The sequence below is a fragment of the Arthrobacter yangruifuii genome, assembly GCF_009192775.1.
Classification (GTDB): Bacteria; Actinomycetota; Actinomycetes; order Actinomycetales; family Micrococcaceae; genus Arthrobacter_B; species Arthrobacter_B yangruifuii.
The window spans coordinates 54,385-110,360 of sequence record NZ_VTFX01000001.1; the positions used below are offsets into that span (position 1 = coordinate 54,385).

Genomic DNA, 55,976 nt, shown 5'->3' on the forward strand with positions numbered 1-55,976 from the left:
GGCGTCAGGGAGCGGAAGAACATCCGCGCCTGGCTGTAGTGGTCGTCGAAGGTTGCCGGGTTCTCGCGGACCTTGCGGGAGGCGGCCACCGGAGCGGGAACGTCAATGAGCGCCCCCATGTCTGCTCCGGCCATGAAGGGGCACCCGCCGTCCAGCGAATTGGGCTGGTACGGGGCCACTCCGGAGTGGTCGGCGTCCTGGTGGAAGCCGTCCCGGAGCATGTCGTTGACCGGTGCATGCGGGCGGTTGATGGGGATCTGGCTGAAGTTCGGCCCGCCCAGCCGGGTGAGCTGGGTGTCGATGTAGGAGAACAGCCGGCCCTGCAGCAGCGGGTCGTTGGTGACGTCGATGCCGGGCACCAGGTGTCCGGGATGGAACGCCACCTGTTCGGTTTCGGCGAAATAGTTGGTGGTGTTCCTGTTGAGCGTCATGGTGCCGATGATCTGCACCGGAGCCAGTTCCTCGGGTACCAGCTTGGTCGGATCCAGCAGGTCGATGCCCTCGAACATTTCGTCCTCGGTGTCCGGGAAAACCTGGATGCCCAGGTCCCACTGCGGGAACGCGCCGGCCTCAATGGTGTCGGCAAGGTCGCGGCGGTGGAAGTCCGGATCCATGCCGTTGATGATCTGAGCCTCTTCCCAGACGAGGGAGTGCACGCCCTGGCGGGGCTTCCAGTGGAACTTCACCAGCGTGGTTTCACCGGCGGCGTTAATCAGCCGGAAGGTGTGAACGCCGAAGCCTTCCATGGTGCGGTAGGAGCGGGGGATGCCCCGGTCCGACATGTTCCACATGGTGTGATGCTGGGCTTCGGTGTGGAGGGAGACGAAGTCCCAGAAGGTGTCATGGGCGCTCTGGGCCTGCGGGATTTCCCGGTCCGGGTGCGGCTTGCCCGCATGGATAACGTCGGGGAATTTGATGGCGTCCTGGATGAAGAACACCGGGATGTTGTTGGCGACCAGGTCGTAGTTTCCTTCGGCCGTGTAGAACTTGGTGCTGAAACCGCGGGTGTCCCGGACGGTGTCCGCGGAGCCGCGGGAGCCAAGCACGGTGGAAAACCGAACAAAGACGGGGGTCTCCACACCCTTGGCGAGGAAGCCGGCCTGCGTGACACCTTCAGCGGCGCCGTTGGCGGTAAACACGCCGTGCGCGGCAGCGCCGCGGGCGTGGACCACACGCTCGGGGATGCGCTCATGGTCGAAGTGGGTGATCTTTTCCCGCAGGTGGTGGTCCTGCAGCAGCACCGGGCCGCGGGGGCCGGCCTTGAGGGAGTGGTCTGTGTCCCGAAGCCGGGCGCCCTGCGCGGTGGTGAGGAACTTTCCGCTCTGGGAGGTGGAGGACTTCGGTGCCCCGGTGGCCACGCCCGTGGCGGTAACGGTCTCCGGTCCATCCTGATCCGGCTTGGGCGGCAGCGGATCGCGGGGTTCCGTCGGTTCGGCCAGTTCCGGGGCCTGCGGAGCCGGGGCGCCGGGGACGAGCGGGTCGGGATCGGATGTGCTCTTACTGAACATGTAGCCTCCATCGTCGTAGGTCCGGACGCCGCCCGAAAGCGGCATCCCTCCCCTCACCCTACTAACATAAGCATGCTGACTGTTAGTAGGGAGCCGCCGGAAGATCTCTGTGTCGCCCTCAGGTATTACAGCCGACGCGTGGAAAGCTCCTGCCGGGCCGGCGGCTCCTCGCCGGAACCATCATGCAGCGGGCGGGAACCCGCAGCGAAGCTGCGGACTTTTGCGTCATCCCAAAGATGGGCCGGCACCGCTCCCTTCAACAGGGTGCGGGGCAGGGCCGGATCCTGCGCGAACGGGGTATCGCTGCCGGCCAGGATGATGTTGCCGTAGCGGCGACCCTTAAGCATTGCGGGGTCTGCAATGGCGGCGGTGTATGCAAAGGACGCACAGATCGTGGCAGCCTCGGCGCGTGCCCCGCGCAGGTCCGGAGTGTCGCCGCAGTTGACCACGTACATCCCGCCCGGCGCCAGCACACGGGCTGCGTGAGCGGTGAATTCCGCCGTCGTCAGGGGAACGGGCGTCTTGGCTCCGGCGAAAACATCCCGGATCACCAGGTCGCGGCTGTCCTCGTGCAGGGTTTCGGTGACAGCACGTGCCTCCCCCACCCGCAGCCGCAGGAGGGGTGCCCGGGGCAGGTCAAACCAGCCGCGGACCAACTCGGCGAGCCGGCCGTCCAGTTCCACGGCCACCTGCCGGGCACCGGGATAAACGGCGGCAAGGTACCGCGCCAGCGAACACGCGGCAGCACCCAGGTGCAGGGCACGCAGCGATGCATCCGGACGCCAGCGCGACTCCACCAGGGCGGCGATCCAGCGCATGTATTCAAAATCCAGATGGCGCGGGTCCGCCAGATCGATATGCGAGCTGTGCACCCCGTTGATCATCAGGATCCAGCCGTCCGGGTTAAAGGAATCCGGGACCAGTTCGCAGGTCCCCGTATCAATGGGATAGGTGCCGGCCACCGGACCCGTGCCGCCGGTCGCTTGTTCGGGGTCCTTGCCCGGACGCTTGCGCCCCATCAGCGCCTCACCATCCGGATTTCCGCCATCCCGGTGCCTGCCCAGACGGCCGGCAGGTTCTTGGACGTGCCGTCCGCCGCAAAGCCGTTGCGCCGGTAAAAAGCCTGGGCGCGGGCGTTGTCCTCAAGCACCCACACGTATGCCGGATCGGTGTCCACAGCATGTTCCAGGAGCGCTTGGCCAACTCCCGTTCCGTACGCTTCGGCCAGGACGTAGATGGACCACAGCTCCAGCGGCACGTCGACGTCGGCGTCCCTTGCCGGACCGGCGGACGCGAAGCCGAGGAGCCTTCCGTCTTCCGCATGGGCGAGCCAGTTTCGGATCGCCGGGTCCGCTGCCTGTTCCGCCAGGGCGGCCCGCCGGTGCTCGACGGCGGCGGTGCGGTCTGCTTCGCGGCGCCGGAACACCTCCTCCCCCAACACGTGGGCGTAACTCTCCCGCCAGGACTGCAGGTGGACGGACACGAAGTCCTCGGCGTCGCCGGATACGGCACGCCGGATGCTAAAGCTCATACCTCCAGCTTAAGTCGGCACCGGACCTGCCCTGCACTCCGGGCAGGTCCAGCACCAGCGCCAGGGCGAACCCGTCCCACCCCTTGCGCCCCACAGTCTGGAGGGCAGTGCCCTCCAGGCGCGGATGCGAGCCCAGGATATCCAGGGCGGCCCGGGTGCCCTGGACTGCTTCATCACCCTCCGGGTCCACAACGCTGCCGCCGCGGACCACGTTGTCCACCACAATCACGCTGCCCGGCCGGGACAGCCTGAGCGCCCAATCCACATAGGCGGGATTGTTCACCTTGTCCGCGTCGATGAAGAACAGGTCGAAAGGATCCTCGTCCACGAGGTCCGGCAGGGTATCCAGTGCTGCACCGATCCGGATGGTGACACGGTCCAGCAGCCCCGCCGCTGCCAGGTTTGCCCGGGCCACCTCCGCGTGGCGGGGTTCATATTCACAGGTGACCAGCTCGCCGCCGTCCGGCAGTGCGCGGGCGAGCCAGGCCGTGCTGAAACCGCCCAGCGTGCCGATCTCGAGAATCCGCCGCGCCCCGCTGATCCGTGCCAGAAGCATCAGGAGTTTTCCCTGGGCTGCGGACACCTCGATGGGCGGAAGGCCGGCGGCGCCGGTCGAGGCGACAATCGCCTTTGCCGCAGCGTCCGGCTGCACCACCCGGCTGTCCAGATACTCCTCGACCAGCTCCCACTGCGCAGCCGGGTCCGTCTGCCCCATCCCCTGCTCCCGTCCGCCGGGGAACGCCCGGCTGCCGAACTCTCCTATGTTCCGCTACCCGTCCAGATCCCCCAGCGCCTTTTCCAGCCGTTCCACCTTGCCGGTCAGCTCGCCGGCATGCCCCGGCCGGATGTCCGCCTTGAGCACCAGCGACACCCGGCTGCCGTACCGCCCGGCTGCTTCCGTGGCACGGCGGACAACGTCCATCACTTCGTCCCACTCACCTTCAAGCGTGGTGAACATGGCATCAGTGGAATTCGGGAGGCCCGATTCGCGGACGATCCGAACAGCGGCTGCCACGGCGTCGTGCACCGAGGCCTCGGCGGACGGGCCGCCAGCAGGCCCGGTTCCGGAGGGGGCAACAGAGAAGGCTGCAAGCATCTGCCCAGTGTGCCACCGCCGGCGCCAAAAGGCCCGCGAAGGGTGCCTTGGATCTGCCGGAGCTTCAAGGGCCGGCACCAGCGGACGCCCTGTGCTGGCTAGCCCTCGGTGCCCCGTGGGGCTCCTGCGGCAGCAACACCCGCGAACTTCTGGTTCAGGCGGGAATGGCGCTGGCCATAGGCGAAGTACAGCAGGAAGCCGATAACCAGCCAGCCGGCGAAGTAGATCCAGGTTTCCACGGCCAGGTTGGTCATCAGGTACAGGCACAGCACGGCGGACAGGACCGGAATCACCGGACCGAACGGCACCCGGAAGGCGGGCCGGAGGTCCGGACGCTTCTTCCGCAGGACGAGGATGCCCAGGCTGACCACCACGAAGGCGGACAGTGTGCCGATGTTGATCATTTCCTCCAGCACATCCACCTGCGTGAAACCGGCCACCAGGGCCACCAGGACCCCCAGGATGATCTGCAGCCGTGCGGGTGTGGAGTGCTTATCGCTGGTCCGGGACAGCGAGCGCGGCAGCAGTCCGTCCCGGGACATGGCCAGCACTACCCGTGCCAGCCCCATCAGCAGCACCATGATGACCGTGGTCAGGCCGATCAGGGATCCGACGGCGATGAGGGAGGCCGCACCGGTGTTGCCGACCAGGGTAAAGGCCGTGGCAAGGTTGGGGTCTTCAGCCGCAGCAAGGTCGGTGTAGGGGACCATGCCCGTCAGCGCCAGCGAGACGCCGATGTAGAGCACGGTGACCACGGCCAATCCGGCGAAGATGCCCCGGGGAAGTGTCTTGCCCGGGTCCTTGACTTCCTCGGCGGAGGTGGCGACCACGTCGAACCCGATGAAGGCGAAGAAGACAATCGCCGCTCCGGAGAACACGCCGAACAGACCGTACTGGGCCGGGGCTGCGCCGGTGAGGAAGGAGAACAGGGACTGCTGGAGCACTCCTGAGGTCTCGGCGGTGGCGGTGGAGACCGCGTCCGGAATGAACGGCGTGTAATTCTCCGCCTTGACGTAGAAGAATCCGGCAACAATAACGAAGAGCACCACGCCCACCTTGATGATGGTGAAGACGTTGCCGACCCGGGCGGAAAGTTTGGTGCCCATGACGAGGAGGAACGTGAAGATGGCGACGATCAGGAACGGACCCCAGGTCAGTGTCAGCACGCCCAGCTCCACCGTGGCGGGTATGTCCCAGCCAATGAGCCCGAAGACCTCACTGAGGTAGATGCCCCAGTACTTGGCGATCACGGCGGCCGCCGTAAAGAGTTCCAGGATCAGGTTCCAGCCGATGATCCAGGCCACGATCTCGCCCATTGTGGCGTAGGTGAACACATAGGCCGAGCCGGCCACCGGAATGGCCGTGGCGAATTCGGCATAACACATGATGGCCAGGGCGCAGGTGATCGCCGCCAGCACGAAGGAGAGGGTCACGGCGGGACCGGAGAACTGCCCTGCCGCCCGGGCGCCCACCGAGAAAATACCGGCGCCGACGGCCACCGCGACACCCATGATCATCAGGTCCCATGTGGTAAGCGAACGCTTTAGCCTGCGGCCGGACTCATCGGCGTCCGCCAAGGAACTCTCGATGGACTTAGTGCGGAAGAGACTCACGGGATCCTCGCCTTATCTGAATGAAATTGAACCAATTAATCGTAGGCTGGCTGCTGCTCCTGACTTATTTCAGTCTCACATGGTGAGACGGAGGTGTCCACGACGTGCCCGCGGAGGGCAGTCATCGGCCGGCCGCTGGCAAGTCCCGTCCGCTTTTGCGAGGATGGATATGACCTAGGCCACTTTGCATGTTCCGGAAGTGGTGGACCTGGTCCTTCCCGGCAAAGAACGGATCACAGCTATGGCCCGTGGAATCTATGTAAGCGCCATGACGCCCGGATCCGGCAAATCCCTGATCAGCCTGGGACTTGCGGACATGCTGGGCAGGCATGCAGACCGGGTGGGCTTCTTCCGGCCCATCGTGGAGGGCGACGACCCGGCCCGGGACCCCATGCTTGAACTGATGCAGAGGCGCTTCAATCTGGATTCGTCCACCTGCCGCGGCGGCCTGACCCGCACCCAGCTGCGTGCCCTGCTTGTCGCCGGCGAGCGCGGGGAGGTTGATGCCCGCTGCCTCGCCGTCTACAGCGAGATCGCCGCGAACTGCGACGTTGTCATTGTCGAAGGCACCGACCTGTCCGGACACGACGTCGCCCTGGAGTTCGATCTCAACGCCCGCTTGGCCAACGACCTCGGCACCATGGTGCTGGCGGTCGTCAACGCCCAGGAAAGCACTACCGCGGAAACGGCTGACGCCGTGGACGTGGCCCGCCGCCAGCTCGCCGACGCCAAGTGCGATCTGCTGGCGGTAATGGTCAACCGTGCCGCACCGTCCGACGTCGAGTCCCTCACCGCGGCCATCCGGCCCGGACAGAGCGGCAGGCCGGTCTACGTCATCCCCGAGCAGAGCGAGATTTCCCAGCCGTCCATCGCCGAGGTGCGTGACGCCCTGCAGGCCCGCCAGGTTGCCGGCAGTTCCTCCATGGAGCGCGATGTCGCTGCGGTCAAGGTTGCCGCCATGACCGTCGCCAACTTCATCCCGCAGCTTTCGGACGGAACCCTGGTGATTGTCCCGGCCGACCGCGCCGATGTCATGGTGGCCACCCTTGCCTCCTCGTTCTCCTCCGACTTCCCCGTCGCCAGCGGCATGATCCTCACAGGCGGCATCGAGGTGGAACCGGCCATCCTGGGACTGCTGGCTTCGGCACCCTTTCCCGTCTTCGAAGTCACCGGCGATACATATACCACCGCACGGCGGGTCAGCCGGGTCCGCGGCGAGATTTCCAGCGGCAACCGGCGCAAGGTGGCAGCGGCCCTGGGATCCTGGTCCCGGCACGTGGATGAATCCGAACTGCTGGAGCGCCTGGCACTGCCCCGTCCGGCCACCACCACTCCGCTGCGGTTCCTCAACGAGCTGATTGTCCGGGCCCGTGCCAGCCGGCAGCGGATTGTTCTGCCGGAGGGACTGGACGTGCGCGTCCTGCAGGCGGCGGAGATCCTCAACCGGCGTGATGTCTGTGCCCTCACGGTGCTGGGACCGGAGATGCAGATCCGTGAACTGGCGGCCAGCGAGGGCATTGATCTGGGCAACATCAACCTCATCAACCCGGCCACCAGCGGACTGCGGGAGGAATTCGCCCGGGAATACGCCACCCTCCGCAAACACAAGGGTGTGACCCTGGAAGACGCCCACGAACGCATGCTTCAAGGGGCATATTTCGGCGCCATGATGGTCCAGCTCGGACGGGTGGACGGGATGGTCTCGGGCGCGGCCCACACGACGGCGAACACCATCCGTCCGGCACTGGAGTTCATCCGGACCAGGGAAGGCGTGAAAATTGTTTCGTCGGTGTTCCTCATGCTGCTTGAAGACCGCGTCCTGGTCTACGGCGACTGTGCGGTAAACCCGGACCCGGATGCCGAACAGCTCGCCGACATTGCCCTGGCGTCCGCCGCCACCGCTGAGCAGTTCGGCGTCACGCCGCGGGTCGCCATGCTCTCCTACTCCACCGGGTCCTCCGGGAAGGGAGGATCGGTGGAACGCGTGCGGAGCGCCACCGATCTGGTCCGCCGTGCCCGCCCGGATCTGCCGGTGGAAGGGCCCATCCAATACGACGCTGCGGTTGATGCCTCGGTGGCTGCGTCCAAGGCGCCGGGCTCCTCCGTGGCGGGCCAGGCCACGGTGTTCGTCTTCCCGGACCTGAATACCGGCAACAATACCTACAAGGCCGTGCAGCAGTCCGCGGGAGCCGTGGCCGTCGGCCCCATCCTGCAGGGCCTGCGCAAACCCGTCAACGACCTTAGCCGCGGCTGCACCGTGGAAGACATCGTGAACACCGTCGCCATCACCGCGGTGCAGGCACAGGAGGATTAAATGCTGGTTCTGGTCATCAATTCCGGTTCCTCGTCGCTGAAGTACCAGGTCCGCGAAACGGATAGCCAGGACCTGCTGGCGAAGGGCATTATCGACCGGATCGGGGAGGTGGTCCCTGACCACGCTGCGGCGCTGGAGGAACTCAGCGGCAGGCTTCGCGAGGAACTGGACGGGCGGACGATTGACGCCGTGGGGCACCGGGTGGTTCACGGCGGTGAACGGTTCAGCGAACCCGTGCTGATCAACAACGAGATAGTCCGCTCGATTGAACGGCTCAGTCCGCTGGCTCCCCTGCACAACCCTGCGAGCGCCATGGGCATTCGTGCGGTGCATGCCAAATGGCCGAAGATCCCGCAGGTGGCCGTCTTCGACACCGCCTTTCACCGCACCCTGCCCGAACATGCCTGGCGTTACGCCCTGCCGGACAGCCTGTACCGGCGTCACGGCATCCGCCGCTACGGTTTCCACGGCACCAGCTACGCCTACGTCGCTCCCGTGGCGGCCCGCTTCCTGGGCATCGACCCCGAAGAGTTCAACGCGGTCATCGCACACCTGGGGAACGGCGCCTCCGTGGCAGCCATCCAAGGCGGCAAAAGCATCGACACCTCGATGGGCTTCACACCACTGGAGGGGCTGGTGATGGGCACCCGCAGCGGCGATGTTGATCCGTCGATCCTCATTTTCCTGGCTCGGCAGGGGTACGACGCCGACACCCTGGATGACCTGCTCAACCGGGAATCGGGGCTGCGCGCGCTGGCCGGGGAGTCGGACATGCGCGCCATCGAAGAAGCCGCAGTCAACGGCAGCGAGCAGGCCAGGCTCGCCCTGGCGGTGGCTGCCTACCGGCTGGCCAAGTACATCGGGGCCTACCATGTGGCCGTGGGCGGCGCACAGGCAGTGGTCTTCACTGCAGGCATCGGCGAAAACTCCTGGGAGTTCCGCCGGCAGGTGGTGGACCAGCTGGGTCCGCTCGGCATCCGGCTCGATGCCGATGCCAATGCGGTCCGCGGCAAACAGGTCCGCAGGATCAGTTCCGCGGATTCCGCCATTGACGTGCTGGTGGCGCCCACGGACGAGGAGGAAGCCATCGCGGAGGCAACGGCCGCCGTCGTCGCACGCGCAGCGGACTCCGCCGCGTCCTTCTGAAGGACGGTTCCGGAGCCCACGCCCCCTAAAGAGCATCCAACCCGAGACAGCAGGACACCGGCGTTGGTACGGTGGCATACCCGGTCAAGCAGCGGCCGGAACAGCTTGTCGGTGTGGAGAAGTCATGGAAAATCCGCTGCGTGTTCTGGTCCGGATAGATACGCGGAATGCCGCCGCCTCAATCGAAGTCCGCGGTTCACTCACGGGCAACAGCTGCGGTTCGCTGCTGAATATCCTCCACCATACGGCCACCCTCGGGGCCGACATCTGCGTCAACCTCACGCGCACTGCACGGATCGAGGCCGCGGCATTGGAAGTCCTGGCCGACGCTGCGGGCAGCATTGAACGCTCCGCACCCGCCGATGAACCGCTGCAGGTGCACATTGAGCTTCCCGCCGGGGAAGGTTCCCTGACTGGGATTTCCGCCGGGCGCCGCCGGACGCTCCGCCAGGAACGGATGGACGGCAACGGTGCGCTGAATAACGAGGCTGCCCTGGACATGATTCTGCGCCGGGACCCGCGGGTCCTGGCCCGGCTCCAAAATACTGCCCCCAGGGACAAGGACGTCCCGGCGGCCCGCGGTGCCGTACCGCTGTAGCCCGTCCTGCCGCGCCGGACGCCCTAACGGGCCTGTCCGCCCCTGGCGTCCGCCCCTGGCGTCCGCTTCTGACGCTGCCGCGCGGTGCGCCTGAAGATTGCCGCAGGTTTTGTCAGTACGCTTATGAATTGACACTATGGGTAATAGTTCTTTCAACGCACTCAGCATGCAACCAGCAGGAGGATCGCACGTGAAAGCAGTTACATGGCAGGGAAAAAACTCCGTAAGCGTGGAGCAAGTACCTGATCCCACCATCCAGGAACCCACCGACGCCATCATCCGCGTCACTTCCACGGCCGTCTGCGGCTCGGACCTTCACCTTTACGGCGTCCTGATGCCGTACATGAAGGAAGGCGACATCCTCGGCCACGAGACCATGGGCATCGTCGAAGAGGTCGGCTCGGCCGTCACCAGCCTGAAGAAGGGTGACCGCGTGGTCATTCCCTTCCAGATCGCCTGCGGCGAGTGCTTTATGTGCCGCCAGGGCCTGCAGACCCAGTGCGAGGTCACCCAGGTCCGCGAGAAGGGCTCCGGCGCCGCGCTTTTCGGCTTCTCCGAGCTGTACGGCTCCGTTCCCGGCGGCCAGGCCGAGTACCTGCGCGTTCCGCTGGCCGACTACAACCCCATCAAGGTTGGCACCGAGCTTCCGGACCACCGCTACCTGTTCCTCTCCGACATCCTGCCCACCGCCTGGCAGGGCGTGCAGTACGCCAATGTGCCCGACGGCGGCACCCTGGCCGTCTACGGCCTGGGACCGGTGGGCCAGTTCGCTGCCCGCATCGGCACCCACCTCGGTTACCGCGTGATCGGCGTGGAGCCGGTTCCGGAGCGCCGGGCACTTGCTGCGCAGTACGGCGTCGAGGTGCTGGACCTGCATAAGGACGTCGCGGACGAGCTGCGTGAAATGACCGACGGCCGCGGCCCGGACTCGGTCGTGGACGCCGTCGGTATGGAAGCCCATGGCTCCCCCGCCGGCAAGGCCGCCCAGACCGTCGTCGGCCTGCTGCCGGACAAGCTGGCCCAAAAGGCCATGGAAACCGTCGGAACGGACCGCCTTTCCGCCTTGCACGGAGCACTCGACGCCGTCCGCCGCGGCGGCACCGTGTCCCTGAGCGGCGTTTACGGCGGCACGGCTGACCCGATGAACCTGATGGCCATGTTCGACAAGCAGCTGAACCTGCGCATGGGCCAGTGCAACGTCAAGCGTTGGACTGATGACCTGATGCCGCTGGTCGAGGATTCCGCCGATCCGCTGGGCGTGACCAACCTGGTGACCCACCAGGCCGGCCTTGAGGACGCCCCGGAGCTGTACGAAAAGTTCCAGAAGAAGGAAGACGGCTGCATCAAGGTGGTCTTCCAGCCCGGTCTCCAGAACTAACCGGCACAAGCATTACACCGAAGGCCGGAACCTGCCGCAAGGCGGGTTCCGGCCTTCGGTCGTACCCACCACCCTCCGTGCCATCCGGAGGCAGGAGCAGTGTAATTAGCCGCACACGGGTATGTGACCCTAGACTCGTTTAAGTTCTTTTATAGAACATCCGTTCGCACAGCGAACGAAACAAGAACAGCAAGAGTTAGGTACACCCCCGTGGATATCAAGGAACGCCTCGAAGCGGCCCCCATGAAGCGGCTGCAGATCGGCATCGTCGCCATCTGCATCGCCTTGAATATGATCGACGGCTTTGATGTCCTCGTCATGGCCTTCAGCGCCGATTCGATCAGCACGCACTGGGACCTCTCGGGTTCCCAGCTGGGGATCCTGCTCTCGGCCGCCCTGTTCGGCATGGCCGTGGGGTCCATCCTCGTGGCCCAGCTTGCGGATGTGATCGGCCGCCGGAAAATCATCCTGATCTGCGCCGCGGTGATTTCCGCGGGCATGTTCGCGTCCGCTTTCGCTCCCAGCTACATAGTGCTTTTTGTCCTGCGCTTCATCACCGGTGTGGCTATCGGAACCATGCAGGCCAGCCTGAACGTCTTTGTCTCCGAGTACTCTTCGGCCCGGCGCCGCTCCACGACCATCAGCTTCTACAGCGCCGGGCTTCCCATCGGCGGAGTGCTCGGCGGCATCATTGCCGGCATGCTGATTTCCGCCTACAGCTGGCATGCTGCCTTCCTGTTCGGCGGCGCGGTGACGCTGGCCATGATTCCCTTCATCCTGAAGTTCCTGCCCGAATCCCTGGATTACCTCATGACCCGCCGCCCGGCCGGTGCCCTGGAGCGGACCAATAAGATCCTGGCGCGCCTGGACCAGCCGCAGATCAGCGAACTGCCCCTAGTGCCCCGGGACACTGCCCTGACCGCCGGTGCGCGCTGGAAGGCCCTGTTCTCCTCCCGCTACGGAATCACCACACTGTTCCTTTCCATTGCCTTCATGATGCTGATGGGCGGCTTCTACTTCGCGAACTCCTGGACTCCGAAGCTGGTCAAGGCCAGCGGGTTCTCGGCGCAGGACGGCATAGACGCCGGCGTGCTGTTCAGCCTCGGCGCCGTCGCAGGCGCGGTGGCATTCGGCCTGATTGCCGCCCGGTTCGCCGTCAAATGGGTCCTGGTGGCCGCCTTTGTGCTCTCGGCCGCCGGGTTCGCCCTCTACGCGGTCTCCACGGGGACCCTGTCCACCGCCCTCGCGGCCGCTGCGCTGCTGGGCTTCCTGCTCAACGCCGGCATCGCCGGGATGTTCTCCATCGGCCCCGTCTACTATTCCTCGGACGTGCGGGCCACTGCGGTCGGGTTCATTACCGGAATGGGCCGGGTGGGTGCCATCATCTCGCCGATCGTGGCCGGTTCGCTGATCGACGGCGGCTGGGCTCCCGGCAGCCTCTACTTCCTCTTCATCATTCCGCTCCTGGTGGGCGCCGGCGCCATCGCAAGCCTGCGCAGCAGCAGCCGCCGGAAGGCGGCCGGCACGGTTCTGCGCAAGGAGACCGTCCCCGCGTAGGCCGGGACGGATTAGGCCCGGGGACGCCCGGTCTCCCGCGGTGGAAGCCGCCGGAGATCGGGCGTTATTGTTTTCCCGTCGATCTCCAGGCGCATGTAGGTGCAGAACGGCTGGCGGCGCCGGTCGGTCGGGGAACCGGGGTTCAGCAGCCGCATTCCGGCCGGCGTGCGTGAATCCCAGGGGATGTGGCTGTGCCCGAACACCAGCAGGTCGGTATCCGGGAATTCCATATCCATTCGTACTTCGCGTTTGAGTGCGGGACCGGTCTCATGCACGACGGCGAGCCGCACCTCCTCCACCACCGCCCGGGCGACCAGCGGCAGCCGGGACCGCAGGGCGGCGCCGTCGTTGTTGCCGTAGCAGGCAACCAACCGCCGGGACCGGTCCTCAAGCTGGTCGAGCAGGTCTGCGTCCACCCAGTCCCCGGCATGCACCACAAGGTCCGCGGCCTCGATGTCCGCCCACAGAACCTCGGGAAGCATCTTCGCCCGCTTGGGCAGATGGGTGTCGGAAAGCAGCAGGACCCTGGTGGCCATCCGTTATTTCCGCAGGTTCCAGGCCCAGAGGATCAGGGGCAGCTGAAGCGGAAGCCGCAGGCTGTGGATCATTTTTTCCTTGTCCCCGCCGCGGGGTCCGAAGGCACGCTGCAGGGCGGAAATATGCCCCGCGATGAAGGCAACATACATGGCCGCGGTACCCGTTGCCGCCAACCGCCGGGTAGCCGGCAGCAGCAGTCCGGCCGCGGCCGCGAACTCAATGGCTCCGCTGACGTGCGTCCACTGCCGCCGGGTCATCACACCGTATTTGCCCTCGGTATCGGTGCTGATGCTGCGCGGAACCACCGCGTTGTAAAAGCGGGGGTTGCGGAAGTGGTTGACGGCACTGGTGGTCAGCAGGGCCGCCATGGCGGCCGCCGAAAGCGTCTGTCGGTTCATCGGGTTCCTTCGGTTGGAGGTACTGCTGCCTGCCGGGGCGGCACGGTCGGTTGTTCTGCAGCGATGGCAACGGTAATCGCATCTGCTGCACGGACCAGGGCCAGGTGGGAAAACGCCTGCGGAAAATTTCCGGCCATTGCGGCGTTGTCTGCATCATATTCCTCGCTGAGCAGGCCAAGTTCATTGGCGTACCCCACCAACTGGTCCATCAGCTTCCGCGCCTGGGGCAGCCGGCCGGTGTGGGCGTACTGTTCCACCAGCCAGAAGCTGCAGGCCAGGAAGGGGTTCTCTCCCGGTGCCAGGCCGTCCACTCCCGTATCGGTGGCGTAGCGCAGCAGCAGTCCGGATCCGTTGAGCAGCTCCGATTCCAGCCGGGAAACGGTGGCCTCCATCAACGCGTCGTCGTAGGCAAGGAAACCCACCTGCGGCAGCTGGAGCAGGGAAGCGTCAACGGTGCCGCTGCCGTAGAACTGGGTGAAGGATTTCAGCTCCGGATCCCAGCCGCGTTCCATCACCTCCTCGCGAAGGCCGTCGCGCAGCCCTTCCCAGACTTCAACCGGGCCGTCCAGTCCGTGAATCCGGGCTGCCTTGGCAGCCCGGTCGAAAGCGGCCCACATCATGACCCGTGAGTGTGTGAAGTGCTGCGGCGTCCCGCGCATCTCCCAGATACCCCGGTCCGGTTCCTCCAGGTGCTTTTCCAGGAAGGTCAGCAGGGACCGCTGCAGCGGCCAGGAAAAATGGTCCTCGGGCACGCCGCGGTCCCGCAGCCGGTCCAGGGCCACCATCACTTCCCCCACCACATCCGCCTGGTACTGCCGCACCGCACCGTTGCCGATGCGGACGGGCGCTGCTCCGGCATAGCCGGGGAACTGCGGGAGGACCTGCTCGGGAAGTTCCCGCCCGCCGTCCACCGCGTACATGATCTGCAGGTCCTCCGGATCTCCGGCCACCGCACGCAGGAGCCAGCTGCGCCAGTGCAGGGCCTCATCCTCATAACCGTGGGTCAGCATGGCTTCGAGCGTCAGGGCTGCGTCCCGCAGCCAGCAGTACCGGTAATCCCAGTTCCGGTCCCCTCCTGCCGTCTCGGGCAGTGACGTGGTGGGTGCGGCGACAATCCCGCCGGTGTCCTCGTGGGTCAGGGCACGCAGGACCAGCAGGGAACGCCGCACCTCCTGTTCATAGGGAACGTTGGGAAGGCAGCGCCTGCCCCAGTCCTGCCAGTAGGTGATGGTCCTGGTCAGTGCGGCATCTACATCGATCCGGGGCGGCACGGGCCGGTGGGAGGGATACCAGGTGAGGTCCAGGTCCACACACTCCCCGGTCCGGACGGTAAACCGCCCAACATGCCGGTGGTTGTCCGCTTCAGGCAGGCTGGGTCCGCGAAGGACCAGGGCGCCGGGACCCGCTATGGCCGAAAGGTGCTCGCCGTCGTCGTCCCACCCCCGGAAAACCCAGGGGATGACCGTGCCGTAACCGAACCGGATTTCCAGTTCCTGGCGCATGTCCACGCTGCCGCTGAGCCCTTCGATCCGCCGGATAATTGACGCCCTCCGGTCCTTCACCGGCATGAAATCCGTAACCCGCACCGCACCGGAGGGTGTATGCCAATCCGTGCGCAGCACAAAGGTGGATTCCAGGTAGCTCCGGTGCGTGACCGCAGCGGCAGCATCATCCGGTGCCAGCAGCCATCGGCCGTGATCGCTGTTCCCGAGCAGCGCACCGAACACCGAGGGAGAATCGAACCGCGGCAGGCAGAGCCAGTCCATGCTGCCGTTCCGCGAGATCAGGGCTCCTGTGTGCAGATCGGAAACCAGCGCATAATCCTCAATGGGGGATGCCATGGCACTACTCAACCACACGGCCGCACAAGGGATGCGGGGGTCGTAGCGCGGCCGCGGCAATCACTGATTAGATTGGGGTGGTTCCGCGCGGAAGTCCAGGCAGCGGGACCGGCACCGGATTAGGGAGCGGTATTGAAACACGCGTCAACCTCGAAGATGTCCATGTCCGCGAAGGAGGTGCACGCGTGAGCGGTGTTGTCCCGCCTACTGACGAACAGCGCGCCTATGCGCTGCGCCGGATGAAGATGCTGGCCACCGGCCTGCTGATCCTGCTGGCGGTCATTTTCCTCTTCGCCTTCGCCCTGCAGGACAGATATCCCTGGCTGGAGTACGTCCGCGCCGCCGCAGAGGGCGGCATGGTCGGAGCCCTGGCGGACTGGTTTGCCGTCACTGCCCTGTTCAAGCATCCGATGGGCATCAAGATTCCGCACACGGCTATCATCCCGGAGAAAAAAGACCAGATCGGTGCGTCCCTGGGCCAGTTCGTGGAGGAGAACTTCCTGGCGGAGGAGATTATCCGGACCAAGCTCGACTCCATGCAGATCGCCGCCAAGGCAGGCGCGTGGCTGTCCCGCCCCGAGGGCGCCGACCGCGTGGCCACCGAAGGCGCGGCGGCAATCCGCGGAGCGCTGCGGGTGCTGGATGACGACGCCGTCCGGGATGTCCTGGAATCCATGTTCCGCCGGCATGTGGTGGATCCGCAGTGGGGGCCGCCGGCCGGAAGAATGGCCCAGCGGATCTTCGAGGAAGGCCATCACCACCAGCTGGTGAACCTGATTGTGGACAGCTTGACGGACTGGGTGCTGGCCAACCCGGAAGTGATCGCCCGCCTGGTCACCGAGCGTTCGCCGTCGTGGGTTCCCGCTTTCCTGGATGACCTGGTGGGCGACCGCGTGCAGGTCCAGGCGGAGCGGTTCCTGATCGATGTGCAGGAGAACCCCAACCACCAGCTGCGGGTGGCGTTGGACAACTACCTCACCGGGGTGGCCCGGGACCTCCAGGAGGATCCCAAGACCATGGCCAAGGCCGACGCAGTGAAGGAGCAGGTTCTGGATGACCCGCGCGTGCGCGAACTCATGACCTCCACCTGGACCACTATCAAGAACGCACTGATGACGGCCGCCGATGATCCGGACAGCGAACTCACCCGCAACTTCAAGTCCGCACTGCAGGACTTCGGGAACCGCCTGATCAACGAGCCGGACCTGGCGGCCAAGGTGAACGGCTATGTGGCGGATGCCGCGGGGTACCTGGTCCGCACGTACAGCAGGGATATTGCCGGGGTCATCACGGAGACCGTGGAGCGCTGGGACGCGCAGGAGACGTCCGAGAAGATTGAACTGCAGGTCGGAAAGGACCTGCAGTTCATCCGGATCAACGGCACCGTGGTCGGCTCGCTGGCCGGGCTGGCGATCTTCAGCGTCGCCACGCTGGTCTTCGGGTAGGAGCCCGACACAGGCAAAGGCCCGCCGGCTTCACTGCCGGCGGGCCTTTTCCGTTTGAGTCCCCGGGTCCTAGGCGGATTTCCCGATCTGGTCCAGCTCTCCGGCCAGCTCTCCGGGGATCGACGTCGGAGGTTCACCGAAGGCCGCCCGCGTTGCCTTGATGACCCCCTTGCCCATGGCATGGTTCCCGATCCCGCCGACGACGGCGCCCACGCCCAGCGGCAGGGCACGTCCCAGCATGGCGGTACCCTGGCGGGCCACAAAACGCTTCAGGAACTGCCTGCGTATGGAGCCCATCAGTCCCGAGGGCAGGTTGCCCAGACTGCTGCCCCAGGATTTCGCGGCGCCGCGCCCGGCGAGCTGCTGCATCATCGAGGTACCCTCCTCGCCCAGCATGACGGCCATGACCATGGTCCGGGACTTCTCCGGATCAGCCAGCCGCACTCCGTGCAGCTCCGCCACCGACTGTGCGTAGAGGGCCGTGGCCTCAAGGAAGCCGACCGTAGCTGCCGCCGACAGGCCCAGGGACGCGACAGTGCCGACGCCCGGAACCACGGCAGTGGCGCCGATGGCCGCTCCGCCTCCCGTTACTGCATTGAGATAGTGCCGGTCCAGGACCCGAATCAGTTCGGCCGCGTTGGCGGACGGGTTTTTGCGCTGCATCCTGCGGATATTGGCCAGGACCAGCGGCCGCTGGACTTCCACGGCGCGCTCAATAGCTTTCACCACCTGCGGCTTGGGCTGGCCGTCCGGGCCGAAGGTGGCCCGTCCAGCCAGTTTTGCTGCGGGATTGAACTTACGTCGCTTCACAGGAACTCTCCTTGGGGAAATCCGATGCCCGCTTCAACTCTACGGGGGCTTGTTAAAGCAAAGGGCGGGGTCCGGCGGAAAATTCCGTCGGGCCCCGCCCTCCAAATCACGACGCCGCATCAGCGGCGCCCATGCGCACTAGGCGCGGTTGCTGCTCTTGCGGGTTACGAAGCCGTAGATCACCAGAACGATGATCGAGCCAACGATGGCCACGAGCCAGGTCTGGATGGACCAGAAGTTCTCGAGGGGAACATCGAACAGAAGACCGCCGAGCCAGCCGCCCAGGAAGGCGCCGATAACACCAAGAACGAGAGTGGCGATCCAGCCGCCGCCCTGACGACCCGGAAGGATCATCTTGGCAATTGCACCTGCGATGAGACCAAGAATAAGGAACGCAATGAAACCCATTTGATTCTCCTTGCTGTGTGAGTGACAGTGAAACGCAGCTTTGTGGGCCGCGCTTTCTTCCAGACTACTTGATAAGCATGCTTAGGCAGTAGTTTCCCCGACAGTTTTCATCCGGCGCCGGGTGTGTTAGTTAGCGCGGGCGCGCGTTGGGACTCCCCGCGCTACGGCGTGTCGGTGGCAAGGTACCGGCGGAGGAACACCTCCACATCGGAGATTTCCCGGGCACCGATCGCATGCCCCATATCAGAGTACGTCCGCGCGGTGAGTGCGGTGTTTTCCTCCAGCCATTCCTGCGTGTGGGCCACCGCGTCGGCGTTGATGACCAGGTCCCTGCGGTCCCGGCCCCAGAAGAACGGCACCCTGACCGGCAGCGGTTCCGCGGCGGCCAGGAGATCATTGCGCGGAATCCAACCGGAGAGTCCCACAACAGCCCGGAAGTCCTGGGGCCGCAGCCGCAGGACAGTGGCGGCCATGGCCATTCCCTGGGAGAACCCTGCCAGCGAGACCCCGGTGAAACCGTATTCGGCCCGCATCCGGTCCAGCCGGGACAGCAGCAGCAGGGCGGATTCCAGCACCTCGCCGGTGTTGGAGTTCAGCAACGGGTCCAGCAGGAACCACCCGCTGGACCCGCCCACATCCAGGGGTCCCCGCATTGCAGCCCCCACGGCGGTGGCCGGCAGTGCGGCGAAGAGCCGCTCCATTGCCCGTTCCCCGGAGCCGTAACCGTGCAGCAGGACCACCAGTTCACGTCCCCGCCGCCGGTCTGCGGGCTCGGACCACGTCACGTTTTCCATCGGTTCAGCGTAGCGGTGCCTGCCGTTTGCTGGCTCCCGGGGCCGGGCCGCCCGGCGCCCATTGCCACGGGCACGGCACCAAAAGTAAAGTCGCATCAGCGCATAAACAGTGGCTTCCGCCACAGAACGCGGGTGTGCATGTATCCGAGCAGAAGCCACCAAGAGGACCGGGAACCGCACCGTCAAGCTGTTCCAACCCCAAGACCGGCCGGTCCCGACGGGCCCGGCCTGGACGGATCCCTTTTATGATTCTCACTCTCACTGCTAATCCCAGCCTTGACCGCACCGTTTCGCTTCCCGGCAGGCTCGAGCGCGGTGCCGTGCAACGGGCCGTGGCCGCCGGGGAAGAACCCGGCGGCAAGGGCGTGAACGTATCCCGGGCACTCACTGTCTCCGGCGTCCGGTCGATGGCCGTCCTTCCAGGCGCTGACTCGGATCCGGTCATGGCCGGACTGCGGCTTGCCGGAGTCCAGTATCTGAACCTTCCCATTGAGGCACCGCTGCGCAGCAACATCACGCTCACCGAGCCGGACGGCACCACCACCAAGGTCAATGCGCCCGGTCCGGCGCTGAAGCCGGTGGAGCAGGAAGCCCTGATCACTCTGTTGGTGGGAGCCTGCACCGCGGCCGGTGCAGGCTCCGTGTCCTGGCTGGTGCTGGCCGGATCCCTGCCTCCCGAGGTGCCGCCGGACTTTTATGCTTCCGTGGCGCATGCCGTGAGGGATCGGCTCGGGGATCAAGCTCCGCGCATAGCCATCGATTCCTCCGGCCCGCCCCTGATGGGGGCCCTGCTGCACGGAGCGGCGCCGGACCTGCTCAAGCCCAACGCCGAGGAACTCTCCGAGGCCGCGGGGTTCTCCTCCGAAGAGGCACTCGAAGCGGATCCGCTCCTGGCGGCACGCGCTGCGGGGATGCTGATTGAGCGTGGCGTAGGGGCGGTCCTGGCCACACTGGGCGCCAAGGGAGCACTCCTGGTCAGCGCCCGGGGAAGCTGGTTGGCCACCCGCCCGCCGGTGCAGGCCCGGTCGACGGTGGGCGCCGGGGATTCAGCCCTGGCCGGATATCTCCTGGCCGAGGTTGCCGGGGGAGCGCCGCCGGATTGCCTGCGTCAGGCAGTGGCCCACGGGGCCGCTGCGGCCTCCCTGCCGGGGACCACTGTTCCCGCCGTGGCGGCAACCGATCCCGGAGCGGTAACCATCACTCCGCTTGGCGGACCAGGCGGCACAGACAGCACCACGCCCGGCACTGCGGCGGCCGGAAGTGCCGCCCCTGCGCCGTCCCTGTCATCGAAGGAGGAAAGCTGATGTCGGACCTCATCACGCCGGATCTTGTCACGCTGGACAAGGATCTCGGTACGGACAAAAGCGCGGTTATCGGCCATTTGGCCCGGAGAGTGGTGGGCGCCGGCCGGGCAACCAGCTACGAGGACCTCTACGCAGACGCCATGGCGCGCGAGTCGAAGACCGCCACCGGAGTGCCGGGCGGCATTGCGATTCCGCACTGCCGGTCCGCGGCCGTCACCCGGCCCACGCTGGCCATGGCCCGGATCCGGCCGGGCGTGGACTGGGGCGCCAAGGACGGGCCGGCGGATATTGTCTTCTTCATTGCCGCTCCGGAGGGTGCGGACCAGGAGCATCTCCAGCTGCTTGCCAAGCTGGCCCGGTCCCTCATCCGCAAGGACTTCACCGCGTCCCTGCGCTCAGCGGATACCCCCGAGCAGATCGTGGAACTCGTTGATGGCGCCCTCGGGCTCGGCCCGGCACCGGCAGGTGCGGGGACGGGAAGCTCCGGGGCAGCAGGGCCGGCCACCGGCGCCACAGCGGCTGGTGCTACTGCGGCTGGTGCTACCGCCGCCGGATCCGCGGCCGGTTTCGAAGGCGGCCGCGGGCCGGAGGGTACGGACGACGGCGGACACGGAGCCAATGCTCCCGCCTCCGCGGGAGGCACCGGGGCCACCGAGACAGACACATCCAGGTCCCGCCACATTGTTGCCGTCACCGCCTGCCCCACCGGCATTGCGCACACCTACATGGCGGCGGATTCCCTGGCCGCAGCTGCAGCCGAACGCGGTGTTGACCTGCAGGTGGAAACGCAGGGATCAGCCAAATCCACCCCGCTGGACCCCTCGGTGATCCAAAATGCGGAGGCGGTGATTTTCGCCGTCGACGTCGATGTCCGGGACAAGGGCCGCTTCGCGGGGAAACCCCTGATCAGCGGGCCGGTGAAACGCGGGATCGACGAGCCTGGCGTCATGATCGACGAGGCCCTCCGGGCGGCCAAGGACCCCAACGCCCGCCGCGTGTCCGGCGGCTCAGGCGGTGGAGAGAATGAAGGTGGCGGCTCCGCCTCCGGCGGGGAAGGCTTCGGCGGACAGCTCAAACGCGCGCTGCTGACCGGTGTCAGCTACATGATTCCATTTGTGGCCGGCGGAGGCCTGCTGATTGCCCTCGGGTTCCTGCTGGGCGGTTATGAGCTCTCGCTGTCGGTTGACGACGTGGCTAACGGCGACCGGATGCTGGACGGAACATCGGTCCTGAATCCGCCGCCCGAGGGATTCGTCGCTTATCTGGGTGCCGTGTTCTGGAAGATCGGCAACCTTTCCCTGGCTTTCCTGGTGCCGGCCCTCGCCGGGTACATTGCGTATGCCCTGGCGGACCGCCCGGGCATCGCACCGGGCTTTACCGCGGGTTCCGTGGCGGTGTTCATGGACGCCGGCTTCATCGGCGGCATCATTGGCGGCCTGCTGGCCGGTTACGCTGCCCGGTGGATCGGTTCCTGGAACGTACCGTCGTGGATGCGCGGGCTGATGCCGGTGGTCATCATCCCCCTCCTGGCCTCCATCATCGCCTCCGGGCTGATGATACTGGTGGCGGGCGGGCCCATTGCCGCCCTGACCCTGGCACTGAACAACTGGCTCACCGGCCTCACCGGAGTGGCAGCCATCGGATTGGGAGTCATCCTCGGCCTGATGATGGGCGCGGATCTGGGCGGCCCCATCAACAAGGTGGCGTACGCGTTTGCCGTCGCGGGCCTCGGCGAAGGCACCTTCGAAAACCAGGTGCCGTGGGAGATCATGGCAGCCGTCATGGCCGCCGGTATGGTCCCGCCGCTTGGCATGGCCTTTGCGTCCACGGTGCTGGCAAAGAACCAGTTCAGCATGGCCCTGCGCGAGAACGGAAAGGCGGCGTGGCTGCTGGGTGCCGCCTTCATCTCGGAGGGCGCCATCCCGTTTGCCGCCGCCGACTTCTTCCGGGTGATTCCCTCCACCATGCTGGGCGGCGCCGTTGCCGGTGCCATCTGCCTGGGAACCGGGGTAACCTCGCAGGCACCGCACGGAGGAATCTTCGTCTTCTTCGCCATCGGAAACCTCCTGATGTTCATTGTGGCCATCCTGGCGGGGGCAGCAGTTACCGGCTTCGTCTACGTGGCCCTGAAACGCTATGTGAAGCCGCGGAAAAAAGTGGAGGAACCAGCTATTGCGTGAGCCCACGTTGACGAAGAGGAAGGCTTAGATGATGCGGACCATCCAGGGAATCGGAGTCAGTGCCGGCCGGGTACTAGGCCCCTCGCGCCGGATGCCTCCCCCCGTGCCCGAGCCCGACCCCGAGGCGAAACCGGCCCCGGGCAGCACCGTGGACGGGGAGAAGGCCCGGCTCAAGGATGCCGCTGAGGCAGTGCGGGAGGATTTGAAGCACCGGGCGGAAACTGCTTCGGGAGACGCGAAAGCGGTGCTGGATGCGACGGCCATGATGGCATCCGATCCGATGTTGCTCAAAGCGGCGGGCAAACACATCAACGCAGGCATGTCCACGGACCGCGCCATCTGGGAGGCGGGCATGGAGGTTGCGGCCATGCTCCAAAGCCTGGGCGGTTACATGGCGGAACGGACCCAGGACGTACTTGATGTCCGTGCCCGGATTGTGGCAGAGCTCAACGGACTGCCGGCACCGGGAATTCCGGCGTCCGATGTTCCTTTCATCCTCACCGCCGTGGAGCTGGCACCCGCAGACACCGCAACACTGGACCCGGCCATGGTGATCGGGCTGGTCACCAGCGAGGGCGGCCCGCAGTCCCACACCGCCATCCTCGCCCGTTCCCTGGGCCTGCCCGCGGTGGTGGGGGCGCCCGGTGCGGACGAGGTGCCCGACGGGGCCGAAATCTATCTGGACGGCGCTTCCGGCACCGTGGTGGTGGAACCCGGCAGCGGGGAACGCGACGCGGCGAACAAGTATGCCGCCCGCTCCTCCCTCCCGGCGTTCAACGGATCCGGGGCAACCTCCGACGGACACCATGTCCCGCTGCTGGCCAATGTTGGCTCCGGAAAGGATGCCCGGGCCGCGGCGGAAGCCGGGGCGGAGGGAATCGGCCTGCTCCGCACGGAGTTCTGTTTCCTCGGCCGGGACACGGAACCCACCATTGAGGAACAGGTAGCCGCCTACGGTGCCGTCTTCGAAGCATTTCCGGGCCGGAAAGTGGTGATCCGGACCCTCGACGCCGGCGCGGACAAGCCGTTGCCGTTCCTGACGGATGCCACGGAGCCCAATCCGGCACTGGGCGTCCGCGGGTTCCGGACGGACCGTACCTCCCCCGGTGTCCTCGCCCGCCAGCTGGAGGCCATCGCCGCGGCGGCCGGCGCCCACACCGCCGACGTCTGGGTGATGGCACCCATGATTTCCACGGCCGAGGAAGCGGCTGATTTTGCCGTCATGTGCGCCGGGGCCGGGCTTGGCATGCCCGGAGTAATGGTGGAGGTGCCGGCCGCGGCGATCATGTCCGAAGCCGTCCTGTCCCGGGTGCGGTTCGCCAGCCTGGGGACAAATGACCTCACGCAGTACACCATGGCTTCGGACCGGCAGCTGGGTTCGCTGGCGTCCCTGAACGACCCGTGGCAACCGGCGGTGCTGCAGCTGATTTCCGCCACCGTTGCCGGCGCTGCACGCGCCACGGCTCTGGAGCCGGCCTCCGGCGCCCGGACGGTGGGGGTCTGCGGTGAGGCCGCTGCGGACCCCGCACTCGCCGTCGTTCTCGCCGGGATGGGCGTCAATACGCTGTCCATGACTCCCCGGGCGCTCTCCGGCGTCGGCGCCGTCCTGGAATCCGTGACCCTGGAACAGGCGAAGGAGCTGGCCTCAAGGGCACTGGCGGCGCACACTGCCGCTGAAGCACGGACCATTGTCCGCAGCCGCCTTCCCATCCTTGAACAACTCGGCCTGTGACCGAAGGCGGCCGGGACGAATCCAGCAGAGCTACCCATGGAAGGAAACGAAAATGGCAGAACGCAAAGCCACAGTGGCCAGTCGGGTTGGACTCCATGCCCGGCCGGCATCGATCTTCGCTGAAGCGGCGGCGGCCCAGCCGGTTGAGGTGACCATAGCGAAGGAAGGGGAACCGGCAGAGGAAGCGATGGATGCCTCCAGCATGCTTTCCCTCATGAGTCTCGGCGCGTCACACGGAGATGTAGTGGTTCTGCGTTCGGACGACGAGGGTGCCGACACTGCGTTGGAAGAACTGGCGAAGATCCTCGAAACGGACCTTGACGCCACCTAGCCACGGCCAGCGGAGCCGGGCATTCATCCGTCCGCTGAATGCCCCGGCTACGGGCTGGAATGACAAATGGAAATGACGAAGCCAACGGCAATGCCGTTGGCTTCGTTGTAGCATCACGCTGACCCCCCACAGGCAGCGGATGCTACATATTCATTATTCTGGCACACGCGCATGAAAATGTGAACAAATTTACCGAATCGTCATCTGGCGAATGTGTGCGTCAGCGGCGCGTTCTTTGTTTTTCTTTTCGACGTCGTCCGCTGGGCACCCAGCAGGACCAGCCCCACCGTCACGGCCGTGAGCGCCGAATAGGGAACAAAGTGATCCCAGGGATCCACATCCAGCGGCGTCAGGTCCTGAATGGCGTAGAGCACCGAGCCGACGAGGCCGATACCCAGCAGCCCCGAACCCAGGCGGATCAACAGGGGCCGGCGTCGGTGTGCTGCACTGGCAAAGGCGGGGGCGATGAGACAGGCGGCGATGTATGCCGGATAGGCCCGGGCGAGAATCCCGTAAAGACCAACCGGCAGTTGCTCGCCGTAATCGCGCAGTCCCGGAGAAGAAACCGGCATGTCCGCTAAACAGAAGAAGACAACCGTTAGCACCGCTACCGATGCCAGGACGCAGATACCGATGGGCCCGCGGATAAGCGCGGCCGCCCCGGCAGCGCGGAATGCCGCCGCGGATTTGATCCCGATAATAAGCACGAAACCGTACAGGGCGAACCGGATCACCAGATTGGCAAGGTTCATTCCGCCCAAAACGCTGTCCACCGCGAGATACACCGAAGATATCCCCAGGGCGATCGCCGTGGTAAGCAGGACCAAGGCCCAGAAAATCAGCGGGTTGCGTCCCTTAATTGCCAGCGGCAGCCGGACCGCGGCTGAGATGCCCGCCACCGACAGCGCGACGACTTGAAAAGCCAAAGCAGCATTCATCCCAGGTTCTCCAAGAGCAATAGTTCGTTTTCCTGATCATGTTCGAACTTTCGTATCTGCTTCCCCACCCCGTCGAGGCGGTCCCTGGCCAGGAATACGAGCTCGGAATCCGACAGCGCCCGCAGAGCCGCCAGCTGACCGTCCTGGGGCCACCCCGCCTCGTCGGAAGTTATCAGGCCGGTGGCGACGAGGCCTCCGGTCAGTGACACACCGGCCAGCCGCGCTGCCTCCACCGCCAGCTCGGGTGCGAGGCGTCCGGCGAGGAGCTGGGCCGAGATATTCTGCGGCGCCACACCCGTCGCCGCGCTGAGCCGCTGGCGCAGGTCACCCGGGTCTACGGCTTCAAACCAGGAGCGGATGGCATTGGCGTGGGGGAAACGCACCAGGTCCGGGTAGTCCTGCCTGTCCGTCGGCTGGGACCGGTGGAGAATCATCTGCAGGATGCAGATATAGGAAACCTGGCTCAGCAGTTCCGCAGCGCTTGGCCGCCACGGTCCGCCCAGCAGATCGGAGTACTCCTCGAAATCGGAAAGGGCCTCCACCGGGTTCTTCCCGTAGGCGCGTGCAACCCGGACCACGGTATCCTCGGAGACTTTGCCACGGACAATCTGCTGGCCCAGCGTGGAGCGCTTGATGCCCGTCCGGCGGCAAAGATCGGCATTGGATTCCCCGGGAGCCGCCGCAGTGCGCCAATTCTGGAAAGACCTGGCAGAAACCGCCAACTTTTGGCCCCCCCCTCGATTGGATTTAGCCGGACACATGGAATTATACTGATGGAACTGGCTTCCCCTTCTGCGTTCCCCCCATATGCAGAGCGGGAAGCCAGCTTCAATTAAGGCGCGTTTCCCGGCCGCCCTGCCCGTGAGGACGCTGCGGGCCCGCCGTCAGTCCTGCGGCCATGACACGTGATGGCTGTATTCCGGGTGTTTTTTCAGGTACGCAGCCATGTAGGAGCAGTACGGCTTGATCCGCCCTCCGCCGCTGACAATGTCCTCCACTGCGTATTTTGCCAGGCGGGAAGAGTAGCCCTGATGCCGGTAATCCGATTCCATCTCGGTATGGGTCAGCGCCACGGAATCCGAGTCCTCCTCGTATTCGGCAATCCCCACAAGTGCGCCGTCCAGCCGCAGCTCGTACCTGCCCAGTCCCTCGTTGCGTGAGATGCGGATGTCTTTGCTAGTCATGGGCAGAGACTGCCACGCATTTCCCCGGCGGTCCAGCGGTACGCGGCGCTTATGCAGCGCGGCCGCCGCCGGCTGCTTCTTCCGCACTGCGGAGCGAATCCTCCAACGCCGCGACTGCATCCGCATAGGCCGCCGCCTCCGCTGCGGTGGCTGCTTCCGGCCTCAGTTGTTCAGCGGCCTTTAAGGCCCGGATGAAATTCCGTGTTTCCGGCGCGCCCACGTCGAGCAGCTGCGGGTGCTCCGCCGCCAGCCAGGGGTCCAGCTCATAAGCGCTCCAGCGGGCCATGACATCACGGTGACGGGTTGCTGCGGCAGTGACAGCGGCCTCCAGTTGCCGGCGCTCACGGTTCCGGCGTCGGCGGCGGTCGCGTCCCACGGTCCAGAACGACGCCGCCAGGGCGCCTGCCACCACCACCAGACCGACAGCCGCCGATCCGGCGGGCGTGGCGCTCACGGCCCAGGCAGCGGTCAGGAGAACAGCCAGGAACCCGGTCAAACCGGCCCAGAACAGGCCTTCACCGTCCCGGGTCCGCAGGGCCCGGTCTATCCCGGCAGCAGCGGCAGCCAGCACCGTCACCAACAGCAACAGCGGAAGAACCACTGAAAAAACCATGCCTGTTCCTCCCCCGATGACTTGCCCGCCTGCTGCATCGCTGACTCCATTGCACCGAACCGCGCCGCAAAGGTCAATGCCGTCGCCGTCCGCTCCGCACGGCCGGGCAGGGCCATAGCAAGTATGCTGACCTCTGGATTTATTCCATCTGCCCGCCGAAAAAGCGCCCTGTAAGGAAAGCAATGAAGATTCCCGCCCCGAGAGGGCATGTCAGCGCCACCCTGATCGACCTTCTGCTGACCCGCGGCCCCGGCCGCGAGCACTCCTACGAGACCCTGAACCTGCTGGTGGACGAGGCTCTGGCCGCCACCCCGGATCTGCTGCGGGACGAAGACCTCCAGCTGACCCTGTTCTGCCTGTATGAACTGCACTACAGCGGGCTGGACGGGGTGGAGGACGCCGCCGAGTGGGATCCCGAACTGATCCGGGTGCGGGCACGGCTGGAGGCTGCCTTCGAGGGTGTGCTGCGCCGTACCGTGCCCGTCCCCGAGCTGCCGTCACCGGAAAGCGAAGCCGTCGCCAAGACGCTCTTCGATCTGGCCGCCGACGACGACGGCCCCAGCGTCTCCCGTTTCATTGCCGGCAAGGCCAGCGTGGAACAGCTGCGCGAATTCCTGATCCTGCGCTCGGTCTACCAACTGAAGGAAGCGGATCCGCACAGCTGGGCCATTCCGCGCCTGCCGGTGGGCCGCGCAAAGGCAGCATTGATCGAAATCCAGGCGGATGAATACGGCGGCGGGCGGGTCGAACGGATGCACTCAAAGCTGTTCGGCACCACCATGGAAGGCCTTGGCCTCGATTCCGGCTACGGGTATTACATTGACCTGGTGCCGGCCCTGACCCTGGCCTCCTCCAACGCGATGTCGCTCTTCGGGCTGAACCGCCGGCTGCGCGGTGCCATTGCCGGGCACCTGGCGGCGTTCGAGATGACGTCCTCCATTCCCAACTCGTTCTACGCCCGCGGCTTCCGCCGGCACGGATTCAGCGACGACGTCACCTACTACTTCGATGAACACGTGGAAGCAGATGCCGTGCACGAACAAATTGCCGCACGGGATCTGGCCGGCGGCCTGGCCGCGGCTGAGCCTGAGCTGCTGGCAGACATCATTTTCGGTGCCGCCACGGTCCTGGCCCTTGATGCGCTGCTGGGCGAAGACCAGCTTCGGGCCTGGAAGGCCGGCGAATCCGCGCTCCTGGCACCCCTGGCGCATGGCGCGCCGGCTGAACCGGCAGTATCCGCCGCTGCCGCCGGGGCAACGGCGTGAGCGCCCCTGAAACCGGGTCTCCTGCCGACGACGGCTCCGTACCGGCTGCCGCAGCAACAGGGACCGACGACGCCGCTCCCTGGCAGAAGCGGGAAGGCACCCCTCCCGCCTCCGTTGTGGCCTGCCCCAACGGTCCCCTGCTGATCCGCGGAGACTTTGAGATTGTCACGCCGGACGGGGTTCCCGTGCCCCGGGACCGGGAAACCGTGGCCTTGTGCCGCTGCGGCGGCTCGGCCATCAAGCCCTACTGCGACGGCACCCACAAGCTGATGAAGTTCGATACCAGCCGCCGTCGTCCGGTGCCGGAACCTGCGCGCAGGGCCGCGGAAGACGCCGCCGGATAACCGGAGCAGGACACGGAATCCCCACAGCAAACACGCTGGGACAAAAGAAACGGCTTGCCTTCAATGAAGGCAAGCCGTTTCAGTATGGTGCGCCCAGCAGGGCTCGAACCTGCGACCCACGACTTAAAAGGACGTTGCTCTACCAACTGAGCTATAGGCGCTCCACCGACCCGCGGCTTTCAACAGCATGCGGACCGACTGTCCCACTTTATCGCACACCACACAGATCGTGGAAAACCAGGTCCCCGGGCGCTTCACGGCGCCGCGGAGACCACCTCGATTCGATGCAGATCCCGGAGTATTCTTCGAATATGAGTGAGTCCAATTCAGCGCCGCGTCATCACAAGCCAAAGCCTCTAGCACCAGTGGACTTCGCCAACTTCCCCGGCGGTGCCGATCCGGCACGCGTTTCGGAGGCGGCCCACCTGGCTGCCCAGGCACTCGTCCACCACGGCCGCGCCAGTACCGATCCGGAGGTCACCCGCCGCCTGGTGGAACTGGCGGACCAGCAGGGGCTGGAAGCCGTGGCCGAGATGTGGGCCGAAAGCCCCGCCCGGTCCCTGCCCGGGGCGCTCTGGCGTCTCTATGCGCTCCGCGCGTCCATCCAGCAGAATCCGGAACGGATCGCTTCCTTCTATTCGGCGGGCAAGGACGTCGCCCAGGTCTCCAAGGTGGTGGCCGGGGTAGCCGAACCCCTGGGCGCCGACGAGGTCCGGATCATGGCCGACACCATCCTCTCCGGTGCCTTTGAGGGGGATTTCGACGTCGCACTGGAGCGTTTCGCCGCGTTCTGCCGGGTAGTGGCGCTCGGCCAGGCCAACCACGCCGATTCCTCCGAGGCCTCCAACGGCGAGCGCGCCACTCTCCTGACCCGCAATGCACGCCAGCTGGTCCGTACGGCCGAGGATCTGGAGCATTCGGCAGCAGCCTGGCGGCGCGGAGAACTCGACTAAAGGCCGGACGGCAGTGGCGGCACCCGCCGTGGCGCGGGCCACAGTCCCGCCACTGCCCGCCGGACCGTGTTGACATCAACGGCCGAGAGTAGAAAACTGAAATTGGTGTCGGACTGCGGAACCCCCGGGCTTCAACTCTGAGCCGCTTCGAGCGGCCTTCCGCCGAGAGGCGCTCCCGGTCCGGCACCGTTACTCTTTCCCCCGACTGATCTGCAGCGGGAGTGAATCGCGGACCTGATCGTCCCGCCAGAGTACCCATCGGATACGCTTGGCGCTGTGAGAATTGATGCCGCTCCCCCAGCCCACGTGCTGCCGTCCGCATGAAACTCCAGCTGTTTCCCCAGGAAAACGCCGGCCTCGAGCTGCTTTCGCGCATGGCGTCGCAGCTTTTGCGCGGCACGGCGGTGCTGGCCGAGATTCTCGGTGCCGATCCGGAGGAATTCGACCGGCTCACCGAGCAGCTGCACCAGATTGATGCCGAGACCATCGATCTGCACTTCGCCCTGATGACGCAGATGCGGACCAGCTTCATCAACCCGCTGCCCCGCGAGGACCTGTATGAGCTGTCTCTGGTCCTGATGTCCGCCATGGAGTGCCTAGACGCCTCCGCGGAAACCATCTCCCTCTATAAACTCAGCGGCGTGTCCCGGCGTGCTTCGGAGCAGCTGGAAGTCATCGGCCGGCAGGCCGAACTCACCGCCTCCGCCGTGCGCCGGCTCGCCTCGCTGGAGGATCTGGAAGAGTACTGGATCGAGATGCTCCGGCTGGCCAGGCGGGCCGAGCGGTCCCGGCGGATCTGGGTGGCGGAGCTGATGCGCGAGTACAAACCGCTGGCCTATGCCAGGCACCGGGACCTGGCCGACCAGTTGTCCGGAACCTCCGCCGAGCTCCGCCGTGCAGCCACTTTTGTGGGCGGCATCCTCGTTCGGGAATCCTAGGGTGGCCACCGTCCTTCTGGCGGGTGTTGTCCTGCTTGCCGGGGGCTACGCCTTCCTCAACGGCTTCCATGACGCCTCCAACTCGGTGGCCACCTCTGTCCGCACCAGGGCGCTGACGCCCAGCGTGGCCATCGTCCTGGCTTCTTTCTTCAACCTTCTCGGAGCCCTGGTCAGCACTGCCCTGGCCGTTGTCCTGACCGTGCGGTTTGTGGATCTCCCGGCGGGTCCCGAGGGCCTGGGCATCCTGATGGCCGGGCTGCTGGCAGCCTGCGGCTGGGGCGTGTGGACCTGGTGGCGGCGGATGCCGTCTTCTTCCACCCACGCCCTCGTAGGCGGGCTGGTGGGCTCCGGTGCGGCCTCAACCCTGGTGGGCGGCCGGAATATCGCTGAGTCCTACCGGCTGATCTGGGAGCAGATAGCACTGCCGCTGCTGCTCTCGCCGGTCATAGCCTTTGCACTGGCGTACCTGCTGGTTTTCCCGGCCACCTGGCTGATGCGTTACAGCTCGCCCCGGCGCGGCGACGCGGGAAACCGGATAGCGCAGTCCGTGTTCACTTCCGCCTTCTCCCTGGGGCACGGCATCCAGGACGGGCAGCGGACCATGGCCGTGGTGGTGCTCGCACTGCTGGCGGCGGGGCAGACCGGTGACACCGGCATTCCCCTCTGGGTACAGCTTTTCGCGGCACTGGCCCTGGCCGGCGGCACCCTCTTCGGCGGCTGGCGGATCACCCATACGCTGGGTTACCGGCTGGTGCGGATGGACCCGCTGCGCGGCATGAGCGCCCAGGCGGTCAGTTCCGCCATGCTTTTCCTGGGAGCACTGTGGCTGCACATCCCGCTCTCCAGCACCCAGACCATGACATCGGCCATCGTGGGTGCCGGCACCAACCAGCGCTTTTCCACCGTGCGCCTGATCCCGCTGCGGGAAATCCTCGTCACCTGGCTGGTCACGGCACCCGTGACCGCAGTGCTCGGCGGGATTTTCCTGCTGGCCCTCAGCCCGCTCCTGTAGCGCCTACCCGAAACGGCCGGATACGTAGTCTTCCGTGGCCTGTTCGGCCGGATTGCTGAAAATCACCGGGGTATCCGCGTATTCGATGAGGCGGCCGGGTTTGCCGGTGCCGGCGATGTTGAAGAAAGCGGTCTTATCCGAAACCCGGGCGGCCTGCTGCATATTGTGCGTCACGATCACCACCGTGTATTCGCTCTTGAGTTCCTCGATGAGGTCCTCAATGGCCAGCGTGGAGATCGGGTCGAGGGCGGAGCAGGGTTCGTCCATCAGGATCACCTCCGGGGAGACCGCAATGGCACGGGCTATGCACAGGCGCTGCTGCTGGCCGCCGGAAAGCCCGGAGCCGGGCTTGTCCAGGCGGTCCCGGACCTCCTTCCAGAGGTTGGCTCCGGTGAGGGATTTTTCCACGAGGGCATCGGCGTCGGACTTCGAAATCCGCTTGTTGTTCAGTTTCACGCCCGCCAGCACGTTGTCCCGGATGGACATGGTGGGAAACGGGTTGGGCCGCTGGAAGACCATGCCCACATGGCTGCGGACGGTCACCGGATCAACTCCGGGACCGTAGAGGTTCTCGCCGTCCAGCAGCACTTCCCCTTCCACGCGGGCGCCGGGAAGGACCTCGTGCATCCGGTTCAGGGTCCGCAGGAAGGTGGACTTGCCGCAGCCGGAGGGGCCGATGAAGGCGGTCACGGAGCGGGGTTCGATATTGATGTTGACATCCTGGACGGCAAGGAAGTTTCCGTAATAGACGTTCAGGTCTTTGACGTCGATGCGCTTGGACATGGATTCCTTCAATCGAAGCTGAGGTTAGCGGGAGGTCCGGGGGGCGAAAATCCGGGCAATCAGGCGGGCGCCGAGGTTCAGCAGCATCACCATGATGATCAGGATCAGGGCTGCCGCCCAGGCCCGCTGGGTACTGGGGTCAGTGTTGGTCGGAGAGGTGGGACTCATCAGCTGCCGGTAGATGAAGGTTGGCAGCGTACTCATCCAGCCCGAAAAGACGTTGAAGTTGATGGTGTTCACGAAGCCCGCGGTGACCAGCAGCGGTGCGGTTTCACCGATCACGCGGGCGATGGCCAGGGTCACGCCGGAGGCAATACCGGAAATTGCCGTGGGGACAACCACCTTCAGGATGGTCCGCCATTTACGCACGCCCAGGGCGTAGGAGGCCTCCCGGAGCTCGTTGGGCACAATTTTGAGCATCTCCTCGGTGGAGCGGACCACCACCGGGATCATCAGCACGGACAGGGCCACGGCGGCAACGAAGCCGGTGCGGGTGCCGGGCCCGAAAACCAGGCCGAAGAACGCGGCGGCAAACAGGCCGGCCACGATCGACGGAATGCCGGTCATCACGTCAACGAAGAACGTGATGGCCCGCGAAAGCGTTCCGCCGCGGCTGTATTCCACCAGGTACACGGCGGCCAGCAGGCCCACCGGCACCGAGATGACAGTGGCCCAGAAGGTGATCAGCAAGGTGCCGACAATGCCGTGGTAGGCGCCGCCGAGCACCGCCGTCCCGTTCTCCGCCGTGGCGTTGTCCACGGCACCGGTCATGCCGCCCATGGAGGTCAGCAGGAAATCCGGGCTGAGGCCGGGCAGGCCGCGGACCAGGACGGTAAAGATCACCGATACCAGGGGAAGCAGTGCCAGCAGGAACGCCCCGCAGACCAGGTTCGTGGCCAGACGGTCCACGGCGTGCCGCCGGCCCTCGACAATCCAGGTGGCCACCGTGCCGCCGATGACGAAGAGCACGGCGGTGAAGATGGCGAAGGCCGCCACGGAGAAACCGATAAGGGCGGACAGCGCCGCACCCAGGACCAGCGCCGCAGCCAGGATGATCCACGGCGTATAGCGGGGCAGCCTGTTCTTGGTCAGCAGGGATCCGGGACGGGTAAGGGCGGAGGTGGTATCGAGCATCAGTTGGCTCCCGAGAATTCTTTGTGGCGGCTGATGATCCAGCGGGCAATCACGTTGACCGCCAGCGTGATCAGGAACAGCACGAGTCCTGCGGCAATCAGTTCCGAAAGCCGGAGTCCGAACGCTTCAGGGAAGTTCAGGGCGATCTCGGCGGCGATGGTCTGGTTGCCCGGCCGGATCAGGCTGGCGATCAGGCCGCCCGAGGAAAGCACCAGCGCGACCGCCATGGTTTCGCCCAGTGCGCGGCCGAGCCCCAGCATGACGGCGCTGACGACGCCGGGCCGGGCGAACGGGAAAACCGCCATCCGGATCATTTCCCAGCGGGTGGCGCCCATGGCCAGTGCTGCTTCCTCGTGCAGTTTGGGTGTCTGCAGGAAGATCTCCCGGGTGAGGGAGGTGATGATCGGCAGCACCATCACGGAGAGCACAATGCCCGCGGTCAGCATGGTCTTGCCGGTCTGGCTGGCAGGGCCGGCAAAAATCGGGATCCAGCCGGCGTGGTCGGCCAGCCAGTTGTAAGGGCCCACCAGTGCCGGGGCCAGCACCGTCATACCCCAGGCACCGTAGACCACCGACGGAATAGCCGCCAGCAGGTCCACCAGGTATCCCAGCCCCTGCGCCAGCCGGCGCGGGGCATAGTGCGAGATAAACAGGGCGACGCCGATGCCCACCGGTGTGGCGATCACCAGCGCGATGACGGCGGCAATCACCGTTCCAATGACCAGGGGCAGGATGTACTGCCCGAACCCGCCGCCGGAGATGTCCGCAGGGTCTGCCAGAAACGTCGGCAGCGCCTGCCACATGAGGAAAACCGCCACACAGAACAGGACGAAGAGAATCAGGCACCCGGCAGTCACCGCAACGCCGGAGAAGATCTTGTCTCCGGCGCGGCCGGTGCCGCTTTCTCCCGTTATGGACTTGCTGGACACTGCTCAACCCTTCGAAATGCGTTGGTGCAGACTCTTTATCAGTGTAGGTACTCCGCCTTGGAGCGGCCCCTGCCCTCCCCCGCTTCGAAGGCGGGAGAGGGCAGGATGGGCACGTTACGAACGCACCTTGATCGATTCCAGCGCTGTTTCCGCCTTGGAGCGCAGGGCATCCGAGAGCGGCGCGCTGCCCGCGGCGTCCGACGCGGCCGCCTGGCCTTCTTCGCTGACCACGTAGTTGCCGAACGCGCGGACCAGGTCCACTGTCTGCTGGTCCTCGTAGCTGGTGCAGAAGACGTGGTAGCTCACCAGCACCACGGGATAGGCACCGGATTCCGCCGTGTCGCGGTCCAGGTCCATGGCCATGTCCCCTTCGGGACGGCCTTCCCCGCCCGCCGGCGTGGAGGATTCGACGGCGAGTGCGGCGGCGTCGGCGCTGAACGGTACGTAGGCATCGCCCACCTTCACGCTGACCTTGCCCAGGGAGCCGACTGCCGACGCGTCGGCATAGGTGATGCCGCCCACGGTGGAGGTCACCGTGGAAATAACGCCGCCGGTACCGGAGGCACTCTCCCCGTTCGGCAGCTCGGCCGGCCATTCACCTGATGCCTTATCCGTCCACTTTTCGGGTGCTGCTTCGGCCAGGTATTCGGTGAAGTTCTTGGTGGTGCCCGATTCGTCTCCCCGGTGTACCGCCGTGATGGCGGTGTCCGGCAACTCCGCTGCTTCGTTCTGCGCGGCGATGGCCGGGTCATTCCACGTGCTGACCTCGCCGCGGAAAATCGCTGCGATGGTCTCTGCATCGAGGTTCAGGTCCGTTATGCCGGGCAGATTGAAGGCCACGGCGATCGGTGAGATGTAGACGGGAACGTGGATGGCGCCGTCGGGTCCGCAGACCTCCGCGGCCGCAGCGGTTTCCTCTTCATCAAGGTAGGCGTCGGACCCGGCGAACTGGACGCCGCCGGCCAGCAGCGCTTCCCGGCCTGCGCCCGAACCGTCCGGTGAATACTGCACCGATGCTTCCGGATTGGCGGTACCGAAGCCCGCGATCCAGGCCTGCATGGCCGCATCCTGGGAGGAGGCGCCGGCACCGGAAAGCGTGCCCGTGACGGAGCTTTCCGAACTCCCCGCAGCCGGGGCCGCGGAGGGTGCAGCGCTGTCCGTGCCGCAGGCGGCCAGGCCGAGGGCGGCAGCAAGTGAAACTGAAAGTACGGATACAGCGCGGTTCAAAACCTTCACTATCGTGTCCCTTTCGAAGGGTTCATTCGGCGCGGGTGCGCCGGGAAGCTGATTGCGGAAAAGCAGTCGAGCACGCGGAACCTCCAACACGTTCCTCTCCAAGGGTGGCGAAGCAAGGTGAACGGAAAGTTAACGCCCGCCGGGCAGGCGAAGAACATCCGTTGCCACCGAATGTAATGCCGGATACATGTTGCCCTCGGCTCCCCCTAGACTGGTTCCATGCCCCAACGCAGCTCCTTCGCCAAAAGCCGGGGTTTCCTGCAGAACCGGGCCCGCGTAGGGCTGCAGCGCAGCCGCAATTCCGTGGTGCCGGCACTGCAAATGACCATCTGCGCCGTCGGAGCGTACGCCTTTGCCGAGTACGTGCTCGGGCACGAGGGCCCGCTGTTCGCCGCGACGGCCGCCCTGATTTCCCTGGGGTTCTCCCGGGAACCACGGACCCGCCGGGTGCTGGAAGTGGGAATCGGCTGCACGCTGGGCATCACCATTGGCGAAATCCTGCTCACCCTGCTGGGTAACGGTCTTGCCCAGGCCGCCGTCGTCCTTTTTATCTCGGTGATGCTGGCCCGCTTTTTGGACCGCGGTGTCATTTTTACGACCCAGCTGGGGCTGCAGTCCCTGCTGGTGGTCCTTCTTCCCGCCCCGGACGGGGGTGCCTTCACCCGCAGCCTGGATGCCATTGTCGGCGGCGTCTTTGCCCTGGTGGTGACCATGCTGGCGCCGCGGGATCCGCGCCGGGAGCCGAAGTCCAATGTCCGCGAGCTCCTGTACGAACTTTCCGCCGTGCTGCGCCAGTGTTCCGATGCCATCGCCAAAAGTGATTCCACCATCGCCTGGCATGCCCTGGTCCGGGCGCGCAACACGCAGCCCCAGCTGGACACCCTGGCCCGCAGCGTCCGGGACGCACGGGAGGTGGCCCGGATCTCCCCCGCGTACCGCCGGTACCTTGCGGAACTGGGGGATCTGCGCGGTTCCATCGGCTACCTGGATCTTGCGGTGCGCAACAGCCGGGTCCTGGCCCGCCGCACGACGTCGGTCATCAACCATGCCTCGCTGGGCGACGAGGCCATCGAGAGTGTGTCGGAAGTCCTCACCGAGACGGCCGACGCCGTGGACATCCTTGCCCGCGCACTCGGCGGCGGTGAAGGGCCGGACACCCGGCTGCGGCACCTGCGCCAGGCGCGCAACGAGCTGGCGGCGGTCGGGTCCCGCCTGCATCCCACGTCGCTGGGCATCACGAACCTGCAGGGTGACGCGCTGATCATGCTCTTCCGCCCCCTGGTGGTGGACCTGCTCGAATCGACCGGCCTCACCCATGAAGAAGCAGTGACCTACCTGTCGGAGATCTGAGCCCGGCCGCAGACGCAGTGTCAGTGCCCCGGGATAGCCTGATTCCATGGCAACAAAGACTGCACGGCCCAAGACCGCCAACTACCGCTGCTCGGAATGCGGCTGGACCACGGCCAAATGGGTGGGACGCTGCGGCGAGTGCCAGGCGTGGGGCACGGTGGAGGAATCCGGTGAAGTCCTGGCCCGCACCACTGCCGCCACGGTGGTGGCCCGCCCCGCGCTGCGGATCGGCGAGGTTGATGCCACCACCGCCGCCTACCAGGCCACCGGAGTAGGTGAACTGGACCGTGTCCTGGGCGGCGGACTGGTGCCGGGCGCGGTGATCCTGCTGGCCGGTGAGCCCGGCGTCGGCAAGTCCACCCTGCTCCTGGACGTGGCCGCGCGCGTGGCGGGGGCAGGGCGCGACGTTCTCTACGTCACCGGGGAGGAATCCACGGCCCAGGTGAAGCTGCGCGCCGAGCGCATCGGTGCTGTCTCGGAGAACCTCTACCTCAGCGCGGAAACGGATCTGGGCCAGGCGCTGGGACAGGTGGAGCAGGTCTCCCCCGGGCTGCTGATAGTGGATTCGGTCCAGACCCTGAGCAGCACCGCGGTGGACGGCAGCGCCGGCGGCGTCAGCCAGGTCCGCGAGGTGGCCGCCTCCCTGATCAACGCCGCCAAGACCCGGAACATGACCACCCTGCTGGTTGGCCACGTCACCAAGGACGGTTCCATTGCCGGCCCCCGGCTGCTGGAACACCTGGTGGATGTGGTGTGCCAGTTCGACGGTGACAGGCACTCGAGGCTGCGCCTGCTGCGTGCGGTCAAGAACCGCTACGGACCGACGGACGAGGTGGGCTGTTTCGACCTGACCGAAGACGGCATCGAAGGCCTTGCCGATCCGAGCGGACTTTTCGTCTCGCGCACCAAGGACCCCGTCTCAGGTACGTGCATCACCGTCACCCTCGAAGGCAAGCGTCCGCTGGTGGCCGAGGTGCAGTCCCTGGTGGCGGAAACAGGTAATGCCCAGGCCAGGCGTGCCACCAGCGGAGTGGACGCTTCCCGGGTGGCCATGCTGCTGGCAGTCCTGCAGCAGCGCGCCTCCATGAGCCTGGCCAAGGATGACAGCTATGTCTCCACGGTGGGCGGCGTGAAACTGAGCGAGCCTGCCACGGACCTGGCGGTGGCGCTGGCGGTGGCCTCCGCGAAAATGAACAAACCGCTGCCGGCCCAGCTCATTGCCTTCGGCGAGGTTGGACTGGCGGGGGAGGTTCGTCCGGTGCCCGGCATCGGACGAAGAATCACTGAGGCTGAGCGCCTGGGCTTTACCCACGCGGTGGTTCCGGCGTCTCCCAACGGGCCGGGAAATGTCCCGCCCGGCTTCAAGGTCCGCGAAGTCTCCACCCTTGCCGAGGCCCTGGAGCTGCTCTTCTGACACTGCCGGCCGGCAGCCAGGGACCTTCGGCTGAGGAGTGCCGCGGGCGGAACCGCAGCCCCCTGCATGCCGCGCCGGGGCGCGGACGTGCCGTGCTTCACGCGTGCGGGAGTGTACCTGTTTCTCGCACTAGTATTAGGACGGGCTAGCTCTAGCCCGGATCATCCAGGCCCCTGGCCGGAAGGAAGTGACCATGGCCCGCAGTCCCGAAGACGCGCTGAAAGCAACGTTGGCGCGCGTAGCACCCGGGACCGAGCTCCGTGATGGACTCGAGCGCATCCTGCGGGGCCGCACCGGCGCCCTGATCGTCCTGGGCTTTGACCGTGCGGTGGACGCCATCTGTTCCGGCGGCTTCGACATCGGCATCGATTTCTCCCCGACCCGGCTCCGCGAGCTGGCGAAAATGGACGGCGCAATAGTCTGTGACCGCGATGCCAGCAACATCCTGCGGGCAGCCGTCCAGCTGGTCCCTGACCACACCATCGAAACGCACGAATCGGGCACCCGGCACCGGACGGCCGAGCGGGTCGCCATCCAGACCGGCTTCCCTGTTATTTCCGTCAGCCAGTCCATGCGGATTATCCAGCTTTACGTGGGCGGACTGCGCCACGTCCTGGAAGGATCCGAGCCGGTGATGGCGCGTGCCAACCAGGCCTTGGCAACCTTGGAGCGCTACCGTGCGCGGCTGGACCAGGTCACGAATTCCCTGTCCGCACTCGAAATCGAAGCCATGGTGACGGTCCGCGACGTAGCGATAACCCTGCAACGCCAGGAGATGGTCCGCCGGATTGCCGAGGAAATCTCCCAGTACGTCCTCGAGCTCGGAGTGGACGGCCGCCTGCTCTCCCTTCAGCTGGAAGAACTGACCACCGGCCTTGGACCGGGCAGCGAGATGATTCTGCGCGACTATGCCGATGTGCATGACGGCAAGCTCAATGTCGAGGAGCAGGTTGCCACGCTGCAGAACATGAGTTCGTCGGAAATGGTGGACCCGAGCAAGATCGCGGCCGTGATGGGGATCCAGCCCGGCCAGGATTCCCTCGAAGCCGTGGTGCAGCCTCGCGGCTACCGGCTCCTCAGCAATATCAAATCCGTTCCCCCGGCTGTCTCGAACCGCCTGGTGGACCACTTCGGCGGCCTGCAGAACCTCATGGCCGCAAACATTGATGACCTGATGACCGTCGACGGCATCGGGGAGCAGCGCGCCCGTACCGTCCGTGAAGGCTTGTCACGGATCGCTGAAACAAGCCTTCTCGACCGGTTTATGTAGGACTATTCCAGTTCGAAGACGGCTGCTTCACTCCGGGTTTCGCCGAGCCTGGCAGTGAACACGTAATAGCCGGGGTTCGGGGTGGAAGCCACGGCAGCGCAGCCCGGTGCCGACCGGTGCCGCTCCCAGGTGAAGTTGGCCGTCTCCGACGCCCCCGGCTCCACCGTCTTGAGGTAATCATTGCCGGCTTCCTGGCAGTCCGCCGAGGAGAAGATCCGGTCCGATCCGCTGGCCACCAGGAATTCCATCTGGGATGTGCCCACGTTGATTTCGCAGGCGGATTTGCCGGTGTTGGTGACGGTGAGGATCAGCACGGGTGCCGTTCCGGCCGGGTAGGTCCCGGCGTCGGTTGCCGCAGTCACCGACACTGCGTCCGGACGGCAGGCCGTTCCGGTGGATTTTTCCGCGGGTTTCGGCGCGGGTGCAGGAGTTTTCGCCTCGGGGGCAGGGGTGGCCGCCGCCGAGGTGAGGGTGGGAGCCGGAACGGTGGCTTCGGCCACGGCCCGCTCCTCGGGTGCGAGGGCGCGGACCACGCCGAAGACAGCGAAGCCGAGTCCCGCGAGCAGCAGCAGGGCAAGGAGTGCGGCAACGATCCTCCGCCGCCGGTACACGGCGGGGCTTGGGCGCCGCGGACCGGGCGGGCCTCCGGCCGGCTGCTGTTTTCCCATCCCGTTCATGGTTCAAGGCTAGGGAACGCGGCCTCGATTACGGAGCGCACCACGCCGGTTAGTAGAGTATTGCTGGTCAAGGGAGTGGGAGATGGATTCACAGGCGGAGGAACTGCACCGTCGCATCACCGGGTGGTTCGCCGGCAATGCCCGCGACCTCCCGTGGCGGGATGCAGACCGCACACCCTGGGGTGTGCTGGTCAGTGAGATCATGCTCCAGCAGACGCCCGTAGTGCGCGTCCTGCCCGTCTGGGCCGCCTGGCTGCAGCGGTGGCCGACGCCGGCCGGGCTGGCGTTGGAACCCAGCGGTGAGGCCGTCCGGGCCTGGGGCAGGCTTGGTTATCCCCGGCGGGCACTGCGCCTGCACGCCGCAGCGAAGGCCATTGTGGACGAGTTCGGCGGCGAGGTTCCCTCCACCTACCCGGAACTGCTGCGGCTGCCGGGCGTCGGTGACTATACCGCCGCAGCCGTGGCCGCGTTTGCCTTCGGCCGGCGGGAAACGGTGGTGGACACCAACATCCGGCGCGTCCATGCCCGCGCCGTGACCGGCAATGCCCTGCCCTCGCCCTCCCTGACGGCTGCGGAAATGCGGCTCGCTGCGTCCTTGCTGCCGGCGGATACGACGGATTCCGTGGCCTGGAACGCGTCGGTCATGGAGCTGGGCGCCGTGGTGTGCACGGCACGGAGCCCCAAGTGCGGGCAGTGTCCGATACTGGACCGCTGCGCCTGGGTGGCCGCAGGCAGGCCGGAACCGCACTACACCGCCAAGGGGCAGGCCTGGGCCGGAACGGACCGTCAGGTCCGCGGGGCCATGATGGCGGTGCTGCGCTCCGCTGACGGACCGGTCCGCCGGGACCTGCTGCTGCACGCGCCGGTGGATCTGGGCTCCCCGCAGCTGGCCGCCGAGGTGGACCCCGTGACCGCCCTGCACCGGCTGCAGGCGCCGCAGGAACAGATGGAACGCGCCCTGGCCGGCCTCATTGCGGACCGGCTGGCCGCGGAAGACGCCAACGGAGTCTCGCTGCCGCTGTGACCGCCGGCGAGGCTAGATTTCCCCGAATCCGTTGCGCACCTGCTCGCCCAGAAGTTCCACTGCCCTGGCCGCATCCGGTCCGGTGGCGGTGGCGCTGAGGGTTTCTCCGGGCCGCAGGCCCAATGTCATGAGCATCATCACGGATTTGCCGTCCACGCCGTTGATGATGATTTCCGCGTCCAGGTCCGCCAGGAGCTGGGCCACCGCCGCCGCCGGACGGGCATGCAGGCCCATCGGGTTCACCAGCGTCCACGCACCGCTGGCGGTGTCCCCGGCCGCAGGCTCCGGCCCGTCGGCGGAAGGTGCGGAGTCGGCGGTGCCGCCGGAAACGGGCCCGGCAGCATCGCCGTCCGGGGCATAAGAGGCTCCGGCAGACTCCGCCGCAGCAGTCACCTCGGCAACGTTCCTGCCGGTCTGCGCGGCCACGGCGGCGGCCACCGTACCTTCCACCAGCGGCGCATCCGCCATCCGGACCCGCGGCTGCTGTTCGGGATCGAGGAACTCCAGGGCTGATTCCGCGGTCATGACCGCGGAGCCCAGATCCGTCAGCAGCACCGTGCCCTCACCGGAGTCCGTGGCGGCGATACCAGCCATGATTTTTTCCAGACTGGTGCCGATGCCGTCGTCGTCGGTCCCTCCTGCCGCAGCGATGGAAACATCGGCGGCCATCTGCGCTGCGAGCTCGCAGACGCCTTCCGCCAGCTTCCGGCTGTGGGAAACAACCACCAGACCGACGCTCACGCCGCCTCCTCCGCCGCCGAAACCGCCGCCTGCAGGATCAGTGCGGTGGACGCGGCGCCGGGATCCAGATGGCCGGCGCTGCGCTCCCCCAGGTAGCTGGCCCGGCCCTTGCGGGCAACGAGCGGCTCGGTCCCGGCCAGGCCGGCCTCGGCGGCGTTCGCAGCTGCCGTGAGGATCTCCAGCGGAGCGGCTCCGGCTGCCTCTGCCGTCACTGCGGCATCGACGGCCGGGGTCCAGGCATCAATCATGGTTTTGTCACCGGGCTCCGCCTTGCCTCGGGCAACTATTCCGTCCCGCGCGGCGGTCAGGACCGCCACCAGTTCCGCCGGGCCCAGGGCCGGAGCGGCGCCCGCCGCAGTGGAGGCGCGCAGGAACGCCGTCCCGTACAGCGGACCGGCTGCGCCTCCCACCTTCGACATCAGGGTCATGGCAGTGGTCTTGAAGACGGCCCCTGGAGTTTCCGGAACGCCGTCGGCGTCCAGCTTCTCCACCACCGCGCCGAATCCGCGGTCCATGTTCTCCCCGTGGTCGGCGTCGCCGATTTCACGGTCGAGGGTGGTCAGCCGCTGCCGGTTCTCGCTGAGGGCAGCTGCGCTGAGGCGCATCCACTGATCCGCCCACGCTGCATTCAGTTCCATTCCTATACTCCCCACCGCAGGGCCGGGGTGTTCACCGGCGAGTCCCACAGGTCCGTAAGCTCATCATCCAGTCGCAGGACCGTCACTGACGCTCCCTGCATTTCCAGCGCGGTGATGTAATTGCCCACCAGGGAACGTTCCACCCTGGCGCCGCGCTCTTCCAGGATCCGGGCTGCCCGGCGGTACACAATGTACAGCTCGCTCAACGGGGTTCCGCCCATCCCGTTCACGAACAGCAGCACCCGGTCCCCCGAGGCAATTCCGAGATCGCTCAGCACCGGTTCCATCAGCTGGTCCGTAATGGAATCGGCGTTGGTCATCTCCAGCCGGTGCCGGCCCGGCTCGCCGTGGATCCCCACGCCCATCTCAATCTCGTTTTCGGCCAGGGTGAAGCTGGGCTCACCGGCGTGGGGGACGGTGCAGGGCGCGAGGGCCACGCCCATGGACCGCACGTTGGCGTTCACCCGTTCGGCGATCTCCGCCACCTTGCCGAGATCATCCCCCCGGTCCGCGGCACCGCCGGCAATCCGTTCCAGCAGCACGGTCCCGGCCACACCGCGTCGGCCAGCCGTATAGGTGGAGTCCTCCACGGCGACGTCGTCATTGACCACCACGGTGCGGACGTCGATGCCTTCGACGCCGGCAAGTTCGGCTGCGGTCTCGAAGTTCAGGACGTCACCGGTGTAGTTCTTCACGATCAGCAGGACCCCGGCACCGGAATCGCTCTTGACGATGGCCGGCAGGATCTGGTCCGGGGTGGGCGAGGTGAACACCGCCCCGGGGACAGCGGCGGTAAGCATTCCGCGGCCAACGTAGCCGCTGTGCAGGGGCTCGTGTCCGCTGCCGCCACCGGAAACCAGGCCTACCTTGCCCTCCACCGGAAGGCCTCGCCGGAGGACATAGTCCGGGTCCAGGTGGATTTCGACCAGGTCGTGGTGGGCCTGCCCGAAACCTTCAAGCGATTCGGCCACCACCGAGCGGGGATTGTTGATGAGTTTCTTCATGACGCCGGCTCCTTAGCGAACGGACTGAAGAGCCTGCGGGTCCCGCCGAGGCTCCCTGTCACCACTGACCCTACCTGCGCACGAAGTAGTGCAACAGGGTCTCCGTGCGCCGGAGGCACCGGTACCGCCCTGACGCGCAAAACGGCGTCGGGCATGAAAAAGCGGGAGGGGCGAAGCCCTCCCGCTTTCCCGATAAACCTTTACTTACCCTTGAAAGCGTCCTTGACGTTTTCGCCGGCATCCTTCAGCTTCGACTTGGCCTGATCGCCGTGGCCTTCGGCCTCCATGCTCTCATTGCCGGTGGCCTTGCCCAGGCCTTCCTTGACCTTGCCGCCGAGGTTTTCAGCCTTGTTCTGCATCTTGTCATCTGCGCCCATTACTGAACCCGCTTTCTGATCGTGGCCCGCCTTCACCCGGAACCGCTGCCAATTCACAGCCGGTTTTCTCCGCGCTTCAACAGAACCGTTATTGATGCTAAGTACCCTGAGCTTATCCACCATTGAACTCAAAAGGCCAGCACGGCCCCTCCGGTTCCTCTCTCTGCGAACACGTGCCAGGACAGTTGCGGGGTTTTAGAACGAGCGGATCATCCTCGTGTTTCCGAGGGTATTGGGTTTGACTCTGGCGAGATCCAGGAATTCCGCGACGCCCTCGTCGGAGGAGCGCAGCAGTTCGGAATAGACCTGGGGGTCGACGGCGGATTGGTTGGCCATCACGGCAAATCCGTGCCGACGGAAAAAGTCCACTTCAAAGGTCAGGCAGAAAACGCGCGTCACGCCGATATCCTGCGCATCGGTAAGCAGCTGCTCCAGCAACCGGTGCCCTATTCCGCTGCCGCGCAGCGCCGGATGGGCGGCCAGCGTGCGCACTTCGGCGAGGTCCTCCCACATCACGTGCAGGGCGCCGCAGCCCACAATCCGGCCGTCGGCGTCCTCGGCAACCCTGAATTCCTGCAGCGCCTCGTAGTAGGCCACCGCCTCCTTGGCCACCAGGATCCGCTCCTGGGCCAGGGGTGCTACGAGCGCACGGATGCCGGGAACGTCGGAGGTGCGGGCACGGCGGATGGTGATGGCGGATACGGAAGTCACCGGCCCAGTCTAGGACCGTCGGCGCGCGTCCACCGAAATACCGCCACCCGCGGACGGGAACGGCGTAACACGAAAGGACCCGGCGGGCTGCTGCCCGCCGGGTCCTTTTCCGTGCGTATGGTGCCGCTAAGCGGTTCTTAGTCGCTGACGCCGGCTTCGATGGCCGGGTTGGCTTCCTCGATGGCCTTCGGGACACCGCTGCCTGCGAAGGTGAACTTCGCTTCGTCGCCTTCGCCCTCGACATCCACCGAGATGACTTCGCCGGCCTTGATCTCTCCGAAGAGGATCTTCTCCGACAGCTGGTCCTCGATTTCGCGCTGGATGGTCCGGCGCAGCGGCCGGGCCCCCATGGCGGGATCGTAGCCGCGGGTTGCCAGCAGCACCTTGGCGGCGGGGGTGAGCTCGAGGCTCATACCCTTTTCGGCCAGGCGCTTGCCCAGGCGCTCCAGGAAGAGGTCCACAATCTGGACGATCTCTTCCTGGGTCAGCTGCGGGAAGACCACTGTGTCATCAACACGGTTCAGGAACTCGGGGCGGAAGTGCTGGCGCAGCTCCTCCGTCACCCGGGCACGCATCCGGTCGTAGCCGGTCTTGGTGTCCGTGCCGGACTGGAAGCCGGTCATGACGCCCTTGGAAATGTCCTTGGTGCCAAGGTTGGTCGTCATGATGATGATGGTGTTCTTGAAGTCCACCATCCGGCCCTGGGCGTCCGTCAGGCGGCCGTCTTCGAGGATCTGCAGCAGCGAGTTGAAGAGGTCCGAGTGGGCCTTTTCAACTTCGTCGAACAGCACCACGGAGAACGGCTTGCGGCGGACCTTCTCGGTCAGCTGTCCGCCCTCTTCGTAGCCCACGTAGCCGGGAGGAGCACCGAACAGGCGCGAAACCGTGTGCTTCTCGGCGTACTCGGACATGTCCAGGGTGATGAGGGCATCCTCGTCACCGAACAGGAACTCCGCAAGGGCCTTGGCCAGCTCGGTCTTACCGACGCCGGTGGGGCCGGCGAAGATGAACGAGCCGCCCGGACGCTTGGGATCCTTCAGTCCGGCCCGCGTACGGCGCATGGCCTGCGAGATGGACTTGATGGCCTGGTCCTGGCCGATGACGCGCTTGTGCAGTTCGTCTTCCATCCGCAGCAGACGGGTGGACTCTTCCTCGTTCAGCTTGACCACGGGGATGCCGGTGGAGTTGGCCAGCACCTCGGCGATGAGTTCCTCATCAACCTCGGCAATGTCATCCAGGCCGCCGGACTTCCACTGGCGTTCCTTCTCCGCGCGCTGATCCTGGAGCTTCTGCTCCTTGTCACGCAGGGAGGCGGCACCTTCGAAGTCCTGGGAGTCGATTGCGGACTCCTTCTCCATCTTCAGCGCCGAGATCCGCTCGTCGATTTCCTTCAGCTCCGGCGGGGCCGTCATCCGGCGGATGCGCAACCGGGCACCGGCCTCGTCAATCAGGTCGATGGCCTTGTCCGGCAGGAACCGGTCACTGATGTACCGCTCGGCCAGCGTTGCGGCGGAAGCGAGTGCGGCATCGGTGATGGAGACCCGGTGGTGCGCTTCGTAGCGGTCACGCAGGCCCTTGAGGATCTCGATGGCATGCGCCACCGAGGGCTCGGCAACCTGGATCGGCTGGAAGCGGCGTTCGAGCGCGGCATCCTTTTCGATGTGCTTGCGGTACTCGTCCAGCGTGGTGGCACCGATGGTCTGCAGCTCGCCCCGGGCCAGCATCGGCTTCAGGATCGATGCGGCATCGATGGCGCCTTCGGCGGCACCCGCACCCACAAGGGTGTGGATCTCGTCGATGAACAGGATGATGTCGCCGCGGGTGCGGATTTCCTTGAGCACCTTCTTCAGGCGTTCCTCAAAGTCGCCGCGGTACCGCGAACCGGCAACCAGCGACCCCAGGTCCAGGGTGTAGAGCTGCTTGTCCTTCAGGGTCTCGGGCACGTCACCGCGCACGATTGCCTGGGCGAGGCCTTCAACGACGGCGGTCTTGCCGACGCCGGGCTCACCGATCAGCACAGGGTTGTTCTTGGTCCTGCGCGACAGGACCTGCATCACGCGTTCCATCTCATGCTCGCGCCCGATCACCGGGTCGAGCTTGGACTCACGCGCAGCCTGTGTCAGGTTGCGTCCGAACTGGTCCAGCACCACGGATCCGGCGGGCTGGCCCTCCTGCTGCTGGCCACCGGTGGAGACGGGCTCCTTGCCCTGGTAGCCGGACAGCAGCTGGATGACCTGCTGGCGGACACGGTTCAGGTCAGCACCGAGCTTGACCAGTACCTGCGCGGCAACGCCTTCACCCTCACGGATCAGGCCGAGCAGGATGTGTTCGGTGCCGATGTAGTTATGGCCGAGCTGCAGGGCTTCACGGAGCGAGAGCTCCAGCACCTTCTTGGCCCGCGGGGTGAAGGGGATGTGACCGGTCGGGGCCTGCTGGCCCTGACCGATAATCTCCTGCACCTGCTCGCGGACAGCACCAAGCGAGATGCCCAGGGACTCAAGGGCCTTAGCAGCGACACCTTCACCCTCATGAATGAGCCCAAGCAAAATATGCTCGGTGCCGATGTAGTTGTGGTTGAGCATGCGGGCCTCTTCTTGGGCAAGCACGACAACGCGACGGGCACGGTCGGTAAATCTTTCAAACATGAGGCACACTCCTAGCTAACGCGTAATTCGATGCTACGTGCCCCAGGGGTGCAATAGGAGCTTGTTCGCCATGGGCGTGAGACCCGGGAGCTACTCCTAGGCCTGTGCCGCCCGGTAGGCCTCGATGATCTCGCTGTTGACGCGGCCGCGCTCGGAAACCGTGTAGCCGTTCTTGCGGGCCCATTCGCGGATCTGGGCTGCCTCGTTGCTGCGGGCAGAACCGGTGCCGCGCGGACGGCCGGTACGGCCGCCTACCTTGCGGCCGGCATCGAGATAGGGCTTCAATGCATCGCGGAGAGTTTTCGCATTGTCCTTTGACAGATCAATCTCGTACTGTGACCCGTCCAAGGCAAACCGCACGGTCTCATCCGCACTTCCACCGTCGACATCATCCACGAGAATGATTTTTACCTTTTGCGCCATGACAGGCTCCTAAGCAGCTAAAAATGGGGGGAACTAATTATGAGACCACTTAGAGTATGGCGCAATTAGTTAAGCCGCGTCAAAGTACTTGGCTATTTCTGCTCTTCTTCACTCGGTTTTTTCAAAGCTGGATGGTCTACACTCTGGCCAGCTTCCTGTTCAGCTTCCCGTTCAGCTTCCGCCAGTGCCTGCCGCTCCGAACGATCCGAGTTAAGCAGGGCCCTCATCACGAAATAAAAGAGAGCTGCAACACAAATCGACGGCAGGAGGACTTCTACGTATTCCATGACTAACCCATTTCCGGCTTTAGGAGGGGAAACAGAATTGTTTCCCTGATTCCCGTATTCGTGAAAAGCATCACAAGGCGGTCTATTCCCAGGCCAATGCCGCCCATGGGAGGAGCACCGTATTCCAGTGCCCGCAGGAAGTCCTCGTCCAGGGCCATGGCCTCGTCATCGCCGCCTGCGGCGAGAAGGGACTGCTCCGTGAGGCGTTCACGCTGGATCACCGGGTCAATCAGCTCCGAGAAAGCCGTACCGCGTTCCATGCCCCCGATAATAAGGTCCCAGGCTTCAATGAGGCGGGGATCGTCGCGGTTTGGACGGGCCAGGGGCTGGGCCGAGGGCGGATAGTCGTAGACAAAGGTCGGCTGCAGCAGCGTCGGCTCCACAATTTCGCCGAACAGTTCAATCACGAGCTTTTCCGCGTCCCACTTTGGATCCACCTTCACGCCGTGCTTTTCTGCAATGCCGCGGAGCACCGCAGCGTCGGTGTCGGGGGTGATCTCCGTACCCACGGCCTCGGACAGGCCGGGGTACACGCTCAGCCAGCGCCATTCGCCGTCCAGGTCAATGGTTCCGGCCGCGGTTTCAATCTGCCGGCTGCCCAACAGGTCTGCGCAGTGCAGGATGATTTCCTTCATGCGCTCCGCCATGACGAACTGGTCGGCGTAGGCCTCATAGCATTCCAGTGTGGTGAATTCCGGGGAATGCGTGGAATCCACGCCCTCGTTGCGGAAAATACGCCCGATTTCAAAGACGCGCTCAATCCCGCCCACTACCGCTCGCTTGAGGTACAGCTCGGTGGCGATGCGCAGGGTCATCTTCTGGTCGAAGGCATTCAGGTGCGTTTCGAACGGACGGGCAGCGGCACCGCCGTGCACCAGCTGCAGCATGGGGGTTTCCACCTCCACATAGCCGAGGCCGTGCAGGGTATCGCGGACCCCTCGGATGACCGCGGCACGCTTGTAGACCATCTCGCGGGCTTCGTCGCGCACCATCAGGTCCACGTAGCGCTGGCGGACACGGGTTTCCTCGCTCAGGCCGGCATGCAGCACCGGCAGCGGCCGCAGTGCCTTGGACGCCATGGACCAGGACTGGGCCATCACTGAGAGTTCGCCGCGGCGCGAAGAGATCACTTCGCCGCGGATGAAGACGATGTCACCCAGGTCCACGAGCGATTTCCAGTCCGCAAGTGATTCCTCACCGACGACGGCCAGGCTGAGCATTGCCTGCAGCCGGGTTCCGTTGCCTTCCTGCAGCGTCGCGAAGCAGAGCTTTCCAGTGTTACGGATGAACACCACGCGGCCGGTCACGCCCACAGTCTCGCCGCTGGCTTCGTCGGCCTGCAGGTGGCCGAATTTTTCGCGGATTTCCTTCAGCGAGGAGGTGCGTTCCACCCCTACCGGGTAGGCCTCGTCCCCGCGGTCAATCAGCCGGGCACGCTTCTCGGCACGGATGCGCATCTGTTCGGAGGTGTCTGCAGCTTCGGGAACGGAATTTGATGTGGTCACGGTTGTTAAGTTTACAGAGCAAAGGGCCGCTGCCGTTTCCTGCGCTCCATGCCCCGGCGGGGTACGCACGGAGCGCAGGTACTTCTGCTAGGGCAGCAGGGCGTTGTCGATCAGGCGGACCGGCCCCACCCGTGCCGCAAGCAGGGCCAGCGCCGGCCCGGCCAGGGGTTGACCGGCATCCCCGGGAAGCGGTTCGAGGGTCTGCGGGTCCACCACTTCGAAATAATCCAGTTCCACACCGGGCTGGGCGGAAACGAGTTCGACGGCGGCAGGCAGGTCCAGCGGTTCGCCCGCTGCCGCACGGTCCTTCAGCAGCTGCAGTGCCCGGGACAGCACGAGTGCCGCCTGCCGCTGGCCGGCATCTAGGAAACGGTTCCGGCTGGATTCAGCGAGACCGTCCGCAGCCCGGACAATAGGCACGCCGACCACCTCTACGTTGAAGGACAGGTCCGCGACCATGCGCCGGATGAGGGCTACCTGCTGGGCATCCTTCTGGCCGAAATAGGCCCGGAACCGCGCCGGAACCGCCGGGGCCGCGAGGTGGAAGAGTTTGGCAACCACGGTGAGTACGCCGTCGAAGTGTCCCGGCCGGACGGCACCCTCCCATCGGGTTCCCATGGCGCCGGCGCTCACCCGCACCAGCGGAGCTCCGCCGGGGTACATTTCCTCCTCAGACGGGGCGAAGACCAGATCAACGCCGGCCCGGCCCAGGAGCTCCAGGTCCGCGTCCAGGGTTCGGGGGTACCGCTCCAGGTCAGCCGGATCGTCGAACTGGAGGGGGTTGACGAAGACCGAGGCGGTGACGACGTCGTTGTCCGCCCGGGCCGCTCCCATCAGGGAGGCATGGCCTTCGTGCAGGGCGCCCATGGTGGGAACCAGTGCGAGGGTGGGGACGCGGGAGGGATTGCCGGCTGCCGCTTTGTTCAGCAGTTCCGTGGTGGCGGCGCGCAGTTCGGCGGCTGTGGTGACGAGGCGGGGGGTATTCAACGCTGTCCTTCTGCTATCTGTTTCTTTTCGGGGATTTCCGGTTTGCGGAGATGTCAGGGGTTCTTGGGGGCCTGCCGCAGGGCAGCCAGGATGGCTTCGCCCTGCTGCGGGGTCAGCAGTCCGCGGTCCACGGCGCGGGCGGCCGTAGCCGCGGAAAGCGCGGCATAGGCGGCCCGGATGTCTTCCGTCCCGGCGTCCGCGAGGGCACGGGCATGGGCGGAAACGGTGCCGACGTCGCCGCGGGCCACCGGCCCGGTAAGTGCGCCCTCCCCGGAGGCGAGGGCGTTTTCGAGCGACGCCCGCATCAGCGGCCCCAGCAGCCGGTCCGGATGTTCGACACCGAGTCCGGCCAGCAGCTGCGTGGACTGGGAGGCAAGCGTGACCAGATGGTTGGAGGCATGGGCGAGGGCTGCGTGGTAGAGCACGCGGTCCGCTTCATCAATGACCACCGGCTCGGCACCCATTTCCACCACGAGTGCCTGCGCGATCGGCAGGACGGCAGCGGGGGCGCTGATGCCGAAAGAGCAGTCCGCCAGCCGGGTCAGGTCAAGGCTCATCCCGGTGAAGGTCATGGCCGGATGCAGTGCCAGGGGAATGGCGCCCGCTGCCCGGGCCGGGGCGAGGACTTCGGTGCCGAACCGTCCGGACGTGTGGGCCACGAGCTGGCCGGCCTGCCACGCGCCGGTTTTGGCCAGGCCGGCGACCAGCGGTTCCAGGGCGTCATCGGGCACGGCGAGCAGGACCAGTTCGGACCGTTCCACAATGTCGGGGATTTCCAGGACGGGTACGCCGGGGAGGAGGTTTTCGGCGCGTTCGCGGCTGGCATCGGACACCGCGGACACCCCGACGACGGCGTGCTCAGCCGCGCGCAGGGCAGCTCCCAGGACGGCACCGACCCTGCCCGCTCCGATGACGCCTACGCCTAGGCGGCCGCGCCGCCGGCGTTCTTCGGCGCCGGGGTTCTCAGCGGTGGTCATGGGGTAGTTCCTCCTGGGAGACGGGGGCAGCCGAGGCGGACTCGGCAGGTTCGGATACGGTGTGGCTGGGTACGGTGTGGCTGGGTACGGCGGGTGCGGGTTCATCGGGGGCGGGTTGCGGCCCGCCGGCCGGGCGCAGCCATTGCTCGGGCAGGTCACGGCGCCGGGCGGTCCGGGCGCGCAGTGCCTGTTCATCCAGCAGCGCCCGGGCGGTGTCGGCGTCCATTTCCACCACTCGCGGAGAAACGGGTCCGGGCGTGGAATGCAGGACCAGGTCCGCCAGCCGCTGCCACCGCTGGAGCGGACCCTGCTCCAGGGCGAGGGACTGGGTCCGGCTATGCGGAATTACTTCGAGCGACCGGCGGAAATAGCCGCGCCGGGCCAGCAGCGCGGTGTCGGTGACCAGGAAGCCGCTCCGGCGCCAGGCCAGCGGTGAGCGCCACAGCGCGCGCCGGGGTGACACAGTGAACCCCGCATCGGTGCCCGTGCCACTCATGCCTGCAGTGAAGGTGGTGACCGGATCGGACGTGCCCGGATCGGGCAGGACCAGGGCCAGCATCCGCAGGACCTCCTCGGGCGTGCCCGCAGGCAGCAGCCGGGTACGGGCGGAGGATTCGCTGCTGGAACCGGCGCCGTACCCGGCCACGTTCACCGAGATGGAGTACCAGCCGGTGATCCGCCACAGCGGGGACTGCCGGATCGCCAGCGCCTGGATCCGTCCCGGAGGTACGGTCTGCGCGCGGGTATCGAGCAGCCCGGACCGGATCCGGATGCCCTCCCTCGACACGGAGGCGCGGAAGTTGAAGCCGGAACTGAACAGGCCCCAGTAGGCGCTGCCGAACCCGAAGATAATGGGCACCATGGCGGCGATGGAGGCTGCCTCGCCGGTAACGGCCGTGAGGACCGCAACGCCCGCGACGGCCAGCAGTAGGAGGAGCGTGGTCCCGGACAGCAGCACCGAGGCAATCACCCGCCCCGCTGACAGTGCCAGCACCTCCCGTTCACCCGGCACGGCGTCTCCGCCGGAATCGCCGGAATGCCCGGGGCTACGGGCAGCGTCATCCGGTGCCGCTTCTGCTCCGGAGGCATCCTCGAGGATCCGGGCCCGCAGCCGGTGGGCCTCCGGAAGCCTCAGGAATGCCAGATGGACCGCCGATTCGCCGGCGTCGGCTACCTCGAACCGCAGTTCCGCCAGCCCGAAGATCCGTGCGAGAAGGGGCTGGACAATGTCGATGGCCTGCACACGGTCCAGCCGGGCCTGCCGCTGGCGGCGCACCACCACGCCCGAATGGACCCGGATGGAGTCAGAGCTGAGCTGGTAGCGGGTGAACCACCAGGACAGGAAAAAGGCGCCGGCCACCACCAGCAGGGCAATTCCCAGCGCCAGCACCGACCAGAACAATGCCGAGCCGGTAGGCAGGTCCATGCCGTCCCCGGCGAACCAGGACTCGGCCTGGTTCCGGCCCGCAACGTAGGCCAGGGCCGCCAGTGCCAACCAGCCGCGGACCAGCGGGGAGACGGGGTGCACCCGCTTCCACTCCGGTTCCTTCTGCTCCACCGGGTCCAGGCCGCCGGTGCCGGGTTCTTCGCCCTGTTCCCGGGCGGCGCCGGCGGTCACAGGCCTGCCAGCTGCGCTTCGCCGCGGGCAGACAGATGCTCCCGCAGCCGGGCGCCCTCTTCGGCGGGCAGTCCGGCGAGGCCGGCGTTTGTTCCGGGGGCGGCCGTATGGAGTTTCAGGGTGCACAGACCGAAGGCGCGTTCCAGGGGCCCCACGGCCACATCCACGTACTGCATCCGGCCGTAGGGGACCACCAGGGTGCGCTGGAAAAAGATGCCCCGGCGAAGCAGCAGGTCCTCATGGCGTTCGGCATAGCCGATGGCCCGGACCTGGCGGGGTAGCAGGAGCCCGCGCCAAAGCAGGGTCACGGCAAAGAACACCGGCAGTCCCCAGGCCAGCCAGGCCGGATATCCGGGCCAGATTCCGGTGAGGCGAAGCACCAGCGGAAGCCCGGTGACCAGCAGCGTGATCACGGTTTCAATGCCCCAGCTCAGCTGCCGCAGCCGCAGGTACTTCGGGGAGACGCGCTGCCATTGCACCGCGGTGGGGTCAATTGCCTCGCTAGGCATACTCTCCTCCGTTTCCGGGCCCGGTGCCGTCCTTGTCCTCGGGCGGCAGTTTACAGAACCGCTCCACGGTAAGTCCCGCGGCGATCATCAGGATTCCGCCGGCGCTCAACGCCAGGGAGGACCAGGTGGCGGGGTGGCCGGGGCGCAGCGACCACAGCGGCACCTGGGTGAGGAAGACGGCGGCGTGCCAGCCCAGCAGCAGGGCGCCGGCGTAGGCCAGGGCCTGCGCCAGGACAACCGTGCGGGCGGCGGCAATCGGATTCAGTTCCCGGTCCCGCCGGCCGTTGCGCCAGCGGCGCACCCGCAGTCCGAGGACAAGGGTGGCTCCGGTCACGAGGATGATGGCAGCCAGCGCCACCGGGCTCAGCACGGGTGCGGGGTAGCCGTTGTCCGTCAGGATCGAGTTTGCGGCCCAGCCCACCAGACCGGCGGCAAGGCCGATGACGGCCAGCCACCGGTAGCGGATGGTGCTCACGGGCTCACTCTCCTTCGAAGATTTCGAGTCCGGGAAGGTCATCGGCACGGGCAGCCAGCTCGGCCACGGGGTCCGGTCCCAGGCGTGCTTCCGGTTCCATCCAGGCCCAGGGCTGCAGGACGAAGGCCCGGGTTGCTGCCCGGGGGTGCGGGATGGTGAGGTCCTCATCCTCCAGGCGCAGATCCCCGTAGGTGATGATGTCGACGTCGAGGGTCCTCGGACCCCATCGGACAATGCGTTCGCGGTGGTGGCGGGCCTCAACTGCCTGGCAGTGCGCCAGCAGGGCGTACGGTTCCAGCTCGGTTTCGATCGCTACCACCAGGTTGAGGTAGTCGGGCTGTTCCGGCCCGCCGACCGGGCGGGTGCGGACAACGGGGGAAACCGCACTGAGCCGCACCTGCGGGTGGTCGGCCAGATCGGCCACCGCAGTGGAGAGGGTGTCCCGGCTCTCGCCCAGGTTGCTGCCAAGGGCGAGGATGCAGTGCGCGGCGCTCATGCGCGCTCCCGGTGGAGGGTGACCGCAACGTCGCCGAATGCCACCGTGATGGGTGCCTTCGGCTTGTGCACCGTGACCTGGACGGCAGTCAGGACGGAAAAGCCGGCCAGGACGGCGTCGGCGATCCGGCCTGCCAGCGCTTCGATCAGGTTCAGCGGTTCGCCCGTGATGGCCTGCACCACCTGTTCGGCAACCTCGCCGTAATGCGCGGTCAGCGTCAGGTCATCGGTGGCCGCGGCCGGTCCCAGGTCAGTGAACAGGACCAAATCCACGATGAAGGGTTGTCCGTCGCGGCGCTCCTCGGGGAACACGCCGTGGTAGCCCGTAGCGGTGATGCCGGTCAGGGTGATCCGATCCCTGACGGCTGTCCCGCCGGTGACGGTGCCGGAAACTGCGGTGCTCGGCATCTGCCTACCCTTTCCAGGCTGCGGTGACTTTGACGGCGTCGAGGCTGGCCGGGACGTTGTGCACCCGCACCGCCCAGACGCCGGCGGAGGCCGCCAGCGCCGATACGGCGACCGTCGCGTTGTCGCGTTCCAGCGGCTGGGCGGCCTTCCCGTAGCTGGTGAGCAGGGAACCGAGGAAGCGCTTGCGGGATGCCCCGATGAGCACGCGGTGGCCCAGGGCGGCAATCCGGTCAATGCCGCGCAGCAGCTGCCAGTTCTGCTCGGCATTCTTGGAGAAACCCAGCCCCGGATCAAGGATGATCTGTTCCGGTGCGGCGCCGGCGGCGTAGAACCGGTCGCGGATCTTCACCAGTTCCTCGGCCACCTCTTCGACGACGTCGGTGTAGCTGGCGTTGGGGTCATTGCTGCGGACGTTGCCGCGGCTGTGCATGAGGATGTAGGAAACGCCCGTACGGGCAACGAGCCCCGGCATGTCCGGATCCGTTTCCGTACCCGACACGTCATTGATGACCGCGGCGCCGGCGGCAACGGCCTTTTCCGCCGTGGCAGCGTTCATGGTGTCGATGCTGACGAGGGCGCCTGCGCGGACGA

General features: G+C 66.2%; 57 protein-coding genes and 1 tRNA gene (2 of these 58 only partly in view). 19 read left to right on the forward strand and 39 right to left on the reverse strand.

Annotated elements, in window-relative coordinates:
• The 6 genes from GD627_RS00330 to GD627_RS00355 form a co-directional block, all read right to left on the reverse strand.
• Positions 1–1,508 carry the 5' portion of a catalase gene (locus GD627_RS00330; protein WP_152270899.1) on the reverse strand. It extends 706 nt beyond the left edge of the window, so the window shows 1,508 of its 2,214 coding nt (coding positions 1–1,508); its start codon is at positions 1,506–1,508; the stop codon falls past the left edge of the window.
• Positions 1,509–1,633: 125 nt separating this feature from the next.
• Positions 1,634–2,527 carry a spermidine synthase gene (locus GD627_RS00335; protein WP_152270900.1) on the reverse strand — a complete coding sequence of 298 codons (894 nt, stop codon included), beginning with the start codon at positions 2,525–2,527 and terminating at the stop codon, positions 1,634–1,636.
• Positions 2,527–3,039: a GNAT family N-acetyltransferase gene (locus tag GD627_RS00340; RefSeq protein WP_152270901.1), complete on the reverse strand. Its 513-nt coding sequence runs from the start codon at positions 3,037–3,039 to the stop codon at positions 2,527–2,529. Before GD627_RS00340 ends, GD627_RS00335 begins: the two co-directional genes overlap by 1 nt.
• Positions 3,029–3,754, reverse strand: a complete 726-nt coding sequence (locus GD627_RS00345; protein WP_152270902.1) for an O-methyltransferase — start codon at positions 3,752–3,754, stop codon at positions 3,029–3,031. Before GD627_RS00345 ends, GD627_RS00340 begins: the two co-directional genes overlap by 11 nt.
• A gap of 54 nt (positions 3,755–3,808) precedes the next feature.
• Positions 3,809–4,135, reverse strand: a complete 327-nt coding sequence (locus GD627_RS00350; RefSeq protein ID WP_152270903.1) for a thiamine-binding protein — start codon at positions 4,133–4,135, stop codon at positions 3,809–3,811.
• Positions 4,136–4,233: 98 nt separating this feature from the next.
• Positions 4,234–5,748, reverse strand: coding sequence for an amino acid permease (locus tag GD627_RS00355; RefSeq protein ID WP_152270904.1), 1,515 nt, complete (start codon positions 5,746–5,748; stop codon positions 4,234–4,236).
• A gap of 241 nt (positions 5,749–5,989) precedes the next feature.
• Between GD627_RS00355 and pta the strand changes: the two genes are divergently transcribed.
• From pta to GD627_RS00380, 5 genes are all read left to right on the forward strand, one after another.
• Positions 5,990–8,062 carry a phosphate acetyltransferase gene (pta, locus tag GD627_RS00360; RefSeq protein WP_152270905.1) on the forward strand — a complete coding sequence of 691 codons (2,073 nt, stop codon included), beginning with the start codon at positions 5,990–5,992 and terminating at the stop codon, positions 8,060–8,062.
• The gene (locus GD627_RS00365; RefSeq protein ID WP_152270906.1) at positions 8,063–9,208 is read left to right on the forward strand and encodes an acetate/propionate family kinase; all 1,146 of its coding nucleotides are present in this window, start codon (positions 8,063–8,065) and stop codon (positions 9,206–9,208) included.
• Positions 9,209–9,332: 124 nt separating this feature from the next.
• Complete coding sequence (locus GD627_RS00370; protein WP_152270907.1) at positions 9,333–9,806, forward strand: hypothetical protein; 474 nt, start codon at positions 9,333–9,335, stop codon at positions 9,804–9,806.
• 190 nt (positions 9,807–9,996) lie between these two features.
• Positions 9,997–11,184 (forward strand): zinc-dependent alcohol dehydrogenase, encoded by a 1,188-nt coding sequence (locus GD627_RS00375; protein ID WP_152270908.1) that lies wholly within the window; start codon positions 9,997–9,999, stop codon positions 11,182–11,184.
• Between the two features lie 210 nt (positions 11,185–11,394).
• Positions 11,395–12,741: an MFS transporter gene (locus GD627_RS00380; protein WP_194265912.1), complete on the forward strand. Its 1,347-nt coding sequence runs from the start codon at positions 11,395–11,397 to the stop codon at positions 12,739–12,741.
• Positions 12,742–12,752: 11 nt separating this feature from the next.
• On the opposite strand, the gene GD627_RS00385 is transcribed toward GD627_RS00380, so the two are convergent.
• From GD627_RS00385 to GD627_RS00395, 3 genes are read right to left on the reverse strand one after another with little or no spacing between them, the layout of a single operon-like run.
• Complete coding sequence (locus tag GD627_RS00385) at positions 12,753–13,277, reverse strand: metallophosphoesterase family protein (protein WP_152270910.1); 525 nt, start codon at positions 13,275–13,277, stop codon at positions 12,753–12,755.
• A gap of 3 nt (positions 13,278–13,280) precedes the next feature.
• On the reverse strand, positions 13,281–13,676 hold the full coding sequence (locus tag GD627_RS00390) for a DoxX family protein (protein WP_146359441.1): 396 nt from the start codon (positions 13,674–13,676) through the stop codon (positions 13,281–13,283).
• Complete coding sequence (locus GD627_RS00395; protein ID WP_281349944.1) at positions 13,673–15,535, reverse strand: glycoside hydrolase family 15 protein; 1,863 nt, start codon at positions 15,533–15,535, stop codon at positions 13,673–13,675. Before GD627_RS00395 ends, GD627_RS00390 begins: the two co-directional genes overlap by 4 nt.
• 167 nt (positions 15,536–15,702) lie before the next feature.
• On the opposite strand from GD627_RS00395, the gene GD627_RS00400 reads away from it, so the two are divergent.
• Complete coding sequence (locus GD627_RS00400) at positions 15,703–16,962, forward strand: DUF445 domain-containing protein (RefSeq protein ID WP_425481865.1); 1,260 nt, start codon at positions 15,703–15,705, stop codon at positions 16,960–16,962.
• Positions 16,963–17,031: 69 nt separating this feature from the next.
• Here the strand turns inward: GD627_RS00400 and GD627_RS00405 are convergent, their stop codons facing one another.
• The 3 genes from GD627_RS00405 to GD627_RS00415 all read right to left on the reverse strand — a co-directional run bounded on the left by GD627_RS00405 (position 17,032) and on the right by GD627_RS00415 (position 18,974).
• Positions 17,032–17,772 (reverse strand): hypothetical protein, encoded by a 741-nt coding sequence (locus GD627_RS00405; protein ID WP_152270912.1) that lies wholly within the window; start codon positions 17,770–17,772, stop codon positions 17,032–17,034.
• A 138-nt stretch (positions 17,773–17,910) separates the two neighbouring features.
• The gene (locus GD627_RS00410) at positions 17,911–18,180 is read right to left on the reverse strand and encodes a GlsB/YeaQ/YmgE family stress response membrane protein (RefSeq protein WP_152270913.1); all 270 of its coding nucleotides are present in this window, start codon (positions 18,178–18,180) and stop codon (positions 17,911–17,913) included.
• 161 nt (positions 18,181–18,341) lie between these two features.
• Positions 18,342–18,974 (reverse strand): alpha/beta hydrolase, encoded by a 633-nt coding sequence (locus GD627_RS00415; RefSeq protein WP_152270914.1) that lies wholly within the window; start codon positions 18,972–18,974, stop codon positions 18,342–18,344.
• Positions 18,975–19,219: 245 nt separating this feature from the next.
• On the opposite strand from GD627_RS00415, the gene GD627_RS00420 reads away from it, so the two are divergent.
• From GD627_RS00420 to GD627_RS00435, 4 genes are read left to right on the forward strand one after another with little or no spacing between them, the layout of a single operon-like run.
• The gene (locus GD627_RS00420) at positions 19,220–20,278 is read left to right on the forward strand and encodes a 1-phosphofructokinase family hexose kinase (protein ID WP_152270915.1); all 1,059 of its coding nucleotides are present in this window, start codon (positions 19,220–19,222) and stop codon (positions 20,276–20,278) included.
• A complete protein-coding gene (locus GD627_RS00425) occupies positions 20,278–22,458 on the forward strand; it encodes a PTS fructose transporter subunit IIABC (protein ID WP_152270916.1) in 2,181 nt (726 codons plus the stop codon). Before GD627_RS00420 ends, GD627_RS00425 begins: the two co-directional genes overlap by 1 nt.
• A 31-nt stretch (positions 22,459–22,489) precedes the next feature.
• Positions 22,490–24,190 (forward strand): phosphoenolpyruvate--protein phosphotransferase, encoded by a 1,701-nt coding sequence (gene ptsP, locus GD627_RS00430; RefSeq protein ID WP_152271692.1) that lies wholly within the window; start codon positions 22,490–22,492, stop codon positions 24,188–24,190.
• A gap of 52 nt (positions 24,191–24,242) precedes the next feature.
• Positions 24,243–24,521 (forward strand): HPr family phosphocarrier protein, encoded by a 279-nt coding sequence (locus GD627_RS00435; protein WP_152270917.1) that lies wholly within the window; start codon positions 24,243–24,245, stop codon positions 24,519–24,521.
• Between the two features lie 200 nt (positions 24,522–24,721).
• On the opposite strand, the gene GD627_RS00440 is transcribed toward GD627_RS00435, so the two are convergent.
• The 4 genes from GD627_RS00440 to GD627_RS00455 all read right to left on the reverse strand — a co-directional run bounded on the left by GD627_RS00440 (position 24,722) and on the right by GD627_RS00455 (position 27,256).
• Positions 24,722–25,459, reverse strand: a complete 738-nt coding sequence (locus GD627_RS00440; protein ID WP_152270918.1) for a hypothetical protein — start codon at positions 25,457–25,459, stop codon at positions 24,722–24,724.
• Complete coding sequence (locus GD627_RS00445) at positions 25,456–26,181, reverse strand: helix-turn-helix domain-containing protein (RefSeq protein ID WP_152270919.1); 726 nt, start codon at positions 26,179–26,181, stop codon at positions 25,456–25,458. The genes GD627_RS00440 and GD627_RS00445 overlap by 4 nt, the downstream gene beginning before the upstream one ends.
• A 162-nt stretch (positions 26,182–26,343) precedes the next feature.
• Positions 26,344–26,643: a GNAT family N-acetyltransferase gene (locus GD627_RS00450; RefSeq protein WP_194265913.1), complete on the reverse strand. Its 300-nt coding sequence runs from the start codon at positions 26,641–26,643 to the stop codon at positions 26,344–26,346.
• A gap of 49 nt (positions 26,644–26,692) precedes the next feature.
• Positions 26,693–27,256, reverse strand: a complete 564-nt coding sequence (locus GD627_RS00455) for a hypothetical protein (RefSeq protein ID WP_152270921.1) — start codon at positions 27,254–27,256, stop codon at positions 26,693–26,695.
• Positions 27,257–27,438: 182 nt separating this feature from the next.
• Between GD627_RS00455 and GD627_RS00460 the strand changes: the two genes are divergently transcribed.
• Positions 27,439–28,521 (forward strand): iron-containing redox enzyme family protein, encoded by a 1,083-nt coding sequence (locus GD627_RS00460; RefSeq protein WP_152270922.1) that lies wholly within the window; start codon positions 27,439–27,441, stop codon positions 28,519–28,521.
• Positions 28,518–28,865 (forward strand): CDGSH iron-sulfur domain-containing protein, encoded by a 348-nt coding sequence (locus GD627_RS00465; RefSeq protein WP_152270923.1) that lies wholly within the window; start codon positions 28,518–28,520, stop codon positions 28,863–28,865. Before GD627_RS00460 ends, GD627_RS00465 begins: the two co-directional genes overlap by 4 nt.
• Before the next feature lie 85 nt (positions 28,866–28,950).
• Here the strand turns inward: GD627_RS00465 and GD627_RS00470 are convergent.
• Positions 28,951–29,026, reverse strand: a tRNA-Lys gene (locus GD627_RS00470).
• 150 nt (positions 29,027–29,176) lie between these two features.
• On the opposite strand from GD627_RS00470, the gene GD627_RS00475 reads away from it, so the two are divergent.
• The 3 genes from GD627_RS00475 to GD627_RS00485 all read left to right on the forward strand — a co-directional run bounded on the left by GD627_RS00475 (position 29,177) and on the right by GD627_RS00485 (position 31,768).
• A complete protein-coding gene (locus tag GD627_RS00475; RefSeq protein WP_152270924.1) occupies positions 29,177–29,818 on the forward strand; it encodes a hypothetical protein in 642 nt (213 codons plus the stop codon).
• Between the two features lie 320 nt (positions 29,819–30,138).
• Positions 30,139–30,756, forward strand: coding sequence for a DUF47 domain-containing protein (locus tag GD627_RS00480; RefSeq protein WP_152270925.1), 618 nt, complete (start codon positions 30,139–30,141; stop codon positions 30,754–30,756).
• A 1-nt stretch (position 30,757) separates the two neighbouring features.
• Complete coding sequence (locus tag GD627_RS00485; protein ID WP_246165217.1) at positions 30,758–31,768, forward strand: inorganic phosphate transporter; 1,011 nt, start codon at positions 30,758–30,760, stop codon at positions 31,766–31,768.
• Between the two features lie 3 nt (positions 31,769–31,771).
• On the opposite strand, the gene pstB is transcribed toward GD627_RS00485, so the two are convergent.
• From pstB to pstS, 4 genes are all read right to left on the reverse strand, one after another.
• A complete protein-coding gene (gene pstB / locus GD627_RS00490; RefSeq protein ID WP_152270927.1) occupies positions 31,772–32,551 on the reverse strand; it encodes a phosphate ABC transporter ATP-binding protein PstB in 780 nt (259 codons plus the stop codon).
• Positions 32,552–32,575: 24 nt separating this feature from the next.
• Positions 32,576–33,685 carry a phosphate ABC transporter permease PstA gene (pstA, locus tag GD627_RS00495; RefSeq protein WP_146359491.1) on the reverse strand — a complete coding sequence of 370 codons (1,110 nt, stop codon included), beginning with the start codon at positions 33,683–33,685 and terminating at the stop codon, positions 32,576–32,578.
• Positions 33,685–34,614 (reverse strand): phosphate ABC transporter permease subunit PstC, encoded by a 930-nt coding sequence (gene pstC, locus GD627_RS00500; protein ID WP_152270928.1) that lies wholly within the window; start codon positions 34,612–34,614, stop codon positions 33,685–33,687. Before pstC ends, pstA begins: the two co-directional genes overlap by 1 nt.
• A 114-nt stretch (positions 34,615–34,728) precedes the next feature.
• Positions 34,729–35,850, reverse strand: a complete 1,122-nt coding sequence (gene pstS / locus GD627_RS00505) for a phosphate ABC transporter substrate-binding protein PstS (protein WP_152270929.1) — start codon at positions 35,848–35,850, stop codon at positions 34,729–34,731.
• A gap of 219 nt (positions 35,851–36,069) precedes the next feature.
• On the opposite strand from pstS, the gene GD627_RS00510 reads away from it, so the two are divergent.
• From GD627_RS00510 to disA, 3 genes are all read left to right on the forward strand, one after another.
• Complete coding sequence (locus tag GD627_RS00510) at positions 36,070–37,200, forward strand: FUSC family protein (RefSeq protein ID WP_246165219.1); 1,131 nt, start codon at positions 36,070–36,072, stop codon at positions 37,198–37,200.
• Between the two features lie 46 nt (positions 37,201–37,246).
• Positions 37,247–38,614, forward strand: a complete 1,368-nt coding sequence (gene radA, locus GD627_RS00515) for a DNA repair protein RadA (protein WP_146359500.1) — start codon at positions 37,247–37,249, stop codon at positions 38,612–38,614.
• 193 nt (positions 38,615–38,807) lie between these two features.
• A complete protein-coding gene (gene disA / locus GD627_RS00520; protein WP_152270930.1) occupies positions 38,808–39,884 on the forward strand; it encodes a DNA integrity scanning diadenylate cyclase DisA in 1,077 nt (358 codons plus the stop codon).
• 2 nt (positions 39,885–39,886) lie between these two features.
• On the opposite strand, the gene GD627_RS00525 is transcribed toward disA, so the two are convergent.
• Positions 39,887–40,561 (reverse strand): DUF4232 domain-containing protein, encoded by a 675-nt coding sequence (locus GD627_RS00525; protein WP_246165221.1) that lies wholly within the window; start codon positions 40,559–40,561, stop codon positions 39,887–39,889.
• A gap of 82 nt (positions 40,562–40,643) precedes the next feature.
• Between GD627_RS00525 and GD627_RS00530 the strand changes: the two genes are divergently transcribed.
• Entirely contained in the window at positions 40,644–41,585 is a 942-nt protein-coding gene (locus GD627_RS00530; RefSeq protein ID WP_152270931.1) for an HhH-GPD family protein, read from the forward strand.
• Between the two features lie 12 nt (positions 41,586–41,597).
• On the opposite strand, the gene dhaM is transcribed toward GD627_RS00530, so the two are convergent.
• The 17 genes from dhaM to folP form a co-directional block, all read right to left on the reverse strand.
• A complete protein-coding gene (gene dhaM, locus GD627_RS00535) occupies positions 41,598–42,326 on the reverse strand; it encodes a dihydroxyacetone kinase phosphoryl donor subunit DhaM (protein WP_152270932.1) in 729 nt (242 codons plus the stop codon).
• Positions 42,323–42,964, reverse strand: coding sequence for a dihydroxyacetone kinase subunit DhaL (dhaL, locus tag GD627_RS00540; RefSeq protein ID WP_152270933.1), 642 nt, complete (start codon positions 42,962–42,964; stop codon positions 42,323–42,325). Before dhaL ends, dhaM begins: the two co-directional genes overlap by 4 nt.
• A 2-nt stretch (positions 42,965–42,966) precedes the next feature.
• A complete protein-coding gene (gene dhaK / locus GD627_RS00545) occupies positions 42,967–43,968 on the reverse strand; it encodes a dihydroxyacetone kinase subunit DhaK (RefSeq protein ID WP_152270934.1) in 1,002 nt (333 codons plus the stop codon).
• A gap of 200 nt (positions 43,969–44,168) precedes the next feature.
• On the reverse strand, positions 44,169–44,465 hold the full coding sequence (locus GD627_RS17005; protein WP_425481866.1) for a CsbD family protein: 297 nt from the start codon (positions 44,463–44,465) through the stop codon (positions 44,169–44,171).
• 75 nt (positions 44,466–44,540) lie between these two features.
• Positions 44,541–45,056, reverse strand: coding sequence for an amino-acid N-acetyltransferase (locus GD627_RS00555; protein ID WP_152270935.1), 516 nt, complete (start codon positions 45,054–45,056; stop codon positions 44,541–44,543).
• A gap of 137 nt (positions 45,057–45,193) precedes the next feature.
• Positions 45,194–47,701 carry an ATP-dependent Clp protease ATP-binding subunit gene (locus tag GD627_RS00560; RefSeq protein WP_146359523.1) on the reverse strand — a complete coding sequence of 836 codons (2,508 nt, stop codon included), beginning with the start codon at positions 47,699–47,701 and terminating at the stop codon, positions 45,194–45,196.
• 96 nt (positions 47,702–47,797) lie between these two features.
• Entirely contained in the window at positions 47,798–48,124 is a 327-nt protein-coding gene (locus tag GD627_RS00565) for a histone-like nucleoid-structuring protein Lsr2 (RefSeq protein WP_146359526.1), read from the reverse strand.
• Between the two features lie 92 nt (positions 48,125–48,216).
• Positions 48,217–48,411 carry a hypothetical protein gene (locus GD627_RS00570; RefSeq protein WP_152270936.1) on the reverse strand — a complete coding sequence of 65 codons (195 nt, stop codon included), beginning with the start codon at positions 48,409–48,411 and terminating at the stop codon, positions 48,217–48,219.
• A gap of 2 nt (positions 48,412–48,413) precedes the next feature.
• Positions 48,414–49,868, reverse strand: a complete 1,455-nt coding sequence (gene lysS, locus GD627_RS00575; RefSeq protein ID WP_152271695.1) for a lysine--tRNA ligase — start codon at positions 49,866–49,868, stop codon at positions 48,414–48,416.
• 135 nt (positions 49,869–50,003) lie between these two features.
• Positions 50,004–50,903, reverse strand: coding sequence for a pantoate--beta-alanine ligase (panC, locus tag GD627_RS00580; RefSeq protein WP_152270937.1), 900 nt, complete (start codon positions 50,901–50,903; stop codon positions 50,004–50,006).
• A 53-nt stretch (positions 50,904–50,956) separates the two neighbouring features.
• Entirely contained in the window at positions 50,957–51,880 is a 924-nt protein-coding gene (locus GD627_RS00585) for a Rossmann-like and DUF2520 domain-containing protein (protein WP_152270938.1), read from the reverse strand.
• The gene (locus GD627_RS00590) at positions 51,867–53,498 is read right to left on the reverse strand and encodes a PH domain-containing protein (RefSeq protein ID WP_152270939.1); all 1,632 of its coding nucleotides are present in this window, start codon (positions 53,496–53,498) and stop codon (positions 51,867–51,869) included. Before GD627_RS00590 ends, GD627_RS00585 begins: the two co-directional genes overlap by 14 nt.
• Positions 53,495–54,007 (reverse strand): PH domain-containing protein, encoded by a 513-nt coding sequence (locus tag GD627_RS00595; RefSeq protein WP_146359542.1) that lies wholly within the window; start codon positions 54,005–54,007, stop codon positions 53,495–53,497. Before GD627_RS00595 ends, GD627_RS00590 begins: the two co-directional genes overlap by 4 nt.
• Entirely contained in the window at positions 54,000–54,482 is a 483-nt protein-coding gene (locus GD627_RS00600; RefSeq protein WP_152270940.1) for a DUF3180 domain-containing protein, read from the reverse strand. The genes GD627_RS00595 and GD627_RS00600 overlap by 8 nt, the downstream gene beginning before the upstream one ends.
• A gap of 4 nt (positions 54,483–54,486) precedes the next feature.
• On the reverse strand, positions 54,487–54,978 hold the full coding sequence (folK, locus tag GD627_RS00605; RefSeq protein WP_152270941.1) for a 2-amino-4-hydroxy-6-hydroxymethyldihydropteridine diphosphokinase: 492 nt from the start codon (positions 54,976–54,978) through the stop codon (positions 54,487–54,489).
• Positions 54,975–55,385 carry a dihydroneopterin aldolase gene (folB, locus tag GD627_RS00610; protein ID WP_152270942.1) on the reverse strand — a complete coding sequence of 137 codons (411 nt, stop codon included), beginning with the start codon at positions 55,383–55,385 and terminating at the stop codon, positions 54,975–54,977. Before folB ends, folK begins: the two co-directional genes overlap by 4 nt.
• Before the next feature lie 4 nt (positions 55,386–55,389).
• On the reverse strand, positions 55,390–55,976 hold the 3' portion of the coding sequence (gene folP / locus GD627_RS00615; protein WP_152270943.1) for a dihydropteroate synthase. 319 nt of this gene lie beyond the right edge of the window; 587 of the gene's 906 nt are visible here — the last part of the coding sequence; the start codon falls outside the window, past its right edge — the gene reads right to left on this strand; its stop codon occupies positions 55,390–55,392.

Excerpts from the sequence above, each read along its gene's own strand:
- GD627_RS00415 (WP_152270914.1), bottom strand. The coding sequence starts at position 18,974 with ATGGAAAACGTGACGTGGTCCGAGCCCGCAGACCGGCGGCGGGGACGT.
- GD627_RS00390 (WP_146359441.1), bottom strand. The coding sequence starts at position 13,676 with ATGAACCGACAGACGCTTTCGGCGGCCGCCATGGCGGCCCTGCTGACC.
- GD627_RS00460 (WP_152270922.1), top strand. The coding sequence starts at position 27,439 with ATGAAGATTCCCGCCCCGAGAGGGCATGTCAGCGCCACCCTGATCGAC.
- GD627_RS00475 (WP_152270924.1), top strand. The coding sequence starts at position 29,177 with ATGAGTGAGTCCAATTCAGCGCCGCGTCATCACAAGCCAAAGCCTCTA.
- GD627_RS00335 (WP_152270900.1), bottom strand. The coding sequence starts at position 2,527 with ATGGGGCGCAAGCGTCCGGGCAAGGACCCCGAACAAGCGACCGGCGGC.
- pstB (WP_152270927.1), bottom strand. The coding sequence starts at position 32,551 with ATGTCCAAGCGCATCGACGTCAAAGACCTGAACGTCTATTACGGAAAC.
- GD627_RS00455 (WP_152270921.1), bottom strand. The coding sequence starts at position 27,256 with ATGGTTTTTTCAGTGGTTCTTCCGCTGTTGCTGTTGGTGACGGTGCTG.
- GD627_RS00530 (WP_152270931.1), top strand. The coding sequence starts at position 40,644 with ATGGATTCACAGGCGGAGGAACTGCACCGTCGCATCACCGGGTGGTTC.
- GD627_RS00345 (WP_152270902.1), bottom strand. The coding sequence starts at position 3,754 with ATGGGGCAGACGGACCCGGCTGCGCAGTGGGAGCTGGTCGAGGAGTAT.
- GD627_RS00480 (WP_152270925.1), top strand. The coding sequence starts at position 30,139 with ATGAAACTCCAGCTGTTTCCCCAGGAAAACGCCGGCCTCGAGCTGCTT.
- GD627_RS00425 (WP_152270916.1), top strand. The coding sequence starts at position 20,278 with ATGTCGGACCTCATCACGCCGGATCTTGTCACGCTGGACAAGGATCTC.
- GD627_RS00570 (WP_152270936.1), bottom strand. The coding sequence starts at position 48,411 with ATGGAATACGTAGAAGTCCTCCTGCCGTCGATTTGTGTTGCAGCTCTC.
- GD627_RS00340 (WP_152270901.1), bottom strand. The coding sequence starts at position 3,039 with ATGAGCTTTAGCATCCGGCGTGCCGTATCCGGCGACGCCGAGGACTTC.
- dhaL (WP_152270933.1), bottom strand. The coding sequence starts at position 42,964 with ATGGAACTGAATGCAGCGTGGGCGGATCAGTGGATGCGCCTCAGCGCA.
- GD627_RS00350 (WP_152270903.1), bottom strand. The coding sequence starts at position 4,135 with ATGCTTGCAGCCTTCTCTGTTGCCCCCTCCGGAACCGGGCCTGCTGGC.
- GD627_RS00585 (WP_152270938.1), bottom strand. The coding sequence starts at position 51,880 with ATGACCACCGCTGAGAACCCCGGCGCCGAAGAACGCCGGCGGCGCGGC.
- dhaK (WP_152270934.1), bottom strand. The coding sequence starts at position 43,968 with ATGAAGAAACTCATCAACAATCCCCGCTCGGTGGTGGCCGAATCGCTT.
- GD627_RS00510 (WP_246165219.1), top strand. The coding sequence starts at position 36,070 with ATGCCCCAACGCAGCTCCTTCGCCAAAAGCCGGGGTTTCCTGCAGAAC.
- radA (WP_146359500.1), top strand. The coding sequence starts at position 37,247 with ATGGCAACAAAGACTGCACGGCCCAAGACCGCCAACTACCGCTGCTCG.
- lysS (WP_152271695.1), bottom strand. The coding sequence starts at position 49,868 with ATGCGCATCCGTGCCGAGAAGCGTGCCCGGCTGATTGACCGCGGGGAC.
- GD627_RS00435 (WP_152270917.1), top strand. The coding sequence starts at position 24,243 with ATGGCAGAACGCAAAGCCACAGTGGCCAGTCGGGTTGGACTCCATGCC.
- GD627_RS00565 (WP_146359526.1), bottom strand. The coding sequence starts at position 48,124 with ATGGCGCAAAAGGTAAAAATCATTCTCGTGGATGATGTCGACGGTGGA.
- GD627_RS00420 (WP_152270915.1), top strand. The coding sequence starts at position 19,220 with ATGATTCTCACTCTCACTGCTAATCCCAGCCTTGACCGCACCGTTTCG.
- disA (WP_152270930.1), top strand. The coding sequence starts at position 38,808 with ATGGCCCGCAGTCCCGAAGACGCGCTGAAAGCAACGTTGGCGCGCGTA.
- GD627_RS00370 (WP_152270907.1), top strand. The coding sequence starts at position 9,333 with ATGGAAAATCCGCTGCGTGTTCTGGTCCGGATAGATACGCGGAATGCC.
- GD627_RS00525 (WP_246165221.1), bottom strand. The coding sequence starts at position 40,561 with ATGAACGGGATGGGAAAACAGCAGCCGGCCGGAGGCCCGCCCGGTCCG.
- GD627_RS00365 (WP_152270906.1), top strand. The coding sequence starts at position 8,063 with ATGCTGGTTCTGGTCATCAATTCCGGTTCCTCGTCGCTGAAGTACCAG.
- folB (WP_152270942.1), bottom strand. The coding sequence starts at position 55,385 with ATGCCGAGCACCGCAGTTTCCGGCACCGTCACCGGCGGGACAGCCGTC.
- GD627_RS00440 (WP_152270918.1), bottom strand. The coding sequence starts at position 25,459 with ATGAATGCTGCTTTGGCTTTTCAAGTCGTCGCGCTGTCGGTGGCGGGC.
- pstA (WP_146359491.1), bottom strand. The coding sequence starts at position 33,685 with ATGCTCGATACCACCTCCGCCCTTACCCGTCCCGGATCCCTGCTGACC.
- ptsP (WP_152271692.1), top strand. The coding sequence starts at position 22,490 with ATGCGGACCATCCAGGGAATCGGAGTCAGTGCCGGCCGGGTACTAGGC.
- pta (WP_152270905.1), top strand. The coding sequence starts at position 5,990 with ATGGCCCGTGGAATCTATGTAAGCGCCATGACGCCCGGATCCGGCAAA.
- GD627_RS00410 (WP_152270913.1), bottom strand. The coding sequence starts at position 18,180 with ATGGGTTTCATTGCGTTCCTTATTCTTGGTCTCATCGCAGGTGCAATT.
- GD627_RS00560 (WP_146359523.1), bottom strand. The coding sequence starts at position 47,701 with ATGTTTGAAAGATTTACCGACCGTGCCCGTCGCGTTGTCGTGCTTGCC.
- GD627_RS00385 (WP_152270910.1), bottom strand. The coding sequence starts at position 13,277 with ATGGCCACCAGGGTCCTGCTGCTTTCCGACACCCATCTGCCCAAGCGG.
- GD627_RS00595 (WP_146359542.1), bottom strand. The coding sequence starts at position 54,007 with ATGCCTAGCGAGGCAATTGACCCCACCGCGGTGCAATGGCAGCGCGTC.
- folK (WP_152270941.1), bottom strand. The coding sequence starts at position 54,978 with ATGAGCGCCGCGCACTGCATCCTCGCCCTTGGCAGCAACCTGGGCGAG.
- GD627_RS00450 (WP_194265913.1), bottom strand. The coding sequence starts at position 26,643 with ATGACTAGCAAAGACATCCGCATCTCACGCAACGAGGGACTGGGCAGG.